Origin of the sequence: Rothia sp. HMSC058E10 (assembly GCF_001809415.1) — a bacterium.
In the GTDB taxonomy this organism is placed as follows: domain Bacteria; phylum Actinomycetota; class Actinomycetes; order Actinomycetales; family Micrococcaceae; genus Rothia; species Rothia dentocariosa.
Window position 1 is genome coordinate 148,823 of the sequence record NZ_KV797619.1, and the last position, 57,671, is coordinate 206,493.

Annotated in this window: 55 protein-coding genes and 1 tRNA gene (2 of these 56 running past the window's edge); 27 read left to right on the top strand and 29 right to left on the bottom strand. The window is 48.5% G+C overall.

The genetic code is table 11. The annotated features are described in order from the left end of the window. Positions 1 to 100, top strand: the 3' portion of a protein-coding gene (locus HMPREF2609_RS03580; protein WP_070535076.1) for an amidohydrolase. Its footprint begins 1,004 nt before the window's first position; only the last 100 of its 1,104 coding nucleotides appear in the window; its start codon lies beyond the left edge, outside the window; its stop codon occupies positions 98 to 100. 138 nt (positions 101 to 238) lie between these two features. After that, the gene (locus HMPREF2609_RS03585) at positions 239 to 973 is read left to right on the top strand and encodes a polyprenol monophosphomannose synthase (protein WP_041322097.1); all 735 of its coding nucleotides are present in this window, start codon (positions 239 to 241) and stop codon (positions 971 to 973) included. Positions 974 to 1,038: 65 nt separating this feature from the next. Here the strand turns inward: HMPREF2609_RS03585 and HMPREF2609_RS03590 are convergent, their stop codons facing one another. Then, the gene (locus HMPREF2609_RS03590; RefSeq protein ID WP_371326038.1) at positions 1,039 to 1,737 is read right to left on the bottom strand and encodes a TetR/AcrR family transcriptional regulator; all 699 of its coding nucleotides are present in this window, start codon (positions 1,735 to 1,737) and stop codon (positions 1,039 to 1,041) included. Between the two features lie 200 nt (positions 1,738 to 1,937). Between HMPREF2609_RS03590 and HMPREF2609_RS03595 the strand changes: the two genes are divergently transcribed. The 6 genes from HMPREF2609_RS03595 to HMPREF2609_RS03620 all read left to right on the top strand — a co-directional run bounded on the left by HMPREF2609_RS03595 (position 1,938) and on the right by HMPREF2609_RS03620 (position 10,797). Continuing rightward, positions 1,938 to 3,380 (top strand): flavin monoamine oxidase family protein, encoded by a 1,443-nt coding sequence (locus HMPREF2609_RS03595; protein ID WP_070535080.1) that lies wholly within the window; start codon positions 1,938 to 1,940, stop codon positions 3,378 to 3,380. Positions 3,381 to 3,475: 95 nt separating this feature from the next. Beyond that, on the top strand, positions 3,476 to 4,369 hold the full coding sequence (locus HMPREF2609_RS03600; RefSeq protein WP_246825559.1) for a universal stress protein: 894 nt from the start codon (positions 3,476 to 3,478) through the stop codon (positions 4,367 to 4,369). Positions 4,370 to 4,425: 56 nt separating this feature from the next. Next, a complete protein-coding gene (locus tag HMPREF2609_RS03605; protein WP_070535083.1) occupies positions 4,426 to 5,898 on the top strand; it encodes an NAD-dependent succinate-semialdehyde dehydrogenase in 1,473 nt (490 codons plus the stop codon). A 132-nt stretch (positions 5,899 to 6,030) separates the two neighbouring features. Further along, entirely contained in the window at positions 6,031 to 7,458 is a 1,428-nt protein-coding gene (locus HMPREF2609_RS03610) for a gamma-aminobutyraldehyde dehydrogenase (protein WP_070535085.1), read from the top strand. Between the two features lie 140 nt (positions 7,459 to 7,598). Next, on the top strand, positions 7,599 to 8,969 hold the full coding sequence (gene gabT, locus HMPREF2609_RS03615; RefSeq protein ID WP_070535087.1) for a 4-aminobutyrate--2-oxoglutarate transaminase: 1,371 nt from the start codon (positions 7,599 to 7,601) through the stop codon (positions 8,967 to 8,969). Positions 8,970 to 9,210: 241 nt separating this feature from the next. Beyond that, a complete protein-coding gene (locus HMPREF2609_RS03620; protein WP_070535089.1) occupies positions 9,211 to 10,797 on the top strand; it encodes an APC family permease in 1,587 nt (528 codons plus the stop codon). Positions 10,798 to 10,872: 75 nt separating this feature from the next. Here HMPREF2609_RS03620 and HMPREF2609_RS03625 read toward each other — a convergent pair whose 3' ends face one another. The 4 genes from HMPREF2609_RS03625 to trpD all read right to left on the bottom strand — a co-directional run bounded on the left by HMPREF2609_RS03625 (position 10,873) and on the right by trpD (position 14,328). Then, positions 10,873 to 11,211 carry an RNA polymerase-binding protein RbpA gene (locus HMPREF2609_RS03625; RefSeq protein ID WP_004004666.1) on the bottom strand — a complete coding sequence of 113 codons (339 nt, stop codon included), beginning with the start codon at positions 11,209 to 11,211 and terminating at the stop codon, positions 10,873 to 10,875. Positions 11,212 to 11,377: 166 nt separating this feature from the next. Continuing rightward, positions 11,378 to 12,370: an SPFH domain-containing protein gene (locus HMPREF2609_RS03630; RefSeq protein WP_013399065.1), complete on the bottom strand. Its 993-nt coding sequence runs from the start codon at positions 12,368 to 12,370 to the stop codon at positions 11,378 to 11,380. 64 nt (positions 12,371 to 12,434) lie between these two features. Next, positions 12,435 to 12,974, bottom strand: a complete 540-nt coding sequence (locus tag HMPREF2609_RS03635; protein WP_246825560.1) for an NfeD family protein — start codon at positions 12,972 to 12,974, stop codon at positions 12,435 to 12,437. Positions 12,975 to 13,236: 262 nt separating this feature from the next. Further along, entirely contained in the window at positions 13,237 to 14,328 is a 1,092-nt protein-coding gene (trpD, locus tag HMPREF2609_RS03640; RefSeq protein WP_192831430.1) for an anthranilate phosphoribosyltransferase, read from the bottom strand. Between the two features lie 232 nt (positions 14,329 to 14,560). Between trpD and HMPREF2609_RS03645 the strand changes: the two genes are divergently transcribed. From HMPREF2609_RS03645 to HMPREF2609_RS03660, 4 genes are all read left to right on the top strand, one after another. After that, positions 14,561 to 15,199, top strand: coding sequence for an aa3-type cytochrome oxidase subunit III (locus HMPREF2609_RS03645; protein WP_004004662.1), 639 nt, complete (start codon positions 14,561 to 14,563; stop codon positions 15,197 to 15,199). A gap of 62 nt (positions 15,200 to 15,261) precedes the next feature. Then, the gene (locus tag HMPREF2609_RS03650) at positions 15,262 to 16,056 is read left to right on the top strand and encodes a cytochrome bc1 complex diheme cytochrome c subunit (RefSeq protein WP_048752171.1); all 795 of its coding nucleotides are present in this window, start codon (positions 15,262 to 15,264) and stop codon (positions 16,054 to 16,056) included. 43 nt (positions 16,057 to 16,099) lie between these two features. Then, positions 16,100 to 17,206 (top strand): cytochrome bc1 complex Rieske iron-sulfur subunit, encoded by a 1,107-nt coding sequence (locus tag HMPREF2609_RS03655; protein ID WP_004004660.1) that lies wholly within the window; start codon positions 16,100 to 16,102, stop codon positions 17,204 to 17,206. Between the two features lie 3 nt (positions 17,207 to 17,209). Then, on the top strand, positions 17,210 to 18,874 hold the full coding sequence (locus tag HMPREF2609_RS03660; protein ID WP_048752172.1) for a cytochrome bc1 complex cytochrome b subunit: 1,665 nt from the start codon (positions 17,210 to 17,212) through the stop codon (positions 18,872 to 18,874). 675 nt (positions 18,875 to 19,549) lie between these two features. Here the strand turns inward: HMPREF2609_RS03660 and HMPREF2609_RS03665 are convergent. The 5 genes from HMPREF2609_RS03665 to HMPREF2609_RS03685 all read right to left on the bottom strand — a co-directional run bounded on the left by HMPREF2609_RS03665 (position 19,550) and on the right by HMPREF2609_RS03685 (position 24,726). Further along, positions 19,550 to 19,951: a cytochrome c oxidase subunit 4 gene (locus HMPREF2609_RS03665; protein WP_048752174.1), complete on the bottom strand. Its 402-nt coding sequence runs from the start codon at positions 19,949 to 19,951 to the stop codon at positions 19,550 to 19,552. A 3-nt stretch (positions 19,952 to 19,954) separates the two neighbouring features. Continuing rightward, a complete protein-coding gene (gene ctaD, locus HMPREF2609_RS03670) occupies positions 19,955 to 21,658 on the bottom strand; it encodes an aa3-type cytochrome oxidase subunit I (protein ID WP_048752175.1) in 1,704 nt (567 codons plus the stop codon). 15 nt (positions 21,659 to 21,673) lie between these two features. After that, entirely contained in the window at positions 21,674 to 22,561 is an 888-nt protein-coding gene (gene coxB, locus HMPREF2609_RS03675; protein WP_013399060.1) for an aa3-type cytochrome oxidase subunit II, read from the bottom strand. A 218-nt stretch (positions 22,562 to 22,779) separates the two neighbouring features. Beyond that, complete coding sequence (locus tag HMPREF2609_RS03680; RefSeq protein WP_004004655.1) at positions 22,780 to 23,133, bottom strand: HesB/IscA family protein; 354 nt, start codon at positions 23,131 to 23,133, stop codon at positions 22,780 to 22,782. Positions 23,134 to 23,319: 186 nt separating this feature from the next. Beyond that, positions 23,320 to 24,726, bottom strand: a complete 1,407-nt coding sequence (locus HMPREF2609_RS03685; RefSeq protein ID WP_070535093.1) for a M20/M25/M40 family metallo-hydrolase — start codon at positions 24,724 to 24,726, stop codon at positions 23,320 to 23,322. Between the two features lie 97 nt (positions 24,727 to 24,823). Between HMPREF2609_RS03685 and HMPREF2609_RS03690 the strand changes: the two genes are divergently transcribed. After that, positions 24,824 to 25,447: a DUF3043 domain-containing protein gene (locus HMPREF2609_RS03690; RefSeq protein WP_004004653.1), complete on the top strand. Its 624-nt coding sequence runs from the start codon at positions 24,824 to 24,826 to the stop codon at positions 25,445 to 25,447. Between the two features lie 66 nt (positions 25,448 to 25,513). Here HMPREF2609_RS03690 and HMPREF2609_RS03695 read toward each other — a convergent pair whose 3' ends face one another. From HMPREF2609_RS03695 to HMPREF2609_RS03715, 5 genes are all read right to left on the bottom strand, one after another. After that, positions 25,514 to 26,605: a quinone-dependent dihydroorotate dehydrogenase gene (locus HMPREF2609_RS03695; protein WP_048752179.1), complete on the bottom strand. Its 1,092-nt coding sequence runs from the start codon at positions 26,603 to 26,605 to the stop codon at positions 25,514 to 25,516. 23 nt (positions 26,606 to 26,628) lie between these two features. Further along, positions 26,629 to 27,411, bottom strand: a complete 783-nt coding sequence (locus tag HMPREF2609_RS03700) for an isoprenyl transferase (protein ID WP_048752181.1) — start codon at positions 27,409 to 27,411, stop codon at positions 26,629 to 26,631. A gap of 61 nt (positions 27,412 to 27,472) precedes the next feature. Then, positions 27,473 to 28,240, bottom strand: coding sequence for a DNA repair protein RecO (gene recO, locus HMPREF2609_RS03705; protein WP_048752184.1), 768 nt, complete (start codon positions 28,238 to 28,240; stop codon positions 27,473 to 27,475). A gap of 84 nt (positions 28,241 to 28,324) precedes the next feature. Further along, a complete protein-coding gene (locus HMPREF2609_RS03710; RefSeq protein WP_004004649.1) occupies positions 28,325 to 28,600 on the bottom strand; it encodes a hypothetical protein in 276 nt (91 codons plus the stop codon). Between the two features lie 121 nt (positions 28,601 to 28,721). Then, entirely contained in the window at positions 28,722 to 29,681 is a 960-nt protein-coding gene (locus HMPREF2609_RS03715; RefSeq protein ID WP_013399053.1) for an L-lactate dehydrogenase, read from the bottom strand. 586 nt (positions 29,682 to 30,267) lie between these two features. Here HMPREF2609_RS03715 and HMPREF2609_RS03720 point away from each other — a divergent pair. Then, positions 30,268 to 31,350 carry a 2,3-butanediol dehydrogenase gene (locus HMPREF2609_RS03720; RefSeq protein WP_048754050.1) on the top strand — a complete coding sequence of 361 codons (1,083 nt, stop codon included), beginning with the start codon at positions 30,268 to 30,270 and terminating at the stop codon, positions 31,348 to 31,350. A gap of 135 nt (positions 31,351 to 31,485) precedes the next feature. Here the strand turns inward: HMPREF2609_RS03720 and HMPREF2609_RS03725 are convergent. Continuing rightward, positions 31,486 to 31,571 (bottom strand) — tRNA-Leu (locus tag HMPREF2609_RS03725). Positions 31,572 to 31,774: 203 nt separating this feature from the next. Between HMPREF2609_RS03725 and pepN the strand changes: the two genes are divergently transcribed. Both pepN and HMPREF2609_RS03735 read left to right on the top strand, forming a co-directional pair. Next, positions 31,775 to 34,447: an aminopeptidase N gene (pepN, locus tag HMPREF2609_RS03730; protein ID WP_048752187.1), complete on the top strand. Its 2,673-nt coding sequence runs from the start codon at positions 31,775 to 31,777 to the stop codon at positions 34,445 to 34,447. 218 nt (positions 34,448 to 34,665) lie between these two features. Then, entirely contained in the window at positions 34,666 to 35,895 is a 1,230-nt protein-coding gene (locus HMPREF2609_RS03735; protein WP_070450205.1) for an HIRAN domain-containing protein, read from the top strand. A 101-nt stretch (positions 35,896 to 35,996) separates the two neighbouring features. Here HMPREF2609_RS03735 and HMPREF2609_RS03740 read toward each other — a convergent pair whose 3' ends face one another. The 6 genes from HMPREF2609_RS03740 to HMPREF2609_RS03765 all read right to left on the bottom strand — a co-directional run bounded on the left by HMPREF2609_RS03740 (position 35,997) and on the right by HMPREF2609_RS03765 (position 41,051). Further along, entirely contained in the window at positions 35,997 to 37,130 is a 1,134-nt protein-coding gene (locus HMPREF2609_RS03740) for an LCP family protein (RefSeq protein ID WP_004004644.1), read from the bottom strand. A 161-nt stretch (positions 37,131 to 37,291) separates the two neighbouring features. Then, on the bottom strand, positions 37,292 to 37,549 hold the full coding sequence (locus HMPREF2609_RS03745) for a type B 50S ribosomal protein L31 (RefSeq protein ID WP_070535095.1): 258 nt from the start codon (positions 37,547 to 37,549) through the stop codon (positions 37,292 to 37,294). A 166-nt stretch (positions 37,550 to 37,715) separates the two neighbouring features. Next, a complete protein-coding gene (locus HMPREF2609_RS03750; protein WP_080974312.1) occupies positions 37,716 to 38,588 on the bottom strand; it encodes a TrmH family RNA methyltransferase in 873 nt (290 codons plus the stop codon). A 64-nt stretch (positions 38,589 to 38,652) separates the two neighbouring features. Next, positions 38,653 to 39,438 (bottom strand): ABC transporter ATP-binding protein, encoded by a 786-nt coding sequence (locus tag HMPREF2609_RS03755; RefSeq protein WP_070450200.1) that lies wholly within the window; start codon positions 39,436 to 39,438, stop codon positions 38,653 to 38,655. A gap of 86 nt (positions 39,439 to 39,524) precedes the next feature. Beyond that, a complete protein-coding gene (locus tag HMPREF2609_RS03760; protein WP_070450198.1) occupies positions 39,525 to 40,268 on the bottom strand; it encodes an SDR family oxidoreductase in 744 nt (247 codons plus the stop codon). Between the two features lie 66 nt (positions 40,269 to 40,334). After that, a complete protein-coding gene (locus HMPREF2609_RS03765; protein ID WP_070450195.1) occupies positions 40,335 to 41,051 on the bottom strand; it encodes a beta-ketoacyl-ACP reductase in 717 nt (238 codons plus the stop codon). Positions 41,052 to 41,259: 208 nt separating this feature from the next. On the opposite strand from HMPREF2609_RS03765, the gene HMPREF2609_RS03770 reads away from it, so the two are divergent. From HMPREF2609_RS03770 to HMPREF2609_RS10545, 4 genes are all read left to right on the top strand, one after another. Continuing rightward, entirely contained in the window at positions 41,260 to 41,751 is a 492-nt protein-coding gene (locus HMPREF2609_RS03770) for a DUF3099 domain-containing protein (protein ID WP_050749203.1), read from the top strand. A 50-nt stretch (positions 41,752 to 41,801) separates the two neighbouring features. Then, positions 41,802 to 42,035, top strand: coding sequence for an acetone carboxylase (locus tag HMPREF2609_RS11100; protein WP_080972538.1), 234 nt, complete (start codon positions 41,802 to 41,804; stop codon positions 42,033 to 42,035). 170 nt (positions 42,036 to 42,205) lie between these two features. Beyond that, positions 42,206 to 43,174 (top strand): SURF1 family cytochrome oxidase biogenesis protein, encoded by a 969-nt coding sequence (locus tag HMPREF2609_RS03775; RefSeq protein WP_070450192.1) that lies wholly within the window; start codon positions 42,206 to 42,208, stop codon positions 43,172 to 43,174. A 134-nt stretch (positions 43,175 to 43,308) separates the two neighbouring features. Beyond that, on the top strand, positions 43,309 to 44,022 hold the full coding sequence (locus tag HMPREF2609_RS10545) for a metal-dependent hydrolase (protein ID WP_246822657.1): 714 nt from the start codon (positions 43,309 to 43,311) through the stop codon (positions 44,020 to 44,022). A gap of 591 nt (positions 44,023 to 44,613) precedes the next feature. Here HMPREF2609_RS10545 and abc-f read toward each other — a convergent pair. Continuing rightward, the gene (abc-f, locus tag HMPREF2609_RS03780) at positions 44,614 to 46,212 is read right to left on the bottom strand and encodes a ribosomal protection-like ABC-F family protein (RefSeq protein ID WP_048752192.1); all 1,599 of its coding nucleotides are present in this window, start codon (positions 46,210 to 46,212) and stop codon (positions 44,614 to 44,616) included. Positions 46,213 to 46,479: 267 nt separating this feature from the next. Here abc-f and HMPREF2609_RS03785 point away from each other — a divergent pair, with 267 nt between their 5' ends. The 3 genes from HMPREF2609_RS03785 (at position 46,480) to HMPREF2609_RS03795 (ending at position 48,554) form a co-directional block, all read left to right on the top strand. Continuing rightward, positions 46,480 to 47,073, top strand: a complete 594-nt coding sequence (locus HMPREF2609_RS03785; RefSeq protein ID WP_048752193.1) for a biotin transporter BioY — start codon at positions 46,480 to 46,482, stop codon at positions 47,071 to 47,073. A gap of 99 nt (positions 47,074 to 47,172) precedes the next feature. After that, positions 47,173 to 47,910, top strand: a complete 738-nt coding sequence (locus HMPREF2609_RS03790; RefSeq protein ID WP_246825561.1) for an energy-coupling factor ABC transporter ATP-binding protein — start codon at positions 47,173 to 47,175, stop codon at positions 47,908 to 47,910. After that, a complete protein-coding gene (locus tag HMPREF2609_RS03795; protein WP_048754058.1) occupies positions 47,907 to 48,554 on the top strand; it encodes a CbiQ family ECF transporter T component in 648 nt (215 codons plus the stop codon). The genes HMPREF2609_RS03790 and HMPREF2609_RS03795 overlap by 4 nt, the downstream gene beginning before the upstream one ends. Before the next feature lie 50 nt (positions 48,555 to 48,604). On the opposite strand, the gene HMPREF2609_RS03800 is transcribed toward HMPREF2609_RS03795, so the two are convergent. Continuing rightward, a complete protein-coding gene (locus HMPREF2609_RS03800) occupies positions 48,605 to 49,417 on the bottom strand; it encodes a DUF4253 domain-containing protein (RefSeq protein WP_048752198.1) in 813 nt (270 codons plus the stop codon). Positions 49,418 to 49,750: 333 nt separating this feature from the next. Between HMPREF2609_RS03800 and HMPREF2609_RS03805 the strand changes: the two genes are divergently transcribed. Together HMPREF2609_RS03805 and HMPREF2609_RS03810 are read left to right on the top strand one after the other, a co-directional pair. Then, positions 49,751 to 50,725, top strand: coding sequence for a GNAT family N-acetyltransferase (locus HMPREF2609_RS03805; protein ID WP_246825562.1), 975 nt, complete (start codon positions 49,751 to 49,753; stop codon positions 50,723 to 50,725). A 114-nt stretch (positions 50,726 to 50,839) separates the two neighbouring features. After that, positions 50,840 to 51,304, top strand: a complete 465-nt coding sequence (locus tag HMPREF2609_RS03810) for an HD domain-containing protein (RefSeq protein ID WP_239653024.1) — start codon at positions 50,840 to 50,842, stop codon at positions 51,302 to 51,304. A 136-nt stretch (positions 51,305 to 51,440) separates the two neighbouring features. Here the strand turns inward: HMPREF2609_RS03810 and HMPREF2609_RS03815 are convergent, their stop codons facing one another. From HMPREF2609_RS03815 to HMPREF2609_RS03835, 5 genes are all read right to left on the bottom strand, one after another. Continuing rightward, positions 51,441 to 51,770, bottom strand: a complete 330-nt coding sequence (locus HMPREF2609_RS03815) for a metal-sulfur cluster assembly factor (protein ID WP_048752201.1) — start codon at positions 51,768 to 51,770, stop codon at positions 51,441 to 51,443. 36 nt (positions 51,771 to 51,806) lie between these two features. After that, positions 51,807 to 52,565 (bottom strand): Fe-S cluster assembly ATPase SufC, encoded by a 759-nt coding sequence (sufC, locus tag HMPREF2609_RS03820; RefSeq protein ID WP_004004627.1) that lies wholly within the window; start codon positions 52,563 to 52,565, stop codon positions 51,807 to 51,809. Between the two features lie 18 nt (positions 52,566 to 52,583). Then, on the bottom strand, positions 52,584 to 53,858 hold the full coding sequence (gene sufD / locus HMPREF2609_RS03825) for a Fe-S cluster assembly protein SufD (protein ID WP_048752203.1): 1,275 nt from the start codon (positions 53,856 to 53,858) through the stop codon (positions 52,584 to 52,586). Then, positions 53,858 to 55,315: a Fe-S cluster assembly protein SufB gene (sufB, locus tag HMPREF2609_RS03830; RefSeq protein ID WP_048752205.1), complete on the bottom strand. Its 1,458-nt coding sequence runs from the start codon at positions 55,313 to 55,315 to the stop codon at positions 53,858 to 53,860. Before sufB ends, sufD begins: the two co-directional genes overlap by 1 nt. A 93-nt stretch (positions 55,316 to 55,408) precedes the next feature. Then, complete coding sequence (locus HMPREF2609_RS03835; protein WP_048752207.1) at positions 55,409 to 56,233, bottom strand: helix-turn-helix transcriptional regulator; 825 nt, start codon at positions 56,231 to 56,233, stop codon at positions 55,409 to 55,411. Positions 56,234 to 56,511: 278 nt separating this feature from the next. Here HMPREF2609_RS03835 and HMPREF2609_RS03840 point away from each other — a divergent pair, with 278 nt between their 5' ends. Further along, positions 56,512 to 57,576 carry an ABC transporter ATP-binding protein gene (locus HMPREF2609_RS03840; RefSeq protein WP_070450189.1) on the top strand — a complete coding sequence of 355 codons (1,065 nt, stop codon included), beginning with the start codon at positions 56,512 to 56,514 and terminating at the stop codon, positions 57,574 to 57,576. A 44-nt stretch (positions 57,577 to 57,620) separates the two neighbouring features. Further along, a protein-coding gene (locus HMPREF2609_RS03845; protein ID WP_048752298.1) for an ABC transporter permease crosses the window boundary here: on the top strand, positions 57,621 to 57,671 show its 5' portion. Its footprint extends 732 nt past the window's final position; the window shows 51 of its 783 coding nt (coding positions 1-51); it begins with the start codon at positions 57,621 to 57,623; its stop codon lies off the right edge, out of view.

Genomic DNA, 57,671 nt, shown 5'->3' on the forward strand with positions numbered 1-57,671 from the left:
GAGTACTGATCCCCGTGCTCGTATTCCACTTTTACCGGTTCTTGCTTCAGATGTGCCATTGCCCGTATTAGATCGCATGTACACTAGGGGAGGGGAATAATACGTTTCCTAGCTCGTAAAAGTTACCTGAAAATATACCGTGCATCTGCAGAATACGCCCTTACGCCGTATTTCGCCGGTTATACTAGTAAACCTAGACCCTACCTTCACTCTAACAAAGGAAAACAAGGGAATTATTATGCGTGTACTGACCGTTATTCCGACGTATAACGAGAAGGAAAACTTACCCGTTGTTGTTGAACGTCTTCGCAAGGCAGCACCCGACGTCGATATTCTGGTTGTTGATGACAATAGCCCTGACGGTACAGGTCAGATTGCGGATGCTATGGCTGAGCAAGATTCACAGATTCACGTTCTTCACCGCACTGTGAAAGACGGTCTTGGTGGAGCTTATCTTGCGGGGTTTGATTGGGGTCTCAATGAGGGATATGAAGTCCTTATCGAGATGGACGCTGATTGTTCTCACCAGCCCGAGCAGTTGCCATCGCTAGTACATGCTGTTGAGGCTGGGGCAGATTTAGCTATTGGCTCCCGTTATGTACCCGGCGGAAAAACAGAAAACTGGCCCATTCAACGCCAAATTCTTTCTCGCGGAGCAAATATTTATACGCGGGTTGTTCTAGGGACTGCGATCAAAGACATCACAGCAGGTTTCCGCGCATATAGGCGTGAAGCACTACAACGTTTGAATCTTGAAGGCATTGAATCTAAGGGCTATGTCTTTCAGGTAGACCTCGCTTGGCGTTCTGAGCAAGCAGGGCTCAAAATTGTTGAGGTTCCTATTACCTTTGTTGAGCGTGAGGTCGGAGCATCAAAGATGACCGGAAATATAATTTTTGATTCTATGCGTAAAGTGACGACTTGGGGCGTTTCTAACCGCGTCAATAAGCTCAAAAAGAAGCTAGGCAAATAACTAAACTTCACATAAAATAAGTGCCCGAACTACTCATTGGGTAGTTCGGGCACTTTTGTATAGTGTCACTCTGTATTCGTATTGTATTCTTGTACCGCTGTACGCGCCAGACCATGAAGAATCGCTTCGAGCCCTAAGCTAAATGCGCTCTCTGCTGGAGTCTGCGAGCTACGCTGCAGTGCTGTATATGCGTCTTGTAAATACGGATACTCATCTGCTGAAGCCGCAGGGTTAAAGATAGATTCGGGCGCGTGGGCGTCTACTGCAGATCCCAGCAGGAATGCCTCTAAAGATTCAATAACATTTAAAGTTTTATATTCTGGACACCCAAAAGCTCTTAACGTCTGAATGAGGACGTCATACATATGTAACGTTTGAGGGGCCCGATCGATCGGGGTCAATGCGAGCGCTGTTACCAAATCGGTGCTCTCACTGAACGCGTCTCGATAAGACTTCCCCCACAGACTCAAAGATTCAGTCCAGAGTTCTAGCTTTTCGGTGGGGGATAGGTGCTGCTCGTTAAGAATTTTAGTCGCTCGTGTCAGGGGCTCAAGCGTAATGTCATTGATGACCGCATCGCTTATAGCTCCCAGTACTTCGTCACGAGACTGAAAGTGATTGTATAAGGAAGAGGGGGCGACGCCTAGCTTCTGAGCAAGTGCGCTCATAGTGAAATTTCCTTGATCGGCCAAAAGGCTACGTGCTGACCGCACAATTTTGGATGCGCTTAACACTGTCAAAGAGGGACGTCCAGCGCGTCGCATGGGGGAAGAGATCACGATAAATCCTTTACTATTTCTTTGCTTTCGGCGTGTACTGCCGTCCCGCCTGTGAGCAGTTATAAAACATGCCACCAGAAATTTTACGCTTCATAAATGCCCCTAGATTTGTAATTTCTGTGTTCTGGGATACACTAAAACGAACACAATTCGTTTTGTGATTCTTTGAGCGAAAGGTTTTAACCATGACGACCAAGAACGAAACTACGAATGAAATGACCCGCGACGTCGTAATTATCGGCGCAGGTCCTTCCGGACTCACTGCAGCATACCGACTGCAGCAAGCAGGACATACCGTTGCAGTCCTTGAAGCACGTGAACGTGTAGGCGGGCGCACGTGGAACAACCATATTGACGGCGCATTCCTTGAAATCGGTGGACAATGGATTTCCCCCGATCAGACTGTTCTCACCGAACTCGTTGAAGAGCTCGGACTTAAGACCTTCTCTCGTTACCGCGAAGGTGAGAATCTCTATCGTGATCCTGACGGTACCATGCACCGGTACAACGGAGACATGTTTCCTGCCAACAAGCACACTCAACGAGAAATGGAACGGCTCATCGGAATTTTAGATGAGCTTGCAGCAGAGATCGGGGCCGAGAAACCTTGGGCGCACCCCAAGGCACGCGAACTCGATACAATTAGCTTTCACCATTGGCTCCGCGAACAATCCAACGACGAAGAAGCATGCAACAATATTGGGCTCTTCATTGCTGGTGGTATGCTCACTAAACCGGCTCACGCATTTTCAGCTTTACAGGCAGTACTTATGGCTGCATCTGCAGGATCGTTCTCTAACCTTGTCGATGAAGATTTTATTCTCGACAAACGTGTTCTGGGTGGCATGCAGTCCGTCTCCTTAGCCCTCGCAGAAAAAGTGGGACAAGAGAATATAATTCTTGAACACCCAGTCCGCGTTCTACGTTGGCAAGAAGACGGAGAGTATCCCGTACTTGCTGAAGCTGAAGCCTTCTCCGAAGATGGAGAGGCCTCACCTGAAAAAAACATCATTGTTCGAGCAAAGTACGCTGTTGTTGCGGTTCCTCCGAACCTATATTCACGTATCCATTTTGTGCCGCCGCTAGATCGCCGACAGCATCAAATGCATCAGCACCAGTCCCTTGGTTTGGTTATCAAGGTGCATGCTGTTTACCCCACACCGTTCTGGCGGGACAAGGGTCTCTCAGGAACCTGTTTTGCCGCGAACAACCTGGTACAAGAGATTTACGACAACACTAACTACGACCCAGCAACTGGGGAAGAAGAAGCTCGCGGCACTCTAGTAGGGTTCGTCTCCGATGAAGCAGCGGATGAAATGTTTACCATCAGCGCCGAGGAACGCAAAGAACGCATCCTAGACTCCATGGCGCAAATGCTCGGAGAAGAAACAAAAAATCCCGTGGTGTACTACGAATCAGATTGGGGTGCCGAAGAATGGACTCGTGGTGCATACGCAGCCAGCTATGATCTTGGGGGACTGCATCGCTACGGCGCAGACCAAGAAACCCCAGTAGGACCAATCTACTGGTCTTGCTCAGACATTGCTGCCGAAGGCTACCAGCATGTCGATGGTGCTATACGCATGGGAGAAAAAACAGCAAAACTGCTAGCTGCAAAACTCAAATAAGTTCATTCGCATCGTAACGCACATACGGGCAGCTTTACTGGGTGAACCAAAGAATGACACACCCAGTAAAGCTCCCCAAAATACGGATGGGAAACATGAAATACGTCGTAGGATATTCGCCCGATGCACGGGGCCGTTCAGCTCTCCAACTGGGAGTCGTACTAGCTCGCTCCCTGGGCGCAGAGCTAGATGTAGTATATGTCATTAAACCGCAAAACCCTCGCCTCGCAGCGCCACGATCCAACTTTGAAGACTTACTCCAAAAGCAAGCCGTTCAATGGCTTGAAGAAGCACAACATTACGTGCCCGCCCAAGTAATCGCCCGCTTCCACCTACGCCGCGCCAAATCAGCAGTCAGTGGCCTACTAGAACTAGCTGACGCCATAGACGCCGGACTCATCATAGTGGGCGGCGGTAACACCGGAAATTGGCTTTGGCACTCACTAGGCGCAGTTGGGAACGCTCTTCTACACCGTTCACGCATTCCCGTCGCTCTAGCACCACGTAAATACAGCGCTTCACACACGATCAAACAGTTCGACTGCGCCGTATCCCCAGACATCGACTCCATAAACCTTGTCGAAGAAGCCATAGCAACCCAAAACCGAACAGGCATACCAGTACGTCTAGTCTCACTCTACGAAGAAGGAAAAGACCTAGACGATACAACCTATCGCAGCATCATCCAAGACCTCGTAGACCAATCCGCAGTCAAACCAATAAACCCGCAACAGCTAAGCATCGCCGTAGGCGCAGGAACTACCATAGTAGAAGCGGTCGATTCTGTGCACTGGAACGAAGACTCCGTGCTAATGGCCGGATCCTCCAAACTAGCCCAACGCGGGGAACTCTTCCTAAGCTCAACAACCGCAAAAATCATGACCAAACTTCCTATTCCCCTCGTCGTAGTACCACGCGACTACCACCCTGGACGCAAAGGCTCCCAGCAGCAGCCATGGACAGGCTCAATCCCCATCATCAAACAATAGCCCGGCTCCTCACGTGATATACACCGCCGTACGATCATCCCAAGAAAAGGAAAACAATGGAACAACATCTTCAAGAACTTATCAACAAAATACCCACTGGGCTACTCATCGGCGACACATGGCGTGAAGGATTCGCAGGGGAGACATTCGATGTCCTAAACCCAGCGACCGAAGAAAAGCTCACGACCTTAGCATCAGCAACACCTGAAGACGCAATAGCGGCCCTAGACGCAGCATGCCAGGTTCAAGACCAATGGGCACACACGCCGCCGCGTGAACGTGCAGAAATACTACGACAGGCATACGACCTCATCACCGATCGCTCCGAAGAATTCGCCACCCTCATGACCCTCGAAATGGGAAAACCCCTCGCAGAATCACGAGGAGAAGTAGTCTACGGAGCCGAATTCTTACGATGGTTCTCCGAAGAAACCGTACGCGACTACGGACGCTACCAGCCCACGCCCGAAGGTAAAAACCAAATACTGGTAAAGCATAAGCCTGTAGGACCATGCCTACTCATCACCCCATGGAACTTCCCACTAGCCATGGCAACACGCAAAGCCGGAGCTGCAATAGCAGCAGGATGTACAATGATCCTCAAACCTGCACGGCTCACACCCCTAACCGCGCAATACTTCGCACAAACCATGCTCGATGCAGGGCTACCAGCAGGAGTACTCAACGTAGTTGCATCAGCAACTGCATCAGCCGTCTCAGATTCTCTCCTTGCAGACTCACGCCTGCGCAAACTCTCATTCACCGGCTCCACCCCCGTTGGCAAAGCCCTTCTAAAATCAGCCGCGCAAAATGTTCTACGCACCTCCATGGAGCTCGGCGGAAACGCCCCCTTCATCGTCTTCGAAGACGCAAATATCGACGAAGCCGTTGAAGGCGCCATGGGAGCAAAAATGCGCAATATGGGCGAAGCCTGCACCGCCGCAAACCGATTCCTAGTCCACGAATCTCGTGCCGAAGAATTTTCCACCAAACTAGCGACAAAAATCGCAAATCTCAAAACCGGCAACGGTCTAAACCCAGACACCACCTGTGGCCCCCTCATAGAACAAAAAGCAGTAGATTCCATCCACGAACTTGTACAAGATGCTCTCGACCGAGGTGCCCAAGCTCTGGTCGGCGGTTATCCCCAAAACGGTCCCGGATACTTCTACCAACCCACAGTCCTCATCAACGTTCCTCACGATGCACGCGTCATCCAAGAAGAAATCTTTGGCCCTGTAGCACCCATCATCACCTTTTCTACCGAAGAAGAAGCAATCCAACTTGCCAACAACACAGAATACGGGCTAGCATCCTACGTCTACACAACAGATACATCCCGCGCCCTGCGAACACTAGACCGCCTAGAAGTCGGCATGACAGGCCTCAACATCGGCATCATGTCAAACGCTGCAGCCCCATTCGGAGGCGTTAAACATTCCGGACTAGGACGGGAAGGAGCCGCCGAAGGCATCGCCGAATACACCTACACACAATACATCGGCATCAAAGACCCCTACGCCAGCTAAACCACCCAAAAACCATCCAAGATACGCACAACGCAACAATTTCTCGAAGGGTTCGTTTTACCTTTCCACAAGGAAAAACGAGCACACACAAACTTACAAACCTACGTAAGTCCAACCCCAAAGGAGAACGTTATGAAGCGCTTGAAGAATTTCATCAACGGCAAGTTCGTCGATTCCACCTCTGATGAGGTACTCGACATCGTATACCCCGTAACCGGCGAAGTCATAGCACAAGCACCAATATCCACTGACGACGACGTCAACACCGCCATGCAAGCGGCTCAAGACGCATTCAAAACGTGGAAGCATACGACCCCTTCAGATCGCCAGCTATTTCTCCTCAAGCTCGCAGATGCGCTCGAAGAAAACGTCGACGTACTCGTTGAAGCACAACACCGCAACACCGGTCAGCCCCGAGAACTCATCCGTGACGAAGAAGTCCTCGTCGGCGCCAACCAGCTACGTTTCTTCGCAGGGGCAGCACGCACCCTAGAAGGAAAAGCAGCAACCGAATACATGGAAGGACATACCTCATACGTACGGCGCGAACCCATCGGCGTCGTCGCCCAAGTAACCCCCTGGAACTATCCCCTCATGATGGCATTATGGAAGCTGGGGCCCGCGCTCGCTGCCGGGAATACTGTAGTTCTCAAGCCATCTGACACCACACCAGAATCCACCCTCGAGTTGGCAAGGCTTATAGGGGAAATATACCCCGCAGGTGTTGTCAACGTTGTGCTGGGAACCGGTAAAACTGGTGAAGCTATGGTAGGGCACCCGGCTCCTGCCATGGTTTCTATTACCGGATCGGTACGCGCAGGTCAGGCGGTTGCCACCGGCGCTGCAGCTGGTCTGAAACGTTCTCATTTGGAACTTGGTGGTAAAGCACCAGCAGTTGTTTTTGCAGATGCGGATTTGCCTCGTACCGCGCGCATGCTCGCAGATTTCGGTTATTTCAATGCTGGTCAGGATTGTACAGCAGTCACTCGCGTACTCGTTCAAGACAGCGTTTACGACAAGTTCCGAGATCTGCTGGTAGCTGCCGCAAAAGACACAGCTACTGGGCACGAAGACGATTCAAAGAACTTCTACGGTCCGTTGAACAACATCAACCACTTTAAGACCGTCATGAATAAGCTCAACACCCTCCCTGAACATGTCACAGTTGAAACCGGTGGCAAACAGTGCGGCACCCGTGGCTTTTTTGTGGAACCTACAGTGCTGAGCGGAGTCAATCAAGACGATGCCGTTGTCCAGGAAGAGACTTTCGGACCAGTTCTTACGCTCCAAAAATTTACTACAGAGGCAGAAGCCGTTGAGCTTGCTAACGATGTAAATTATGCGTTGGCGTCATCAGTTTGGACGTCAAATCATGGTACTGCTATGCGAGTTTCTCGCGATCTTGATTTCGGAGCAGTTTGGATTAATACACACGTACTTCTGACTGCTGAAATGCCTCATGGCGGATTCAAATACTCGGGTTACGGTAAGGATCTTTCCCTGTATTCCGTTGAAGAATACACACGTGTTAAACACGTCATGAGTGATTTGAGCGCATAAAGAACAGCTTCTCCAAGCTCAATTCGGCAAAAAGAGCTCCTGCGTCATCACACGTTAGAGAAGAGCTTGTGGAGCGGTACAGCTCTGTTGTCTAGGTGCTGTACCGTCTCTTCACAATTCACATATTATCCATGTAGCTTATGCTACGTTTTCCTTTGAAAGGTAGTCTCATGGTAGAGATGTATCGTCTTCCTCAAAAGATAAAACTTACTGGAGAGTTTCCCGGCCCCTCATCACGTGCTCTTGCACATCGTCGCTCACAAGCTGTTCCTGCATCTGTCGCTTCGGGGCTCCCAGTTTACGCGGCTGATGCAGACGGTGGCGTCATTATTGATGTTGATGGTAACTCGTTGGCTGATTTGGGAGCGGGTATCGCAGTCACAACTGTTGGTGCATCAGCTCCCAAGGTGGTACAAGCAGTTCAAGAATCGGTCACACACTTCACCCACACCTGTTTTATGGTTACTCCTTATGAGGGGTATATCGCAGTTTCTGAAAAACTAAACGAGCTAATACCCGGACGCTTTGAGAAACGCTCAGTACTTTTCAACTCTGGTGCGGAGGCAGTCGAAAATGCTGTAAAAATTGCTCGTGCAGCTACCGGTCGCAATGCCGTAGTTGTTTTTGATCATGCCTACCATGGGCGGACCAATTTAACAATGGCGTTGACTGCAAAAGTAGCACCATATAAGAAAGGCTTTGGTCCTTTTGCTCCTGAAATCTATCGTGCTCCTATGAGCTACCCTTACCGGGACGATCAGAACATGGATGGTAAAGAGGCAGCTCAACGCACCATCAACATGATCGAGAAGCAAATTGGTTCAGAATACGTAGCCGCAATTCTCATCGAGCCTATCCAGGGTGAAGGAGGGTTCATTGTTCCCGCCGATGGTTTCTTACCAACGCTGGTTGCATGGGCACGCGAAAAAGGTATCGTCTTTATCGCTGATGAAGTACAAACTGGTTTCTGCCGCACTGGCAAATGGTTTGCGAGTGAGTACGAGGGCATTGAACCCGATTTGGTCACCACTGCTAAGGGCATTGCTGGTGGTATGCCGCTTTCAGCCGTCACTGGTCGGGCAGAGCTTTTTGATAAAGTTCAGCCAGGAGGATTAGGCGGAACATACGGTGGTAATCCTGTATCTTGTGCGGCTGCTCTTGCGGCTATTGAAACTATGCAGGATCTTGATTTGAACGCACGAGCTCTGCATATTGAGAAACTGGTGACAGCAGCGTTAGCCCCGCTTGTTGATGAGCTAGACATTGTAGGGGATTTCCGCGGACGTGGTGCTATGCTCGCACTGGAGTTCGTAGCAGACTCTATTTCTAAAGCCCCGCATCCCACGGCGGCCAAGGATATTGCTGCTTACTGTCAGCAACGAGGAGTACTTATTCTTACTTGTGGTACTTACGGCAACATTATTCGTCTGCTTCCTCCGCTTACTATCAGTGACGAGCTCCTAAAACAGTCAATGAATATTCTTATCGAAGGTATTCGAAGCGTTTCATAATTTTTTGGAGGCTTACAGGGCCCCGGTCATATCTCATATAACGATCGGGGCTCTTGTCACAGCTAATCCTACTCCACACATGCGCCAGTTATTTACCTATAGCTATTATGCGCACACCTTGTAGACAAAAATTCAGGTGATTTTACTACTGTTCTGGATCAATTAGACTAAATCGCATATTGAGCAGGTCGCTATAAGCACACACCGTCTGGCGACGACACTCCGATAGAGGGAGAGCACCTTGTCTCAGAATAATCAACCCCACAAGTTACATAAAGGTCAGAGTCTAGCCAAAGATTCTGCATCAAATAACCCCCACGGTGCTATTGATACAAGCGCCGCTAACAAAAAGGGATTATCTTCCGGATCTGTATCTCTTTTTGGCTCCATTATTATTGGTATCTCTGTGGTAGCACCCGCATACTCATTATCGGGGGCCCTGGGTCCTGTAGGAGCTGTAGCGGGGGAGCACATGCCCGCGATCTTTCTCGTTGGGTTTATCCCTATGCTATTGGTAGCTATTGGCTACCGAGAGCTTAACGCTGCTATGCCGGATGCGGGAACAACATTCACCTGGACAACCAAAGCATTTGGTCCGTGGGTTGGTTGGCTCGGAGGCTGGGCATTATTAGCAGCTACCATCTTGGTTCTCTCAAACCTCGCAGGTATAGCTGTAGATTTCTTTTACCTGGCTTTGTCTCAGGTTTTTTCTAACCCAGATCTAGCGACTCTTTCAAGTAATACCTTTATCAATATCGGCACATTCTTAACCTTGATGGGTTTCGGGTGTTACATCACATACCGCGGGCTGGATGCGACTCAGAAAATCCAAACTGTTTTCATTATTTTCCAGCTTGTCGTACTCGCTATTTTTGCGGGTGTCGCCCTCTATAAAGCGGTCACAAATACTGGGTTTGCTAACCTTGCTCCGACTCTTGAATGGTTTAACCCCTTCGGAATCGAGTCATTCTCAGCTTTCTCTTCCGGTATATCTCTTGTCTTCTTCATATATTGGGGTTGGGACGCTGTCCTCACCATGAATGAAGAAACAGAAGGCGAGCATACAACTAGCGGTCATGCAGCTGTTGGCACTATCCTCACAGTAGTTCTACTGTACCTGTTAATCTCTGTGGGCACTTTGGCATTTGCGGGTACGTCCTCAGAAGGTCTGGGTCTAGGAAACTCTGATAACCAGGAGAATATTTTTGCTGTTCTTTCGGGGCCTGTACTAGGTTCTCTCGGAATTATTATGTCTTTCGCAGTTCTTATTTCGGCCTTAGCTTCTTTACAATCCACGGCAGTTTCACCAGCTCGAACATTGCTAGCCATGGGATATTACAAGGCACTCGGGCCTAAGTTTGCGAGTATTAGCCCAAAGTACCAATCACCTAGTTATGCGACCCTCGCTTCCTGTCTGATTGCTACCTTGTTCTACGTTCTTATGCGTTTTATTTCAACCTCTGTGCTTTGGGATACTATCTCCGCTTTGAGTTTGATGGTCTGTTTATACTACGGCGTGACGGCATTTGCCTGTGTATGGTATTTCCGAAAGGTGGCCTTCTCATCAGGCTTTAAGTCATTTGTGAACAAGTTTTTGTTTCCCTTTTTGGGAGGCATTATGCTTCTTGTTTTCTTCATCCAGACGACCTATGATTCCATGGATCCCCATCATGGCTCGGGGTCTGAAATTGGGGGAGTCGGGCTAGTTTTCTGCTTAAGTGTCGCGATTCTTCTCTTAGGAATTTGCGTTATGGTGTATCAACGTTGCCTCCGTCCTGCCTTCTTCAAAGGCGAGGTCCCGATGGAGGTAGAGCATATGATTGACTAGTTATTTCTCATGTGCACAAGAAAGGGAGAGGAGCCTCTAAAAGGGTTCCTCTCCCTTATGCATTATGAATGTATCCTACAGTGCATAATGAGAACGGTAGTATTCCAACCGATCTTCTAGAGTCTTCTCTAACTCTTCAACGCTACGTCGTTCCATTAGCATGTCCCAGTGTGTACGAGCTGGCTTATCATCGTCATTCTGGGCGTCACTCTCGCCGTTGACAAGATATGCTTCTTTGCCAGTTTTAGCAACCCAGACCTGTGGAATTTCAGCTTCAGCAGCAAAGGTCACAAATACGCGGTCACCATCAGTGGTTCGGTACTCTACACGTTGACGGGGTGCAGGCTGTACATTGGACTCGGTTTCCATAGATTGAGTTCCAAGACGCATACCACGCAGGCTACGATCGCTCACAATTCCTCCAGACTCCAGAAAGGGTTTCCGCAGATACTCAGCGGCTGCATAACGTTGGGCGGGGGAGAGCTATTCCCTCGAACGTCTAAAACATCCATTATATCGAGAATATTCTCCGCCGCCCAACTATTAGAGACAGCTATTCGCGAAGTCAAGCTAAACTATCTTAACTATTGAAGCCATATCCTTGAGATGGGTTCTCAAAAGTATCAGGCTTTGTATACGCTGCTTTTGTCGATCCATCGTTTATGTCCGATACCGGCAAATTGCCGAATGCGTTACCAAGACCTCGTAGAGCATCGCCAAGTTCTGTGGGGATAAACCAGAGTTTATTAGCTTGGCCGTCAGCAAGTTTGGGCAAGGTTTGCAGATACTGATAGGTGAGTAGCTGTTGGCTTGGGTTAGATTGATGGATGGCTTCGAATACCTTATGAACAGCTTCAGCTTCACCGTCAGCTCGAAGGATTGCAGATTGAGCGTCACCTTCAGCTCGAAGAATCTGAGCCTGTTTTTCAGCTTCCGCGCGAAGGATAGCAGCCCTAGATTCACCTTCAGCCGTCAGAATATCTGACTGCTTCTGACCTTCGGCCGTCAGAATGGCAGCACGACGATCACGCTCTGCACGCATCTGCTTCTCCATTGAGTCCTGGATAGAGTGTGGGGGCTGAATTTCTTTAATATCGACACGAGATACTCGTAGTCCCCAACGGCCGGTTGTAGCATCAAGAACTCCACGCAATTCCGCGTTGATTTGATCGCGAGAGGTCAAGGTCTGCTCAAGGTTTAGACCACCGACTACGTTACGGAGGGTCGCACTGGTGAGCTCGTCAACAGCACGAATATAGTTCGTAATTTCATAGGTTGCGTCCTTGGGGCTTGTTACCTGAAAGTAAACAACGGTATCGATCCCAACCACAAGGTTATCTTCGGTAATCACGGACTGCGAAGGGAACGAGACAACCTGCTCACGGACATCAATTAGAGGCAGCACGCGGTCAATAATCGGTACCACCATATGCAAACCGGGTTCTAGCACGGTTCGGAACTTACCAAGACGCTCAACGATTCCTGCTCGACCTTGAGGAATCACCCGGATGGTTTTAGCCAACAAGATAAGAACAAAAATGAAGAGAATCACAAGAAGAATAACTGGGACCATATCTTCATTACCTACTTTCTTTTCGGTGATTAATAACAAAATTTAGGGGCGTAGATGGAACATTTTATTTAGCTTCAGGGGTAACAGCTGATCCTTCTGGCAAAGTTGATACATGCGGGTACACAAACGCTGTAGCACCGTTAATAGTTTCGACCTGGGCGTAGGAGCCGGAAGGGATAGGAGCTCCTGAAGTGCGTGCTGTCCAAATTTCGCCTTCAAGACGCACTAAACCAGACTCAGCAGTGACATCCTCTGTCACAAGAACAGTTTTACCCCGAAGAGCTTTGGCATTTGTAACAGTATTTCCGGCAGAGCGGTTGAGGCGTTTCAGAAGAGGCGGACGTAGAATAAGCACAAAAAGGATACACAAAACCGCGAAAACTATTCCTCGAGCGAAAAAATGTTCGATCAATGGTGAAATAGCCGATGTGATGAGGGCAGATAGGGAAAGCATCAAGAAAAAGAGATCTAGAGACAGCATCTCAATTATCGCAAAGAGCAAAGCTAGTATCAGCCAAAATGTCCATGGGCTGTCAAAGAGCCAATCCATATTTTCCTCCTCATCGTAGGCACAATGATCCAACGTATAGAACGCCCAAGCCATACAAACATTATTCCATGAGGTGCATCACCAATCAAAGAGTTTACTCACACAAACTCACAACACCACAAATGGCCGATAATATACATTATGTAAAGTAGAGTCAGAAAACCACACCCCAGCCACTCAACCTTCCGTGCAATTGAACCGGATTAGCTGCCAGTGCGCCCTCGTAAAGACGGTTTCACCCCAGCAGCTTCTTTCTCCTCAATGTCCAGTAAAGCTACAGATACACCAAAATCTTCTATTTACATGAATAGGCGCTTTACGGACTCGGCGTTTCTACCACCAGGTGGCTAAACTCTACCCAAGCGTTCAAAACTTGAGCTGCTGCCCCAGTATCAATAGATTGGCGCGCATCCGCCAAAGCTTCTGTGTACCGTTCCTCAAAGCTCCTGCCGTCGTTTTTTCGGTAAGCTATCAGACCGGCCGCCGCATTAATAAGAACTGCATTACGAATTGCATGCAACGAGTCTTTTGCCGACTCGCCCTCCCCAGCTAATACTGCGCGAAACACACTGGCGTTATACTCAGCATCTCCCCCTCGCAGGTTATCTAATGAAGAACGCTCAATCCCATAGCCTTCGGGATTAAAGACATATTTCTGAAGAGTACCCCCACTTGCTTCCCAGATCTGGGAAGTTGTAGCAATTGTCAATTCATCAAGCCCATCATCCCCCCGGAATACAAGGGCATGGTCGCCTCGATTCGCGAAAACCCAAGCCATCTTTTCTACCATCTGCGGATTAGCTACCCCAATTGCAGATGATGACACTCGCGCAGGGTTTGTCATGGGTCCTAGGTAGTTAAAAGCCGTTGGTATACCTAATATTTTTCGAGTTGGCCCTACGAACCGCATAGAGGGATGAAAAGTCATTGCAAATAGAAAGGTGATTCCTACTTGCCGAGCGCACGCGGCAACAGACTTAATCGGCATATCTAGCTGAATACCTAGCGCCTCCAAGACATCTGCCGACCCTGATTTAGAGGTTGACGCCCGGTTACCATGTTTAACAACTGTCGCACCTGTACCAGCAATAACCAAGGCTGCCATGGTGGATATATTGACGGTATTCTGCTGATCTCCGCCAGTGCCTACAATATCAACCGCGTGTACGTCAAGATCAATAGTTTCAGCTTTTGCAAGCATTCCTCGCGCAAGGGCGCCTAACTCTTCAGAGGTCTCCCCCTTCATGTGGAGCGATGTCAGGAAGGAAGCAAGTATAGGTTCAGGCGTTGAACCAGTCATAATTTCATCCATAGCCCAGTCCACATGACGAGAACCGAGATCCTGCCCAGAGATGAGCTGATTCAAAATGTATTTCCAGGTTAATGACTCATGTGCAGTTATATCCATACTCCCGATTTTAACCTTCCTGCAGGATTCATCTGCTGCCAGCGCATAGGGTGCCACAGCTTTGAGGCTTCTCTCCCCCACGAACTTACCAAAACATTACACATAGAGCGTGTCGCACAAATCTCGTGAAAACCGCTAGTTTACAGGGAACTCTAAGGATTTTCCCAACACACCGCAAGATTTAAGAGGTTATGTATTCGCTCTTCGCAAGTTTTAGCGACATAATGTCTATGTGACAACTGTAACCAATAACCCCAGCAGGCCGGCACATCCGGCTCTTAACCGACCCAACACGGTCGCCATTGGTACCGTCGTGTGGTTGGCATCAGAGCTGATGTTCTTTGCCGGGCTTTTTGCTATGTACTTCACCCTTAAGGCATCACGTCCTGACATTTGGGCTGATAATGTACATATCCTTAACGTTCCCTTCGCTTTTATCAACACAATCGTTCTTGTGCTGAGTTCTGTGACATGCCAGATGGGCGTATTTGCCGCAGAACAGCTCAAACCACGCCGCTCCGGTTCTTTGCTGAATATTAAGGCATGGGGCATGGCTGAATGGTTTGTGTTGACTTTCATCATGGGCGCAATCTTCGTCTGCGGTCAGGCTTATGAGTACGCAACCTTGGTTTCAGAAGGCGTAACCATTGCATCTAGCGCTTACGGATCCGCTTTCTACATCACAACAGGGTTCCATGCGTTACACGTGACAGCTGGTCTAGTAGCTTTCCTCCTGATCATTGGTCGCGCATTTGTCGCTAAGCGATTTGGTCATTACGAAGCAACTAGTGCAATCGTTGTCTCGTACTACTGGCACTTTGTAGATGTCGTGTGGCTCGCTCTATTTGCCGTAGTGTACTTCGTCAAATAACAGTCCAACACTCTCGCCCCGTCCGTATCCATTTTTACTAGCACACACAAGGAACAAAAGACGTGAAGGCACTTTCACAGAAGCGGCGTCACCCGCTTGCAGCTATTGTGTTGCTTGCGTTGGCTCTCATCCTTACTGGTGGTCTCTACACAGTTGCCACTGCCACCAATCAGGCCAAGGCCGAGTCAAGCCATGCATACACTCAAGATGATGTAAACGCTGGTCAAAAACTCTTCCAAGCCAACTGTGCAACCTGCCATGGAATGAACGCTGAAGGCACCGCTGATGGTCCTTCGCTCATCGGTGTTGGTGCAGCCGCAGTTGATTTTCAGGTTGGTACCGGCCGCATGCCTATGCAGATGCAAGGTACACAGGCTCAAGTCAAACCTGGTCAGTTCAACGAGGAACAGACGAAGCAGCTCTCTGCATATGTTGCTTCGCTGGGCGCCGGTCCTGCAATACCTGAAGCAGAGAATCTAGATACCACCAAAGGCGATGCTGCAAATGGTGCCCGTGTCTTCCTAGCCAACTGCGCAATGTGTCATAACGCGGCTGGTGCGGGTGGTGCTCTTACCCGAGGGAAGTTTGCTCCTTCTCTCATGGGTGTTAGCGATCAACATATCTATGAAGCCATGGAAACTGGACCTCAAAATATGCCTGTTTTCAATGACGCAAACCTTACCCCGCAAGAGAAGCGTGATGTTATCACCTATTTGAAAGCACAGGAAAAAAATGTTTCCCCTGGTGGTCTTAAGCTAGGCTCTCTAGGTCCTGTCGCTGAAGGTCTGTTGATTTGGAGCGTCGGTCTAGGGATCGTGCTTATCTTTGTTATTTGGCTGACCTCTCGCTCAGCATAAATACGCACATACTATTCGTATCGGAAAAGATTTGAGGCAACACATGGGAAACCATCGTGACGGTCAAGACGCTCAGAGCGTCACCGTAGTTACCTCTTCAGAGGATTCAAAGGAGCAGTTTCAGAATCCTGGGCTGCCTCCACATCGTCCACGTCTGACAGATGTGGATTCGAAGCGTGCTAAAGGTGCTGAGCGCCAAGTTATTCTACTCTTTGTACTATCAATGCTCGGCTCTTTGTTATTCTGGGTCGCGTATTTCGGTATATCAGTTGAAGGTAACTTCTTTGATGTAAACAATACGGAGCCTACCAGTAAACTGCAGCTGCAGAACCTCTTGCTTGGTTTAGGTATAGCATTCGCTATGTTCGGCATTGGTATTGGAGTTGTTCATTGGGCACGTACGCTTATGCCTGACCATGAACTCGTTGAGGAGCGGCACGATTTGCGTCCTGAAGAGGATCGCGCCGAGGCAGAAGAAATCATCGAAACTATTATTGATGAGTCAGGTATTAAACGCCGTCCTCTCCTGCGCAATACTCTCATTGGCTCAGTTATTCTGGCTCCGTTAACTTTTATTACGTTTCTGCGCGATCTGGGGCCGAATGATCCTGCCGTTCTTAAACACACGATGTGGGATCAGGGTGTCCGTCTTGTACGCGACCCTTCTGGGACTCCGATTAAAGCTTCTGACGTTACGATCGGATCTGCTTATCACGTTCTGCCGGAGACCATCACGTCCCTCAGCCATGAAAATGGCTATCTAGAGGAAAAAGCTAAAGCAGTTGTCTTGTTGATGCGTCTTGACCCCAATGAGATGAAGATTTCGGAAGAACGCAAAAACTGGCACGTTGACGGTATAGTCGCTTATTCGAAGGTCTGTACACACGTTGGATGTCCCATCGCGCTGTACGAGCAGCGAACGCATCATCTGCTGTGCCCGTGCCATCAGTCTACTTTTGATGCGGCAGATGAATGCAAGGTTGTATTCGGTCCTGCAGGTCACGCACTCCCACAGTTGCCGATTACAGTCGATGATAATGGTTATCTTGTGGCTCAGAGCGACTTCCATGAGCCAGTTGGTCCCGCGTATTGGGAACGCGGTCAGCACGTCGAAGAAATGCGTGCAGAGCGTGAGAAGGAGGCGAAATAAGTAATGTCTACAACAACTGGCTACGAATACAAACCTAAAAGCAACGCTGGGCGTATCGCGAATTTTGTTGATACGCGTGTTGGCATGTCTGGGGTTGTTAAAGAATTTGGCCGAAAAATCTTTCCAGATCACTGGTCCTTTATGTTCGGTGAGGTGGCTCTATACAGCTTTGTAGTGCTCCTTATTTCAGGAACTTTTTTAACATTCTGGTTTAACCCATCAACCGCTGCAGTTACCTATGACGGTTCATATGTACCCATGAAGGGTACAGAAATGTCTGTTGCGTTTGCGTCTACTTTAGATATCTCTTTTGATATTCGCGGGGGCCTGTTGATCCGTCAGATTCACCACTGGGCGGCTCTCATGTTTATGTTGGCCATCTGTATCCACATGCTCCGTGTCTTCTTTACAGGGGCTTTCCGCCGTCCACGTGAGCTGAACTGGGTTGTAGGTTGCGTCCTCTTTGTCACGGGCATTATGGCGGGCTTTACTGGGTACTCCCTCCCCGATGATGTGCTCTCTGGTAACGGTTTGCGAATTGTCGATGGCATTATGGTCGCAATTCCGCTTGTAGGTACATACCTCTCGCTTTTCTTCTTCGGAGGCGAGTTCCCAGGTGAACACATTATTAGCCGCCTATACAGCCTGCATATCATGATCATTCCGGCAGTTCTGTTGTTGTGCGTTGGACTGCATATGTTCATGGTTGTCCTGCATAAACACACCCAATATCCAGGACCAGGTCGTACCAACAATAACGTTGTTGGTTTTCCTGTAGGTCCGGTTTATGCTGCAAAAGCAGGCGGTTTCTTCTTCATAGTTTTCGGTATCATCGCTTTCTTAGCTTCCACCTTCACTATTAACGCAATATGGAACTATGGTCCCTACGATCCATCTCCAGTTCAAGCAGGTACTCAGCCTGACTGGTACGTAGGCTTTGGTGACGGTGCATTACGTCTATGGCCTGGTGTTTGGCCATGGTCATGGGAATGGCAAATCGGTGGAACATGGGTTCTGAATGTCCTACTGCCTTTTGCACTCGCAGGCGTCTTGATGGGATTCTTATTCACGTGGCCTTGGATCGAACGTTGGGTCACCAAAGATAATCGGGTTCATAATATTCTTGATCGCCCGCGTAACGCTCCATTCCGTACAGGCGCCGGTGTTGCCGGTATCATCTACTACTCAGTTTTGATGATCGCGGCATCTTCTGATTTGATCGCAACACATTTCCACGTCTCGCTAAATGATGTAGCTTATGTATTGCGTGCGCTCTTCTTCCTTGGACCCATCCTTGGTTTCGAGATTACCCGAAGGATTTGCCTCTCCTTGCAGCGTAAAGATCGTGAGCTAGTGCTTCATGGCATCGAAACTGGTCAAGTGGTGCAACTCCCCCATGGTGAGTTTATTGAGGTGCACAGGCCTCTTGACGAGTATCGTCGGTACAAGCTAGTTAGTTTCGATTCACCAGATGTAATACCTGCACGCCCCAATGCTAAGGGGAAGGTTACAATGCTTGAGAAAGCACGAGGCACCTTATCGAAGTTGTTCTTTACTGATCGTGTTCTTCCTGTAACTCCTACTGAGCTAGAAGAAGCTCATCATGAACATAATGAAGCTCAAAGGGTTGAGGGAGCTTCCTTTGATAGCCCCGAGATTAAGGGCTAAAGTTACAACTTCATAAGTTTACTTGAGGGTTGGTGCCACAAAACTGTGGGACCAACCCTCAACGTTTGTACCGCATGTATCTCTTCCAGCAATGTTGCTGTTGACCCAATATCATATCCATCTTCTAAGGCCAGGAGTCCAGACTTTCTCATGAAAAATTCTCATAAGCAGCATGCCCTATTCCTGAAACTAAGAATCTTTGCTTACTTATCAGCGATCGCTATATACCTGATGCCATAATGGAATAACTTCATATGTGCTAAGCACACCCCGTCCCTGAAATTTACACAAACTATCATGCCGCTGGTCTTAGAGGCAGGAAGGAGCCTAGCGGATTAACAGATAAAAGTAGCAATAACCTAGGTTTGAGGTTGAGACTCTAGAATTCTTGCAGAGAGAGCACTTCTGCGAGCATAAAATTGCCGTCTTTTCTTTCGAGCCGAGCGTACTGATAAGCGAGCGAAACTGCCTCTGCAAAAACTATTATCGTGCGATAGGCACCTCGCTGCTTCGATGATCCTCAGATAAACTGCCAATACAGACAATTAATCCAACTAGCTTTTTCTTACCTCCCTTTTTAGTACATATCTTTTATTCGAGAATCTCTGGAATATAGAAAAGGTGGGGTTACATCATCCGTATAGATGATGTAACCCCACCTTTTACTGTATATGATTAGTGTGCGTGATCACCGCGGTTGTATTCATATACCCACCCGATAACGGCGACTGCTACGATAGGCAACGCAAGAATTAGTACCCACCAAGCAATCGCTGCCCCAAGAACAACAATCATGCACGTTAAACCGATCATGAACGGCCACCAAGACCATGGTGAGTAGAACCCATACTCACCAGCACTCTCAGCGATTTCACCCGTGTAGTTATCCATGGGTTGGCTTCCTAGCTTCTTTTCAGTAAACATGAGGAAGAAAGCCAAGAAGAAGCACATGAGCGCCGTCACGAGGAGCGCGGGAAACCCGGCCCACTCATCAAAATTGGTCATAAACCCATAAATAATTCCAACAGGAGTAAAGAATATACCAAGGTACAGGAAGACCTTCCCGAGAACTTTCACGGTTTACTCTCCCTTCTGTGCTGCAAGAGCTGCAGCGGCAACATCATGATTCGTTGAAAGCTCGGGATGATGTAGGTCTAGAGCCGGGCGTTCGGAACGGATACGAGGCAATGCAGTAAAGTTGTGGCGGGGCGGAGGACAAGAAGTCGCCCATTCGAGAGATCCGCCGAATCCCCAGGGATCGTCTACCTCGACTTTCGGAGCATACCGAGCAGTAATGTAAACATTCCAGAACCAGGGAATCATTGAAACGGCAAGAATCATGGATCCAACAGTTGAGAACTGGTTCATCCAGGTGAAACCGTCTTCGGGCAGATAGTCAGCGTATCGACGAGGCATACCATCAACGCCAACCCAGTGCTGAATCAAGAAGGTCGCGTGGAACCCGAAGAATACCAGCCAGAAGTGAATCTTACCGATCCGTTCGTTGAGCATCTTGCCAGTGAATTTTGGCCACCAGAAGTAGAATGCACCAAACATACCAAAAACAATGGTTCCAAAAATCACGTAGTGGAAGTGTGCAACCACGAAGTAAGTATCCGAGATATGGAAGTCTAGAGGCGGAGTAGCCAGGATAATACCCGTCAGACCTCCAAAGAGGAAGGTTACTAAAAATCCATAGATCCACAATAATGGAGTTTCAAACGTAATGGACCCCTGCCACATAGTCCCAATCCAGTTGAAAAACTTCACGCCGGTTGGAACACCAATCATCATGGTCATGAACGAGAAGAACGGAAGCATAATCGCTCCAGTTACGTACATATGGTGCGCCCACACAGTTACAGACAGGCCCGCAATAGCAATGGTCGCTGTAACAAGACCTTTGTAACCAAAAATGGGTTTACGTGAGAATACAGGGATAATCTCCGAAGTCACACCAAAGAAAGGTAGCGCAAGCACATACACCTCAGGGTGCCCGAAGAACCAGAACAAGTGCTGCCAGAGCACCGCTCCCCCATTTTCTGGATCAAAAATATGTCCTCCGAATCGGCGATCCATACCTAGAGCAAACAAAGCGGATGCCAGAGGCGGGAAGATCATAATAATCAAGATTGAAGTAATCAGAGTTGTCCACGTAAACACAGACATACGCCACATAGTCATGCCAGGGGCGCGCATTGCCACAATTGTAGTAATGAAGTTAACCGCACCCATAATTGTGCCGAACCCCTGCAACGCAAGACCAAAGACCCATAAATCACCACCGACAGACGGGCTGTAAGTAGTGCTATTTAGTGGGACGTATGCAAACCAGCCGAAAGAGGCTGCACCTTGTGGGGTAATAAAACCTGCAATCGCTACTAGCGACCCAAAAAGGAAGAACCAAAAAGCCAATGCGTTTAAGCGCGGGAATGCCACATCGGGAGCACCAATTTGGAGCGGGATAAGCACGTTCGCCAAACCGGTGAACAAAGGGGTGCCGAACATGAGAAGCATAAGGGTACCGTGCATCGTAAAGAGCTGGTTAAATTGCTCCTTCGTCTGTAGGATCTGCATACCGGGCTCAAAAAGCTCAATACGCATCAGCAGAGCCATAGTTCCGCCCATGCAGAAGAAGATGAAGGCAGAGATCAGGTACATGTACCCAATGGTCTTGTGGTCCGTGGAAGTAATCCAATTGACAAAGATGCGTCCCTTGGACTTAGGAACCACGCGCGGCGCAACAGCCGTTGCACTCTCAGTTGAATATTCGAGGGTAGTCACGTCTATTTCACCCCTTTATTGGTTAGCGGGACGCGGAGTCGCGTTCTGGTTGGGATTACGGTTGTATTCGTCCCCAGCGATACCCTGATTCTCGGGATTTTGCTTAAGGGAATTGATGTAGTTGTCGTAGTCTTCCTGTGAGACCACCTTGACATTAAACAACATCTCAGAGTGGTACTCACCGCAAAGTTCAGCGCATTTACCCTTATAATCACCAATTTCTTTGGTAGTGATATGAATATGGTTCGTCATACCAGGGATCGTATCCCGTTTCTCTAGGAAAGCCGGAACCCAGAACGAATGGATCACATCACGCGATTTGAGGACTACGTCAACATTTGAGTTAACGGGCAGATAAAGCGTTGGAAGTTCTGCTTCTTTACCTGGTGAACCATCAAGGTGAGCTTGTACACCAGTTACATGCACGTTTTCATCTGTGTAGTTGAAATCCCAGGCCCATTGTTTGCCATACACTTCAACAGTGACCTGTCGATCGGCACCAGTTTTAGGACCAGTTACTTGACGCTCGACTCGGTCTGAAAACGTAAACATACTGACGATCAAGACGACTGGAACGAAAGTATAAAAAATTTCCAGAGGCAGGTGATAGCTGAGCTGACGAGGATAGCCACTTTCGTTCTTACGCCTACGGTAGGCAATGATGCACCATAGCATCAAGCCCCAAGTAATAAGACCGACAACAAGAGCTGCACTCCAAGTGCCTACCCAGAGATGCATGAGGTTCTCGGCATTATCAGTAGCCGGATGCCCAGCTTTTGTAGGTAACCAGCCTACAGCTGCCCTATCCATTGAACAACCAGTCATCAGCAGCGTCGCTGTAGTCCCGAGGCCAACAAGACTTGCACGCTTACGACGACTGCCGGTTCGATATTGCGAACTCACAGACGGCCCTTCCTGTTCTTGCAGTGTGTGCTAGTGCTCAGGTCTACAGGTAAACCTGAGGCAATTATAAAAAACTTATCCCTTAGAGCTTACCGCGAATTCTGCTCTTACGGTGACACTCTGTCACTGAAATTGTAAGTTTCCTGGAAAATTACTGAATTTTAACGTAACAGAACCCCTAAAGTTGGTTTTTTAGGGGTTCTGTTATATCCATGCTCCTAATGGAAAGAGTCGCCACAGGCACATGATCCTGCCGCGTTCGGATTATCAATTGAGAATCCTTGTTTCTCAATCGTGTCTTCAAAATCAATCGTTGAGCCATCTAGATAAGGGGCACTCATTTTATCTACGATAACCTGCACACCGTCATAATCACGCACTGCGTCACCATCAAGTACTCGCTCATCGAAGTAGAGCTGATAGATTAGCCCGGAACAGCCACCGGGCTGTACAGCAATCCGGAGGCGCAAATCGGTACGTCCTTCTTGTTCGAGCAAAGTACGTACTTTATTCTGAGCAACTTCAGTAAGGTTAACCCCGTGTGTTGGTAGCTCAGTTACAGTCTCAGTCATGTTTATCCTTTCCTGACAATATCCCCCTTCGTAAAGTCAGATTACGCTGTCCTACTTCTTCACGACAACAGCGGACTCACAAGTTCACTAAGGGCATCAAGGTCTCTTACGTCCAGAATACCAACTTTGTAGAATTCTGTACTTAGTGTGTGAGGTATATTCCTTGAGTTGCTTTCCTTTCCTAATCTACTTACTCCTGCTGAGAGCACTCAATATCAGTGCCTCCGCTAAAATTCCTCGTTTAAAATCAGGTACATACAGCGATTCGTTGGCGCTATGTGCCCGGGTGTCTGGGTCTTCAACACCAGTTACTAGAATCTGGGCGTCGGGGAAGTTCTCCTTCAAATCCGCTATAAAAGGTATTGAGCCTCCTATGCCTGTCTGCACAGGAGATATACCCCAAGCTTGAGCCATTGCTGACAAGGTGATTTGAGCTCCATCCTGCTCAACATCTGTGGCAAAGGGTAACCCTGAGTCGACAGGAGTATAGCTAACTTGCGCGTTATAAGGTGCATGCTTCTTTATATGGTCTGCCAGAACTTTGTGCGCATTTTCGGGAGAATCACCAGGAGCCAGCCGGACACTAATACGAGCTCGCGAAGTAACAGCAAGGGTATTTGAAGAATGGGCAATTGACGGAATATCCATACCTATAACGGAAAGTGCAGGTTGCTGCCAGAGCCGAGATGTAATTGATCCATATCCTGCTAGAGGCATCTGGTCTAAGATTCCAGCATCTGCGCGGAATTCATGTTCAGGATATTCGACCTTAGGGTCTTCACCACGGTACAGGCCTTCTATAACAACTGCACCTTCGTCATCATGAAAAGTACCCAGCAGACGGGCTAATACCGTATGTGCGTCTAGAAAAGGGCCTCCAAAAATACCAGAGTGTACTGCGTGATTACCAGTTCGAACTTCAATATCCCCGCTAGCTACGCCACGTAATGAGGTAGTTAATGCCGGAACTCCAGCTCGCCAGTTGGCAGAATCTGCTACCACAATATAATCAGCGGTTAGGTCCCTCTGGTAGGCAGCTAAGAATTCGCGGAAAGAGGGTGACCCTACTTCTTCTTCCCCTTCGATAAAGATCTTTACGCCAACGTTGAAATCATGGCCTAATACTTCCGATACTAAGCGGAAAGCAGCCATATGGGTGATAACCCCTGCTTTATCGTCTGCAGCACCGCGGCCATAGAGGCGAGCGCCTTTCTGAACTGCGGTAAACGGGTCAGTTTCCCACTGCGTGTTATCGCCAGGAGGCTGTACATCATGGTGAGCGTATAACAGGATTGTGGGATACCCTGAAACAGCTGGTTTAGTGGCAATTACCGCTGGCATACCTTGATGTGTCTCCCCCGTTTCATCGTGGTACGACGCAGAAAGGATTTTTACCTCTTGAAAACCTGACCGTTTCGCAAGCTCGTACACAGCTTCAGCGCTTCGTTGGACCTGGGCTAGATCAAAAGCTTCCCACGCGATGGATGGGATAGAGACTAGATCCTTCAGCTCAGTAAGATATTCATCAAAATGGGCTTCAAGCGCCTCTGTGAGCGCATCATGTTCTGGGAATTTATGAGGAAAATTGGCCATGCGTCTAACAATACGCTTTATACAGGGGTGGCGCATACTTTTTTATTTTTGGTCTTGGTATTCGGCGTAGGAAATTATTTTTGGTTATTCTAGTAGGGTGTTTGGTCGTAAAAAAGGTAAGGCTCCGCAGGAGGCTGCTGTCGAGCCTGAAGAAGAGAAACAGCATGAGGTTCCTGAGAACTCTAAGTTCACGCCGAAGAAAGGGCGTCCTACACCGTCTCGTAAAGAGCAAGTTGCGGCGCGAAGGAGGCCTATAGTCGGTGCTGATCGTGGCGCGGCGAAGACTGCTGATCGTGAGGCTGCTGCTGAGCTTAGGGCACGGCAGCGGGAGGCTATGCGTACTGGCGATGAGAAGTATCTACCGATAGTGGATAAGGGGCCTCAGCGGCGGTACATTCGCGACTATATTGATGCTCGCCGGAATTTGGGCGATATAATGCTTATTTTGCTCATTGTTTTTCTTGTTGCGTCGTGGGTCGTGAGCGGTTTTGGCGTAGCTGCTGCTCCTGTCTACTACGGGACTATGTATGGCATGTATGCTCTGATGCTGTTGTGGGTTATTGATTACTGGTTAATGTGGCGCAAGCTTAAACAGATGGTTATTGCTAAGTTTGGCGAGGTACAGCGTGGTAGTGGTATGTATGCGTTCAACCGTGTGATGATGATTCGTCGGATGCGGCGACCTTATCCTCTTGTTAAGTATGGGGAGTATCCAAAGTAAATACTGTGTCTTTAATGATTTCTGGGGTGGGAAACCGTGTTTGGTTTCTCACCCTTTTTGTGAGGTTTATTTTTGGTGCGAGCGACGGATTTTGTAGAGTCCTCGGTTGATGTGGGCGGCCCATAAGGGGCCTTCGTAGAGGAAGGCGGTATATCCTTGGACAAGGTCTGCGCCTGCGTCTAGTCGTTCTTGTACGTCTTGGGCGTTGGTTACTCCTCCAACAGAGATGAGGGCTAGTTTGTTGCCTATTTCTTTCTTGAGGAGGTGTAGGACTTCGAGTGATCGGGTTTTAAGTGGTTCTCCTGAGAGTCCTCCTGCGCCTATAGCGTTAATTTTTTCTTTGGTGGTGTGAAGTCCTAAGCCTTCGCGTGCGATTGTGGTGTTGGTTGCGATGATCCCGTCAAGCTTTAGTTCTTGGGCTAGGCGAGCGACAGCTGTTATGTCTTCGTCTACAAGGTCTGGAGCGATTTTAACGGTGAGAGGCACGTGGCGGTGGGGTGAGACTCGGTTTGCTTCTTCTCGTACGGCTTGTAGGAGTGGGCGGAGTGTTGCGATGGATTGCAGTGTACGTAGTCCTGGGGTGTTGGGGGAGCTTACGTTGACGACGAGGTAGTCTGCTTGTGGGGCTAGGGTACGTGTTGATATTAGGTAGTCTTCTATGGCGTTTTCTAGTTCTACAATCTTTGTTTTTCCTATGTTGACGCCGATGATGGGGCGTTTCTCGGGACGGTATTCGGTTTCTAGATCGGCACGTGCTGATGCGACTCGGGGTCCTGCGGCTGCGGCACCGTCGTTGTTGAATCCCATACGATTAATGACTGCTTTATCTTCGATGAGGCGGAATAAACGTGGTTGTGGGTTACCAGGTTGTGCCTGTCCGGTGATGGTGCCGATTTCGATGTGTCCGAATCCTAGTCCTGCAAGGGCTGCGATACCTTTCCCACCTTTGTCGAAGCCTGCGGCTAGTCCGAAGGGTGAAGGGAAGGTGAGTCCCATGGCTGTGGTGCGGAGGCTGGGATTGGGTTGAAGGTAGCTTTTGAGGATGCGAGTAATACCTAGGTTTTTGAGGGTTTGTATTCCCCAGAAACCAATGTGGTGTGCTTTTTCGGGATCCATGCCTGCGAAGAAGATTTTGAAGAAGGTTGGGTATAGTCGCATTATTTGCTCCTTGTGGTGTGGTGTTAGTTTTTGGGGTTAGGAATTTTGTCGGTGGCGCCTCCGTATCGGCGGTCGCGGCTGGCGTATTCTTCGACGGCTTCGTAGAGGGTTAGGCGGTCTACATCTGGCCAGAGTACGTTCATGAAGACGAATTCGGCGTAGGCGCTTTGCCAGAGGAGGAAGTTGGATATTCGTTGTTCGCCTGATGATCGGAGGAAGAGGTCGACGTCTGGTAGGTCTGGTTCATCGAGGTATTTTTGGAAGGTTTTTTCTGTGATAGATGAGGGTTTGAGGATGCCTGCTTGTACGTCTTGTGCAATGGTTGCGGCTGCGTCTGCGATTTCTGCGCGTCCTCCATAGTTAACGCACATAGTGAGGGTGCAGGTGGTGTTATTGATGGTTTCGCGTTCGCATTGTTCGAGTTGTGAGATAACGTTTTTCCAGAGTTTGGGGCGGCGCCCTGCCCAGCGGATGCGTACTCCCCAGGATTTGAGGGTTTCGAGTTGTCGGTTAAGGACTTCGGTGGAGAACCGCATGATGAAGGATACTTCGCTGGGTGAGCGTTTCCAGTTTTCTGTGGAGAAGGCATAGGCACTGATATAGGGTATGCCCATTTCTATGGCTCCTGCAACGATATCGAGGAGGGCTGCTTCGCCTGCTCGGTGTCCTTCATTGCGTGGGAGTCCGCGTTCATTGGCCCAGCGTCCGTTGCCGTCCATGACAACAGCAACGTGTTGAGGAATGAATTTTTTGGGTATGGGTGGTGGAGTTGTTCCGGAGGGGTGTGCCGGTGGTTTTTGTGGCATGGGATTCTTTCCGGGTTGATGGTGTGTTAATACAGTATTTTACCGTGTTTGATGGTGTTTTTTAGGTTTCTAGTTCGAGGTAGGTGAGGGTCTTGAGGGGGGTTTCGAGGTAGTTTTGGGTGGTGTGTAGGGTGAGGTTGAGTATTTTGCGTGCAGTGAGAGGTGAGGCTTTATCTATAGTGTCCCAGTTCCCTTTATAGAGAGCTTGTATGTAGTTGTATTCGGTGGGTGTTATGGGTGTTGTGGGGGTGTCATTTTGGTGGGCGCAAGTTTTGCAGAGGGTTCCTGTTATGCCACGTGTGCCTGCTGGGTGGTACCCAGTGGTGATGGGTTGATTGCAGTGTGTGCAGGTGGCAGTGAAGATGAGCCAGCCTGCGAGTTTCATGGCACGTAAGATATAGCTTGTGAGGATGCGCTGTGGTGTGTGTTTGTTATGAGCTAGTGTGGCGATTGCTCCGTGAGTGAGGTGGTAGTGTGGGTTGGTGTCGTGGGGGGTACTGTTGGTGTTAAGTGTTTCTGCGACCTCAGCGATGGTGTTTGCGGCGGTGTAGGCGTTGTAGTTACCCATGAGGGTCGCTGTATAGGCATGTATGGTTGCGGCTTGGGATATGGTGTGGAGGTTTGTTTTGCCTCGGGTGAAGGACAGGTCGGTGTGCATGTAGGGTTCTAGCCGAGCACCGAATTTTGAGTTTGGTTTGCGGATTGATTTGGCAACGGCGTGGATGACTCCGTTGTTTTGGGTGAGCATGATAATGATGCGGTCTGCTTCGCCTAGGTTTTGGGCGCGGAGGACGAGGGCGTGGTCTCGGAGGTGTTTTGGGGTGCTCATGGTTTTATGTTTGTGGTGTGTGAAGAGAAACCCCGCATTCTGGCGGGTGGCTAGGATGCGGGGCCTGAGGGTTTGGTTGTGTGGTTAGTTTTTTTCGTATTCGATATCGTCGTCTTCGTCGTCGGTGTCGGTGAGGAATTCGTCGAAGTTTTCGTCGTCATCTCCGTAGACGCTAAGGGGTGTTACTTCGTTATGTACTTCGAAGAGGGCGTTTTCGTAGGCTTCGAAAGCGTTTGCAATTTCGACATAAGCTTCGTCGATTACGGGGTCGTGTTCGCGGGTGCGGTGGGCGACGGCGTCAAGGTGTGTTTCGAGGGCGTCGAGTAGACGAGTGAGTTCGGTGCGGGGGTCAGTGCTCATGTGTCTAGTCTACTATCTTTTATGGCTATTGTGGTTGGAGAGCGTCATATTGTGAAGGTATGACAAACGCGTACCCAGTGTGTTTGGGCACGCGTTTAGAAGGGTGTTTTAGGAATGTTCTTTAGAATCCTAGGGTTTCCAGGGATGCGCGGATTGCTTCTGCGGAGGTGCGTAGCTTATTGTGTTCTTCGTCGTTCATGGGAACGCTGAGGACTCGCTGTACGCCTTCGTAGTTTACGACGGAGGGTAGGGACAGTGCTACGTCTTTGAAGCCGTAGAGTTCGCCTGCTGCAATGGTGGAGATTGGCAGTACGGCGTTCTGGTCTCGGAGGAAGCCTTCTGCAATTCGTGCCGCAGAAACACCGATGGCGTAGTTGGTGGATCCTTTACCTTCAATGACTTTATAGGCTGCGCGCATCGCTTCGTGCGCTAGTTCTGCACGTACTTCTTCAGTAAATACTTTGGTGCCGTTGTATTCCCAGTCAATGAGGGGTACCATGCCGATGTTCGCCGCCGACCAGACAGGGAACTCCGAGTCCCCGTGTTCGCCAATGATATTTGCGTGAACGCTCTTGATGGAGACTCCAGCTTTGCTGGCGACGAGCCAGCGCAGTCGAGAAGAATCGAGTACGGTACCGGAGGATAGTACTCGGTGTGAGGGTAGCCCGGTGATCTTCTGGGCGACAACAGTGAGTACGTCGCAGGGGTTGGTAACCAGCATGTAAATTGCGTTAGGTGACATTTCCATGAGGTTTGGCAGTAATTTTTCGAGAATGCGTACGTTTGCTCCTGCGAGTTCGAGGCGGGGCTGCCCGGGCTCTTGACGGGCACCTGCGGTAATGATGATCATGTCGCAGTCACGCAGGATTTCGAGGTCGTCTCCGCCGGTGAGCTGCGCTTCATGGGCGAACATAGAACCGTGGGCGATATCGAGGGCTTCAGCGTGTGCTCGTTTGCCGTCAATGTCGTAAAGGACGATTTCATTTGCAGAGCCACGTAGGGTTGCTGCGTATGCGGTTGCAGATCCGACACCGCCTGCGCCGATGATGCCGAGTTTAGTGGTAGATTTTACGTTGTTCATTGGGTCGCCGCCCTGTCTTGGGGTTGTTGATTTGTCTGATATGTGGGCAGAAGCACGGAGTGTCTTCTGAAATTCCCATTATCTATTATGCCTTGTTCTTTGGGGTTTATGTTGGTTTAGTTGCTCTTTTCACGATTTTTTATGTGAGTTTTTACTAGAAGACCATATTTTTCTCCCAAGAAGCCATATAAGGGCTTTACGACTTTTTGATTAATATCACATAATTTAACCCTTATTTCTGGGGGGGCAAGGAACCTCCCAAGCCCAAACATATCTAGAGGAACTCACAGCTAGAATACTATTGCGAAGAGTAGTTTTCGTACATTGTCTGGTAGTGGGCTACAAGTTTGGTAATTTTGGTGGGTTTATACGATATTTGGGCTGAAACTACGCGTTTATGTCATATAAAGTATTTTTTCTATGTTTCCTAGTAAACATTGGCATGGAAGAGTAGTGTTATAGATGTAGGCTATCGAGCCTGCGCTTAACTAACCTAGTGCTGTAACAGGTCGGTTTGCGTGATAACAACAGAGTATTCAGCATTAGGCGCATCATATAGAGCCTCAAAGGTAAAGGAGTCTATCCCATGAAGGCAGCTCGTTTTTACGACCGTAATGACATTCGCATTGAGGACATACCCACCCCCGAAGTACAACCCGGTGAAGTGTTGGTCAAAGTAGCATGGTGTGGTATCTGTGGCACTGATTTGCACGAGTATCTTGATGGACCTATTTTCTGCCCTAAACATGGGCATCCGCATCCAATCTCAGGAGAAGATTCTCCTGTAACCCTTGGTCACGAATTCTCAGGCATCGTAGAAGCTTTAGGCGAAGGCATTTCCGATCTTGAAGTCGGAGATCATGTTGTGGTTGAGCCATACATTATTGCAGACTCTGTAGATGTCGGCCCAAATTCGAAGACCTATCATCTTTCTAAGAACATGAACTTTATTGGTCTTGCTGGCCGTGGAGGCGGACTATCAGAGAAGGTATCTGTAAAACGCCGTTGGGTTCACAAGATCTCTAAAGACCTTCCGTTAGATGAAGCTGCACTGATTGAGCCTTTGAGTGTCGGTTATCATGCAGTTGAGCGCGCCGGAGAAATCAAAGACGGTGACTTTGCGCTAGTTACTGGCGCTGGCCCCATTGGCCTGCTTACCTCCGCCGTGCTTAAAGCTAAGGGGGCGAAGGTCATTATCTCTGAGCTGTCCTCGCTACGCCGTCAGAAAGCATTGGATTCTGGAGTTGCAGACTATGCCTTCTCCCCTGCTGAGGTTGATGTCCTAGCAGAAATTCATAAGCTGACCAATGATAAGGGTGTAGACGTAGCCTTTGAATGCACCTCTGTACAGCCTGCACTAGACCTCATTCTGGATGCACTCAAGCCTACCGGTAAAGCCGTGATCGTATCCATTTGGGGTAAACCAGCATCGTTGGATGTTCAGAAGGTCGTGCTTAAGGAGCTCGATATTCGAGGAACCATTGCATACGTGAACAGCCACCCGGAAACTATCAAGCTTGTAGAGTCAGGCAAGATTAACCTCAAGCCGTTCATTACTGGCAGGATTCCTCTTGAAGATCTCATTGACAAGGGATTTGACACGTTGATTAACCACAACGAGACTGCCGTAAAGATCCTCGTCACTACCGATCCGCAGCTTTTGCCCTAGGTAACTTTCTTGTAGCCTTACAGGCAAGTCGCGAGCGCCTTATATTCTGTCTGTCAGAGTATAGGGCGCTCAATTATTTGCGGAAAAGTGAAATAGAAAAGGGCCTCTGATGTTTATCAGAGACCCTTTATAATGTGCGCGAGGGGGGACTTGAACCCCCACCCTCTAATACGAGGACTAGCACCTCAAGCTAGCGCGTCTGCCTATTCCGCCACCCGCGCAGGTTACCTTTGAGAGGGCTTTGCCTGCTCAAAGCAACAAGTAATACTATACGGTTGGCAAGTACAAGCAGGCAAATCTATATAACGTGTTATCCGTCACTTTTAAACATTTAGTACTCCCCATGTTCCTTTCTAGTAACATACAGTACAGTGTTCGGGTCACGTCCATGAAGTACTGCATGTGAGAGTTTAGAATAGAAACTATGAATAACGAGAACCTCTCACGCGAAGAAGCTGCAGAACGGTCAGCGCTCATTACCGTAGACTCATATCATGTTCACCTTGATTTGACCCATGCCAAGGATGAAAATTTCGAGACATACCCTACAGTTACAACCGTTAAGTTTAAATCCCATAAGCCTGGTGCCCAGACTTTCATTGATTATATTCACCACTCTATCGATTCTGTTAGGCTTAATGGCGCGCAGCTTGACCTCAACAAGGTTGTTGATGGCTCACGCATCATGCTGCCCGAGCTTGCCGAGGAAAACGAACTTACTGTTCACGGGCGTTCATACTATTCACGGTCGGGAGAAGGTCTGCACCGCTATATTGATCCTTCGGATGGGCGTGTATATCTTTACACCCAATATGAGCCCGCCGATTGCCGTCGTGTATTCCCCAACTTTGAGCAACCCGATCTGAAAGCTGTTTTTAATTTCCGAATCACAGCCCCACGAGACTGGGTTGTCAGCTCGAACGGGGTTCTAGAATCTGAGGTGTCCGACCCGACTGACTCAAATATCGTTAAGCGCGTTTTTGCTCCTACCGAGCGAATTTCTACCTACATTACCGCAGTGTTAGCAGGTGAATACTTCACAGTCACCGATACCTATAAACCCCAGAGTATTACTAACAGCGGCGATATTCCTTTAGTGGCGTACTGCCGCCATTCTCTAAAACCCCATTTTGACTACGATAATATCTTCCGAGTCACTAAGAACGGCTTAGATTTCTTCCAGGATCTCTTTGACTATCCCTACCCTTACCCGAAGTACGAACAGGCGTTCGTCCCCGAATATAACATCGGCGCGATGGAGAACCCCGGTCTCGTAACATTCACTGAAGATTTCATTTTTGTCTCTGGTGCTACCGAAGATGATCTTGAAGGTCGCGCAAACACTATCTGCCATGAGATGGCACATATGTGGTTTGGAGATCTTGTCACTATGAAATGGTGGGATGATCTCTGGCTTAAAGAGTCATTTGCTGATTTCATGGGTGCTCTAGGTGCTATCGAAGCTAATGGTTTTAACGATGCTTGGGTAACATTCGCGAATCACCGTAAATCTTGGGCATATCTGCAAGATCAGCTTCCTACGACGCATCCCATTGTCGCGGATATACCTCATTTGGAAGCTGCAGCCCAAAATTTCGATGGCATAACTTACGCCAAGGGTGCCTCCACCTTGAAGCAGCTTGTTTCCTATGTAGGCTTTGATACCTTTATCGAAGCGGCACGCGTCTATTTCAAACGTTTTGCTTGGGGGAACACCTCACTTCAAGACTTCCTTGATGTACTTAATGAGGTTTCAGGTCGCGATATGCAGACCTGGTCTCAAGCGTGGTTACAGACTTCTGGTCTATCTACCCTCGGTACTCGACGTGTCTACCGCGAAGATGGTAAGCTCCAGGATTTGTACCTCACTCAGCAGCTACCCGACACTCAGCCAGCCGGTATCGGTCGCCCGCATGTGGTAAAGCTTGAAACTTTTATCCTTCAAGAAGGAAAACTTGTCTCAACAGGCACTCTCTCCCTTGAATACCCTGCCGATCCTATCGCAGAGTATCGTGTCTCTTTGCCCCAAGAGCATAAGAAGACTGTAGGTGAAGCTGACTTACTTATGCTCAATGCAGAAGACCACACCTACGCAAAAATCATGCTCACCGATGAGGATGGTCTTCAAGCGGCAATTGCAGGAGTATCCACTCTTGAATCATCTCTTTCTCGCGGTCTTATCTGGGGGTCTCTCTGGGAAAGCGTGCGCGATGCCAGACTTCCCGTTGCCACTTTCGTAGACGCGGTAGTACGGAACGTATCCCGTGAGAGCAGTGCATCTCTTTTGGGAAGTATGGTGTCGAACAGCCAAAACGCTATTACTAATTTTGGTGCCCCCAAGTCTCGACAGCCTTTGTATGATGCTCTCTATGAGTCTTTCTCGAAAGCGCTCGCTGCCGCCAAACCTGGCTCCGATACGCAGCTCATATTGCTTCGGGGGCTTATCTCTATTTCTTCCTACTCAACTCAAGGTGAAGATCTCTGCCGCGATATCGCCCGAGGGGCTTTTGAAGATACTGTGGGAGATATTGCCGATGCGACTGGTATCCCCTACGATCAGAATCTTGGGTGGAGTGCTTTGGGTACCCTGGCGGGGCGTAACCTTGTTACTGTTGCTGATTTAGACCGAGCTGCACAGTATAATCCGTCATCAATCTCAAAGAATGGCTACGCATATGCGATAGCGGCTATTCCTGATGCCGACCACAAAGCAGCCGCTTATAAACGCATCATGGAAGATTCTTCATTATCCAACGACGCCTTGACCTCAACAGCAAATGGTTTCTTGCGAGGGGATGTTGGGCTGCGAACTCCTTACTATAAGCCTTTCTTCGATTCGCTCCTATCAATGTGGGACACCCGTTCCATTGGTATGGCCACTCGTATAGTTCGCGGTTTATACCCTCGTTCGCTCTACAATTACGGATCCGCTGAAGGAACCGGGGTTAGCGATAATCCTTCAGTTGCTCTAGCCCAAGAATGGTTACGCAAGAATCCATCAGCCCCCTCCGCACTACGTCGGCTCATTTTGGAGGCACAAGATAATGCGCATCGGAATATGATCGGTCAGCAATTCAATAGTTCTTTATCCGACTAGCACTTTCTAGGCATTACAGCCTGGTACAGTATCTCTTCTTCACGCCGCTGTACTGGGCTGTAGCCTATCTATAGGTTTCATTAACGTGAAGCAAGATTTTGACCACATTCATCAATTCCTTAAACGTCACCCAAAAGTTACTTTACGTGTAGGGTACTAGTTATTCCCAAAAACGTGAGAGAATTAGAACATATTCATCACCACCTAAGGAGTTTGCTTTGGTCGATTATGCTCTCGGCGACCGTGGAACCCTCACAATTGTCACCGACAACTACTATGAGGCTGAGACTCTACAAGTCTTTCAAGAGCTCCATGTCAACCGTGAACAGTCCTGGCAAGGCAAGGCTCGCCTTGTTCCAGAACCTGATAACCCCTACGAGGCAAACAGCATTGCTGTATACGTTGGGGATCATAAAGTGGGACGTTTAAGTCGTGACGATTCTGCAAACTATTGGAACGCGATTACCCGCGTTGTTGCTTCCGGTTTCTCTCCTACAGCACAGCTGCAACTCAATGCTATTGCTCTACGAGCTGATAGCGGACCGCACATTAAAAGTGTAGGAAAACTCTTTCTGTCGTCACCGACCTTGCTGTTTCCTCTCAACCATGCCTCAGCGCGAGCAGCTATTCTTCCTCAAGGTCCTTCAATCAAGGTGCTTGACGAGAGTGGACACGCTGAATATCTTCACAGTATTTTGCCGCCGACAGGTGAAGGACGGGTAATTTTAAGACTTGAAGTACAACAGGTTAAAAACCCAGATGGGCACATGGTCAGTTCGGTAGAAGTTTTCCATGAGGATACCCATGTAGGACGTTTAAGCTCCCAAATATCAGAACAGTTTATTCCTGTCATTGAACATGCTGCGAAACATGACAAACTCACCAATGTCTGGGGCACGATACGTGGTAACAGGCTCGAGCTTTCATTAACTATTCAGGCGGTGCGGTCAGAGAATATCCCAGAACAGTGGTACAAAGATTTACCCAACGATGTACCTGAGCTCCTACCTGAGGCCAAGAAGTATGAGGTTCCTGATGCTTTTGTCCCAGCTGAAGCGGAAAACACTCAAGGGAAGCATATTCTTCCTCAGAAGATTCGCGGATTTATCACCTCTGTTGCAGGAAAAAACGGAGTCAGCGAGGCGATCACGGCACACGAAGTTATCCCAGAGAAAGCAGCTAAACCCGTATCTTTCGATGATCTTCCTGAAGAACACACGCGCTTGCTTACCCTCGTCAAAATTATAGGTATAACCCTTCTTATAGTTGGCTTGGCAATTGCAATTTGGCGTGTTCTTCTTGGAGTCCTCATAGCAATTATGGGCGGAGCTCTCTACTCGGTTGCTCTGTATTTTGGTCGTCGGTTACTCAGACTGGCTGCTGAAGAACATGCATCCCAGACTGTTACCGTAACTCCTATACCAGCTAGAACACACGTGCAACATTAATAGCGTTATACGGATAAATTTGGGGTAGTCAGCACAGTATCTGACGTGCTGACTACCCCAAATTTTATCTGCAGGATCTATAGACCCGTATATAGACATACCTAGTCAGACCCATAAGTATTCATAAAATCCTGCATACGATCAGCTTTCAAAGCCTCCGTCAACGAATCAACAGCAGGCTGATTAATAATAATGATTGATTGACCATCATAAGACCAGCCAGGGCCTGCGTTAGGAAGTGTCGTCATATGTAAAGCAGCCGAACCACCATTAATGACAGGTGCCGCAATCCGAAGAATCTCACCAGAGCCTAAACCACTATCAACCTTGACGTAGCCGCTAAAGGCATCCACCATATTCTTAAAATTAGTGATGTTACCCAAAAACCCCTGTTTTTGGATGGTCGTATAGAGTCCACGTAAATATGCACGTTGATTACGTACACGCTGATAATCACCCGATGCAAAGGAATACCGCTCACGCACAAACGCTAAAGCAGTGCTGCCATCCATATGCATGGTACCCGGTGTAAAGTTCCAAACGCCTGTTTGGAAAGCAAAAGGAACTTGAACATCAACGCCACCTAGAGCGTTAGTAAGCCCTTTAAACCCATCAAAGTCTATTTCTGCTACATGGTCAATCTTGACACCAATTAGTTGTTCAATGGTCTCAATTTGTAAGCTAATGCCTCCATAGTTGAGAGCTGCATTCACCTTCGCGTTTCCATACCCGGGGATACTTACCCACGAATCACGCATGATAGAAACTAAATAAACGCCTTCCCCATTTTTAGGAATGTGCATCAGCATAATAGTATCTGCCCGAGCCCCACTAACTGTTGCAGCTTCTTGCCCTGAACGTTGATCGCTACCAAGAAGAAGAATATTAGTTCCTTCGCCTTTTACGACCTGACGCGTCTTACCACCCTCTAAGGAGTCAAGAATTCCGTTACCATTCTTGTCAAGGTCATTAGCAAGAGAATCTGCCGTTTTACCATCGGGACCCACAATATTTGGATCATTATTCGGGTCTCCCAGGTTTTTTCTTAAAGAGTCTAAATCTCCTTGTGAATTCGTAATGGAATCAAATTTTTGAGTCTTGGAGTCCCAGGTATGCCCAATGCTCCACAGGTAAATCCCCACTCCGATGATAAGAGTAAGAATAAGGATAGCAAGAATAATTAGCACCCGTTTAAGAGTCTTTCGACGGGGTTTTTCAGCGAGCGCTTCGCTCATGGGTTTGTTTCCTTCGAGTGATGTGATAACGGCATAACCCGCATAAGAATACCGCTACAAAGTGAGTTACCTTCACATTGTAACGGTAGAAAATAAAAACACACCCCGTATCAGATTTTTAATCTATATTACGGGGTGTGTTCTTTATTGCATTCTACGTTTTACGCTTTCTTACCAAAGTTTGCAAAACGTGCGTTGAAGCGTTCGACGCGACCTGCGGAGTCCATGATACGCTGCTTACCGGTGTAGAACGGATGCGACTCAGAGGAGATCTCGACCTCAATGATGGGGTATTCGTTACCGTCTTCCCACTTCTCGGTTTTATCCGAAGTCATCGTGGAACGAGTCAAGAAAACTTTACCGGATGCAAGGTCACGGAATAGTACCGGACGGTACTCCGGGTGGATATCTGCCTTCATGCTTAATTACCTTCTTCTGTCACTGGATTTTGCCAGTAACCCTAAATAGATGGAGTAGGTTTTACGATGCACGCAGAGCGCACCATAGACCGGCTTAAAATGCACAGCCAACCACCAAGGATACCACCTTTAAAGAGGTAACGCTAGGTTCTTAGAGGGCTTGTTGTTACGAACGCAGCCTCGTTTCCCAAAACGCAACAGCTGACGCAGCTGCCACGTTCAAAGAATCGACGCCGTGGGTCATGGGAATCATAACCGTGTGTTTTGTCTGCGCCAATGTATGCGGTGAGAGTCCGTGTCCTTCTGTTCCTAGGATTAAAGCTAACTTCTTATCCTGGCGTGCTGAAAGTTGCCCCAAAGTAAGAGAGTCCTCATCTAGTGCAAGTGCGGCACTTTCAAATCCGTGCTCGTGTAGAATTTCCAGGTCTTTTGGCCAGCGGGTAATTCTGGCCCAAGGTACTTGAAATACAGTTCCCATAGAAACGCGGATAGAGCGCCTATACAGCGGGTCAGCGCATCGTGGAGTAACTAGCACAGCGTCTACGCCTAGCGCCGCTGCGGAACGAAATATAGCCCCAACATTCGTGTGGTCCACAATATCTTCTAAGATTGCGACGCGGTGAGCCCCGTAAATAATATCTTCTACGGTTTGAGGAGCAGGGCGCGCCATTGCTGCTAAAGCTCCGCGATGCAGATGAAAGCCAGTTATTCGTTCAAGTTCTTCTTCCGATCCCACAAAGGCAGGAATGTTATTATACTTCGTCAGTACGTCAGAAAGATCATCTGCCCATTTCTCGCTCATAAGGAATGAGAGGGGGCGGTGTCCTGCATGTAAAGCACGCCGGACCACTTTTGATGACTCCGCAATATAAATGCCCCAGTCAGGTTCGAGAGCAGAACGTAATCTCACATCAGTCAGGTGGGTATAATAACGAAGTGTTTGTTCAGGCGCTTGAGCTAATGGCACCACAGACGATACTGCGTACACTCGTTCTGCCCGTGCTTGCAGTTCTTGGGGTGATAATTGTTTCTTCTTCATAAAGACACTACTGGTCATAAACTTTCTCCCACCATGTACGTATATGGTGGGAGAAAGATAAAGCTTAGCGTTTAAAAGCGCTGTAGCGCCCTGTAGGAGTGGCTGTTAAAGCTAGATCCATCGCATATGTTAATGCGAGATTATTTTCTGTGATGGTCTGAGCAATAGGTCCAGACGCTACCACACGACCATCGCGGAGCATGAGCGCGTGTGTGAATCCTGCAGGAATCTCTTCAAGGTGGTGTGTGATAAGTACTGTAGCTGGTGCGTAAGGATCAACTGCAAGTGTTGTAAGCCTCTCTACTAAGTCCTCACGTCCGGCGATATCCATACCAGCTCCAGGCTCATCAAGTAATAAGAGCTCGGGGTCGGTCATGAGAGCACGTGCAATAAGAGTGCGTTTGCGCTCACCATCAGAAAGTGAACCGAATTGACGCTCTGCCAAAGCATCTACGCCCCAGTCTTGAAGAAGTTCTTGGGCACGGTCATCGTCAAGAGCATCGTACTCCTCTTTCCAACGTCCTGAAACAGCATACGCGGCCGTCATGACAGCATCAGAAACTTTCTCTCGGTCAGGGATCTGTGTGGCGGTTGCTCCCGATGACAGCCCGATACGCGGGCGAAGCTCAAAAACATCCACGGAGCCGAGAGTCTCGTCTAAGATCTCTACTTGTCCGACGGTAGGGTGCAAACGCGCCGCTGCGACCGATAAAAGTGTTGATTTTCCGGCACCATTTGGACCCAAGACAACCCAACGTTCGCCTTCATTGACAATCCAGGAAACGTTATCGAGAATATTGCGACCGCCGCGCATGACGCTCACGTTTTGAAGATTAAGTACAGTGCTCATGGTTATTCTCTTCTACGATATGATCTCTACCTATGTGGGAAGGAGCAAACCCTTTGGGGTCCTGCTTCTTCGCTCTATACGTACTTCTAATCGATGAACCCGCGGGCTCCACCGACCAGCTCAACGTGTCCAGTCTGAACATCTGCGGTAACCATGGCAGCTACCTCATGGGCAAACTCGTTGACAGTGTAGAGCCTACCTGCTGTCTCTCGACGATATTCGAGAGCCCCAGGATGCAGGCGGTTAAGCAAAGTTGCAGTCACAGTTCCTTCAATCATGTCAGCTGATACGACGACAAGTGAAATTCCTTTCTCAGTGAGCGCAGGTATTTCGGTGATGAGCGCATCTTCCCCTGCTCGTTTGGACTCTGCAACCGACTGGTATTCTGCCAGGGTTTCAACTTCGCGGATAAAGTGTGCCTGGTGACTGGTGACGAAGACGATGCGTCCTCCGTTGGGCATTTTTTCGGCTGCAAGTCGTGCAAGGTTAAGCTGTGCATCTCGGTTGAGACGCATTGCGTAGTCTTCACCCATACCAGTTTCCATACCGCCCGATGCATTCAAGATGAGATAGTCCAAGGAGCCGTAGGTTTCGATAGCAACATTCACAAGGTTTTTGAGGTCTTCAGACTTAGTTACGTCTGCTTGTACGGCGGTCGCGTGTCCGCCAGCTTCTTCGATAGCTTTGACGACCTTATTGGCTCGAGGGGCTTTGGAGCGATAGTTAACTATGATGTTTGCCCCTTGAGCCGCTAGGATTTGGGCAGTATCTGCACCTACACCTCGTGAAGACCCTGTGATAATAACGGTTTTACCGGCGAGCTGTGACATACATTTTCCTTTGTTGGTTCTGTGCTTTCTGAAAGTAAGACGTTTATGGCATGTGATAGGAAGAACCTAGTGTCCCATACCTAGACCGCCGTCTACAGGGATAACGGCGCCTGAGATGTAATCTGCCTCTGGCGAAGCTAACCAGCGAATAACCCGTGCTACCTCAGCAGGGTCGGCGAAACGTCCTGCCGGGATAGTTTTCAGGTAGCTCTCTTTAGTTTCCTCAGGCAAGCTATCGGTCATATCGGTGTTAATAAATCCCGGTGCTACAACATTTGCCGTAATATTTCGACTTCCGAGCTCACGGGTGATGGAACGAGCCATACCAACAAGAGCAGCTTTAGACGATGAGTAGTTAACCTGTCCTGGAGAACCATATAGCCCTACAACAGAGGAGACGAGGATAATACGGCCTCGTTTGAGTTTGATCATACCTTTGATCGCACGCTGTACTACACGAAAAGAACCAGTGAGGTTGGTATCGATAACATCCATGAAATCCGTTTCCTTCATGCGCATAAGCAACATGTCACGAGTAATACCCGCATTCGCCACAAGGATTTCTACAGGACCGTATTCCGCTTCAATAGTTTTAAAAGCTTCATTAATGCTGTCTGCGTCTCGGACGTCAGCTTTAACAGCAAAGAACTCTGTGGGCGCTTCCCCGCTACGGTAGGTCACACAAACATTGTGCCCTGATGCCTTAAACTCCTGCGCGATCTTGTAGCCGATACCACGATTACCACCGGTAACAAGAACGGTCTTGGGGGTGTTATCACTCATTATTTTCCCTATAAATTTGGGGTTACTGGTCATACCTATTCTAGCCCGTTATCTATATGATGTGGTGAGCATCTGTTCTTGCAACACTTAACACCATAAGGAATAGAAGGTTTAGACTAATCAGTACAGGTAATTACCACCATGTGAATCGAAGCTAAAACGTCTATCATAGAGAGTTCGTTACTGTAATTCTGAGGGAGGTGTGTCAATGACTGCTGAAAAGCACTGGACAGCCGAAGACCTCGCGGCCCATGGTTACTACTTATCTACAGTTGATGTCGCAGAACGATTTGAAGACTCTTTAGTGACATACGAAATCAGTAATGCTTCTGCTCCGTTATCGGAGCGTGTAGATAAACGTGCTCGAGACTACATCCTCAAAATGGCGATTCGTGTAGTTTGTATTGTAGGCGCTGTATTTACAGATGGTACCCTGCGCTGGATATGCGTCGCAGGTGCAGTACTGTTGCCTTGGGTGGCCGTAGTACTTGCGAATGGTGAGTCAAAACAGGAATCGAGTGGATTTACTGCCTATTTGCCTGAGCATCATCGGCGAGCTTTAGAAACAGGAGCAGCGTCGAATACATCTACTGCAGATAATGAGTCCGACGCCTCTGAGAACTCTCATTGCTACGCACAAGATGCGGATTCTTCATCGCCTTATAATCGGACTGATGTCATAGATATTTCTGAAATATAGTTTCAACAGGTATAAATACCGTTACGCGCAATATAAAGATGGAGGTGTCAGTGGATCTTCTGGGCTCTTTAGCGGGGAGCTCCTCCCCTAGCTTGGATATTTGTTCACGTAAAGGCTGCCACAACGAGGCAACATACCAGATTCTCTGGAATAACCCGAAGGTCCACACTCCTGAGCGCCGCAAGATCTGGTTGGCTTGTCATGAGCACGTTCATTGGCTTGAGAATTATTTACGGGAGAGGGAGCTTTGGAAACAGACCCTACCGTTTCCCCAAAAGTCCTAGCTTCATAAACTCTATTTCAGCCATAGTTAGAGATAGGGACGTAAGCGCCATATCACTGTATTGTCCGAGCGTTCTCCCCTACCATAAGTAATACAGGTACACCACCGTCTCTATATACACATCTATTTTTATAGGCTCATATCAGCTTCGAAAGGCATGAGGAATTCGCTATGGGTGCATACCGTTTTCTCTTCACGGGTAAGTGGATAGGCTCTTTCGTGCTGTGCATTATTTTCTCGATAATCTGTGTTTATCTAGCTGGTTGGCAGATGAGCCGAAAAGAGGCTTTAGATTGGCGCAACTCACTAATCGTGCAGAATTATCACGCAACTCCCTATAGCTTCCAAGACCATCCTACAATTTTTCAAGACTTTGATTCGGGGGCGCAGTGGCACCCTGTATCCCTTCGTGGTCGGTATATCACCGATCAACAGCTACTGGTACGCAACCGTCCTTATCAGGGACAAAATGGGTTCGAAGTATTGGTCCCTTTTCGTGCAGATACTGGTGAAATAGTCATTATCAATAGGGGTTGGATGTCGGCGAGTTCTTCAGATGCTTCACGCCCCAGCACCGAAGTCCCTGCGCCACCAGCAAATGATGTTATTGTTGTGGCGCGAGTCCACCAAGGAGAGAGCGCTACAGGTAAGGATGCTCCCGAAGGCCAAGTCGCGTCTATCAACCTTCAGGAAATCAGCGAACGTACGCATTTACCTGTCGCCGCTGGGGCTTACGGTCTGCTGGACTCTGAAGAACCTACGCCTGTGCAACGGCCTGTACAGAAATCCGAACCTGAACTCGATAATGGACCTAATCTGTCCTATTCTATGCAATGGTATGCTTTTGCAGTTCTTATTTATGCTGTTTATGCCTGGAGTGCACGGCAAAAAGTTCGTAATGATGAATTAGATGCTCAGGTAGCCCAGGAGCTAGAACGCTATTATAGGCAGTTCTATGCCGAGGATGGCAGTTATATTGGGCATGAGGATGAAACCGTTGTGCTTCGCAAGATGGATATGATCGACGATATGCCTTCTCATATGAAATCTATTGTACGCCCCCGCCCTGCTAAGAAACACTCGCGTCTGACCGATGAAGAGGAAGAAGACGCTTTCCTGGACAGGTTAGAACGGCCGTAACCGCCAGGCTTTCCTGCAGGGATATGGAAGTAACCCACCATAAAAATCGAAACCTTTTTCGAATTTTCCCTGTATACTGGATCTAAGATCTCATATATAGTTTCGAAATAATACGAGGGGTTTCGTCACACATGATGGGTTATTCTCATACCGTCAGCGCTGCCGCTGGCTGGTTGGTTCTCTCAGAACTTGGTGTAATCCAAACCCCTAATACTCCTACCCTCATTGTTACAACCCTTGCCTGTGCTGGCGCAGGAGTATTACCAGATATCGATCACCATAATGGTTCTATCGCTCGTTCTATACCTCCTGTATCAGGTTGGATTGCCCGGGTTGTAGGCCTTATCAGTGGAGGGCACCGAAAGGGAACGCACTCAATTTTAGGGATCATCGCGTTCTGGGCTATCGCATACTTTGGCAGTACACTCACTTACCAAAGTATTCCGTGGTTGTCCCTTGCTCTCGCCGCATTCTCAGGAGGTCTGGCTTTGCGGATTTTAGGAGCTCCAGGAGGTTGGATTGGGGCTTGCGCCCTAGGCTATGCTGCGTATACCACTCATTCTTTAGAGCTTCTTCCCTGGGCCATTTCAGTGGGCGCAACCTTACATGTTATAGGTGACGCACTGACCACCCGAGGTGTTCTCCCGCTATATCCCATTACGGTTAAACCACTTGTTGCCTCTTCCCTCTGGAAGAAAAGCGGCTACATGGCACTCCCACTTTTAGGTGATGCAGGAAGCATCCGGGAAAAGGTCCTTATTCTCTGCCTAACCTGTTATATCGTTTGGTACACGGCAGCTCTTTTAGGTTTCTGCCCTTACCCACTCCATAACTTTATTATTTCTTGAGCATCAAACAAAGAATCTCCCGCTCCTAACCATATGGTTAGGAGCGGGAGATAAAACCTTTTTACCTCAGTCTTGCCAAGACTTAAGCGTCCTGGATGGGCCAGAAGACGTCAACCTCGACGTTCTCTTCACCGGAGGTGGGGTACTTTTCGTACTCAGTGTTATGCATAGGCTGTTCTCCTTTTACGAGCAGATAGAATCTCTCTACCTGCGCTAATCCGGCTCGTCAGAGTCGAAAATCTGTGCTTTTGCATCCTCGCATTTGCGGGAACAACTCAAGTCTAACCCGCTCATGTATTGGTTTTCCAGCCAAAAACCCACAATGTAGGCAGATACACACTATATTTTTATAAAATCCACACAATATATCATTAAATCAAGTAAAGAGGGTGTCTTCTAGCCAGAAAATCCCACATAGCCAACATAATATGCGAAAGCTCTAAGGATATATTCAAAGTTTCATAGCACTTTCACTTATGCGCCAGTTTACATACACACCTATACCCACAAAGGTTAGGAGCATTCCCACGCGTTACATCACATACAGATGCTAGGTAAACACCTTTTCCTTGTCCTAAGAGCAGATTGCGTCTAGGCAAGTGAGATAAGATCCTGATACTCCTTCGACCAGAGGTCTTCAACTGCGTCCGGAAGCAAAAGAACACGTTCGGGGTTTAGAGCCTCCACAGCTCCTTCGTCGTGGGATACCATAACGATAGCGCCTTTATAGGCTTTGAGCGCGTTCAGAATCTCTTTACGAGATGCAGGATCAAGGTTGTTAGTCGGTTCATCCAAGAGAAGTATATTGGCGCTCGAAGCGACCAAAGTTGCTAATGAAAGACGAGTTTTCTCTCCTCCGGAAAGTACACCTGCTGGTTTCTCCACATCGTCACCAGAAAAAAGGAATGAACCGAGGATAGTGCGTACCCGCGTATCGTCAAGATCCGGCGCGGCGGATTTCATATTTTCTAAAACAGTTCGCTCACCATCGAGAATCTCATGTTCCTGCGCGAAATACCCGATCTTAGCTCCATGCCCATAGACAACTTCGCCGGTGTCGGGAGCAGTGTTGCCAGCTAACATACGTAGCAAAGTAGTTTTACCAGCACCATTCAGCCCCAATACGACAACACGAGAACCACGGTCAATAGCCAGATCAACATCGGTAAAAATTTCAAGTGAGCCGTAGGATTTTGAAAGACTCTGTGCAGACAGCGGGGTCTTACCGCACGGGGCAGGTTCAGGAAAGCGGATAGCAGCAACTTTATCTGTTTGGCGTTCGTCTTCCAGCCCCCGCATCATACGTTCAGCACGCTTTATCATCTGTTGAGCCGCCACGGCTTTAGTTGCCTTTGCCCGCATTTTATTAGCCTGTTCCATGAGTGCTTGAGCTTTCTTCTGAGCATTAGCACGCTCACGCTTACGACGATGTTCATCTTGCTCACGCTGGCTCAGATAGTTCTTCCACCCCATGTTGTACTGGTCAATCACGCAACGATTTGCATCAAGATAAAACACACGGTTAACTACCAACTCCATAAGCTCAACATCGTGGCTAATAACCAGCAAACCACCCGAAAAATTTTTCAGGAACTCACGCAACCATAAAATGGAGTCCGCATCCAAATGGTTTGTTGGTTCATCAAGTAGCATCGTATCGACAGCTGAAAACAAGATACGTGCTAACTCCACACGACGACGCTGCCCACCAGATAGAGTCTCAAGAGGTTGCGCGAGTACTCGTTCAGGCAGATCCAAATTGGAGGTTATAACTGCGGCTTCAGATTCTGCGGCATAGCCGCCGCCAGCAATAAACTCAGCCTCAAGACGATCATAGCGCCGCATACCCTTTGTACGTATGCTCTCATCTTCACTCGCCATATCTTCTTGAGCTTGGCGCATTTTCTTGGCTACTCCGTCAAGTCCGCGGGCTGAAAGAATACGGTCACGCGCCAGTTGAGTCATATCATCGACTTTGGGGTCTTGAGGGAGGTATCCGATAGAGCCGGACCGGGTGACTGTACCTTCTGCTGGTAGAGCTAATCCCGCCAAGACTTTTGTCATAGTGGTTTTCCCGGCCCCATTACGCCCCACTAAACCGATCTTGTCCCCATTATCTACCCGAAAGGTTACATCTTCCATTAACAGACGGGCACCCGCGCGGAGCTCTAAATTCTGTACTGAAATCACAACATGTCCCTTCCGAGAATCAACAAAACAGTTAGTGAATGAGGAGTTTAACAACCCATCTATTCTACGTGAGTTACGCTAGAAGACGCTGACACCCGATAGTCTCCGTAAAACGTCACATATATTACATAATGCGTTTTCTATGGTAGGAAGGTATATAAGAATATATAAGACCCCAGCGGCGTCGAGGGCGGTACTACCCTCGATCTTGACACCGAACGTCATAATCAGCCACACACGACTTCATATTTTTAAGGATCAACTCTCGTGCCTAACCCTTATGCCCCAGATCAATCACCAGGGCGCAATATAGCTCTTATAGCAGTCTTCACAGCATTTATCGCGGTTCTTAGTCCTTTGGCGCTACCAATCCCAGGTGTCCCGATTCCTTTAGCTCTTGGCCCTTTCGCTATCTACACCACCGCTCTAGTACTCGGTGGTTTTCGAGCTTTTATAGCAACTCTCCTCTACGTACTGTTAGGGTGCCTAGGGCTACCAATCTTTGCTAAAGGTGCTTCAGGGTTTGGTACGCTTGCGACGCCAACCGGTGGCTATCTTCTAGCCTATCCTCTGGGCGCGTTATTGGCTGGGACGCTAGCTTATACAGTAATCCGTAGAAAGCTCAATCCCTGGCTTACCGCTATCCTGTGCATCTTCTGCGCTATGGTAGGCTTCGTGGTAATTTCTGCAGGAGGTATCTTAGGGCTTATGACCAACGGACATATGGAATTTACCCATGCGTTTGTCATCGCGGCTTCATTTGCTCTTCCAGACCTTCTTAAGTCTATCGTTGCGTCTATCGTGGCGTCTGCTGTGCATCGGGCATTTCCTGGGTTAGTGCGCTCAAAAGCTCGCAGGTAATTGAGGATGTTTTTTTCCAAGAAAAGTAGCGCCAAAATTGAGCGCGAAGCACCAACGATGCCGTCCGCTCCCCCGTCCCTTGAACTTGATGCAGTTACCGTGTCAGCTGAAAACGCTCACGGACAAACTCGAAATATTATCGACCATGTATCAGTCTCTTTAACCGCACCTAAAACTGCGATTATTGGGCTTAACGGCATGGGAAAGTCAACCTTTTTAGGGCTTTTTAACGGTATTACTCGACCCTCCCAGGGAGTCATAAAGGTATGTGGAGTAGATATCTCCGAATGTCCACAGATAACTCGTCGGTCTATAGGTATGCTCTTCGCTAACCCAGATGCGCAGCTTATCATGCCTACAGTCCTCGAAGATCTAGAGCTTAGCCTCCGTCGGCATAGCTCTCTCAACCGAACTCAACGCCTAGAGCAAGCACATAAGCTGCTTGCTCAACAAGGTCTCGACGACAAGGCTGATCAGAGCATTTTTTCTCTCTCCAGCGGAGAGAAACAACTTGTAGCCCTCACTGGGATTTTAGCGGTAGAACCACGAATCCTCTTACTTGATGAGCCTACGACTCTTCTTGATCTACGTAATCGAACACGGCTGATAAACCTTCTGAATAGTCTCGATCAGATGCTTATTATCAGTACCCACGACCTCGGCTTGGCGGAGACATGCGATGAAGCAGTCATTATCCATAATGGAGAGCTTATATACCATGGCGAAGCGCACGAAGCGGTTCAACAATACCGTTTATATTGTGAACAAGGCTTTCCCAACGAAAACCTGCTGCATAATATACGAGCCAGGCAATCTCGGAAGGATTCAACCACGTGATTCGAACCGCGCAGAGGTCGCACCATGCGACTTTCCTCGGTAACTTACTTATTGGAAGCTACGCTCCGGGGAATTCGCTGTTGCATCGCACACCGCTTTGGGGCAAAAGCCTCCTCTGCGCTTGTTTACTGCTCGCGCTCGCGGTAACCGGTTGGGAAGTAGCACTATACGTTCTGTTCTTTTGTTTTATCTTGTCTTGGTCAGCTGGGATGCGTATCCGCACGCTCTTAAAAATCGTCTATACGCTGCGATGGCTTATAATTCTTTTAGGGCTTTATTATGTCTTTTGGGGCACGTGGCAAATTGCGGTAGACGTCATGTGTACCATGCTAGGCGCCGTCCTAATCTCACGGATTCTTCTCACGACTACTCCGCTACCTCTTTTACTTGATGGAATCATCTGGTTACTCACACCACTTAAACTTCTAGGCTTATCTCCCAAACGTATAGGACTGATGCTCGCTCTGGTTATAAGATCTATTCCTGCCATTATGGATAATTGGGCAGCTTTACAACAAGCTGCTCACGCACGCGGTTTGCCCAAACGTTCCACTTGGCGACTGCTTGTACCTCTTGTGGTACAAGCAGTAGGATACGCTCAAATAACCGGGGACGTTTTAACCGCACGAGGCGTAGAACTCTAAAAGGAATTTTCTTTTACGGCACCAGCAACATCATTCCCGGCTAAGCAAAACTATTCCCACCATACGAACCACGAAGGTTTGTTATAAAGCCCCTTCACGACACATGAGAGGTCCTCATAACTTGTGGGCTTTAGCGCTCGACTTATTATCCCCTGTTCTAAAGCAAGCACCTCGGCGTCGCGCAATGTTGTGATTGGCTCTGCAGTATAAAACTCAAGGTAGGTTGCTGCAATAACAGCCGGAATAGCACCATCCCGCTCATACCAATACTGCGCGAGTGCTAACATGTCTTCCGCACTTGGGACGTCTTCCCACCCGCCAAACGGCAGATACGCAAAGACGTCTGATGGGTACGCTGTAGGAATTTCAAGCAAGATAATTTCAGCTGAATTATCTAGAGTCTCATCTTCATTCATCAGGCTTGATACGAATGTCAGAGGGGCAGGCGCACGTAGAGCAGGTGCAATGCCGCGAGGAACCGTTACCTGCGACGTTAAAAATCCTTCATAATAGTTCTCGAATAAAGTCGAGTCAGCTCGAGCTAATATTTTACGCACAAGAATTTCTAATGAATCCTTATCAAGGCGTTTTTGGTGTTCTGTCAATATATCTTGAGCATAGGATTTAACGTACTCAGCGCTAATATTCACTGGCGGGTTTTTCGTGCGCGCCGATATATTGTTCTGGATAGTAGACAGAAGAAGATCGTCAAGTACGACCAGAACCGGGGTGAACCCATAGGTCCGCCCATCCGCCAAACGGTTAAGATACAAATGGTGAATGTAACTGCTGGGAGCGCCAGGGGCTATCCGCAGGTGCGGATAATGATATAAAGAGGTGAACTTCTTGTAGAGTTCCGCCATGGTGTCTCCGATGCTTGATTCCCATCAGTTTACCTGAGTTTTCGGTTAGTTTCTGCCTTATACAACAGATTTCTACGCTAGATTTGGGGCGAGTCTAAAGCATCTTAAGCAATTCACATGATATACCCTCAAAATATTTCAAAACTACCTGTTATTTGACATTCATATACTATGATTTTTATCTCTTTTAAAACAGAATAAGTTTCATAAATTGAATATAAGCATGCTTCACATCACATATGTTAGGGTATCTCTATGTTTATACTAGGAAATCTTCCCGCAGAACAAGCCCACGACTTTCTCCCTCGTTCTTGGGTCCCTCAGAATTTCCATATGTACTACTCGGCTGAGGAACTTTCACAGCAGTGCGCAGAATACTTCGCAGCAGATTTTACGGAACGTACCTCCCTAGAGTTTGGTGCGGGGTATCGAGATCATATAAGTCCTCTTCTACAGAACCAGTTCAACTACATGCCTACGCAAGACACACAAGACTGGGCCAATAGATTCTTTTCGATAACAGATTCACATGCCACATACCAAACGCTTACAGGAATTCGATACCGTGGGCAAGATCTGAATCGACCTTTTATAGATGTAATAGCTACGAATATTCCTTGTACTACAGTCTATATCGCAGCTCTAAGCCAATCTTTGCTTCGCCACTATGAAAGCTTCCGTCCTATATGCACACGTTTCTTTGTGCCAGGTAAGGTAGATCAGCTTGTACGTGGCCTTGGTTCAGTCCCTGGTGCTCGTGCAACAACTATTGACATGCACATTGTCGCCGGGACTCTAGGTGAGTTAGACAAACGCTTGTGGCCGAAGAATTATGATCGAGTAGAGCTCATCCCGCTTTCTCCTGCTGATGCTTCTGCTGCCAGTTACGAAACGCAGCGCATATATGAATCTATTGCAGTTAAGAACCCCCATCTTTTTGAGTGGGCCACTCCTCAGGGAGAAGAATCATTTGAAGATGCTATACGTCAAGGAACAGGCTGGCATATTACAGTGGATAACTCCTCGGCAGGATTTTTGACTCTAGATCGCAGAGGCGAACAAGGACTTAGAGGGTTTAGCGTCGAAGAGTTATGTCTAGATGCGCCTTTTCGCAGACAAGGGCTAGGGAATGCAGTTCTACGTCACGGTATTAAAAACCTCCTCAAATTATCTCAGGTAAATCCTCAAGATATGCTATGGGGAACAATCCATGCCGACAACCTTCCCTCCTTGCGCAATGCTCAAGGGGTAGGGCGCACAGTAGTAGGAAGTTATATATGGGTTGGAGACCGGTCTTTTAACATGTGAAGATCTCACATGTATCCAGCTAGAAGCAAAGAAGCTTGATGTATGACAAGCAGTAACGCAGCACAATGACGTACAGAGTACATTAGAAGTATCACGTTGATGAAGGAGACAACGATGAATTCATATTTCAAAGAAATGATTCGTCTCGCAGATAGTATCGCTGACAACGCCCACCTTGGGCAGGTCGATAAAAACGGTTGGCCTTATATATCTCATCCACGACGGGTTGCTTTTAAAGTGCGCGAAATTGCCCCTGAAGAGCTTCGCACAGAAGCACAGATCGTGGCGTTATTGCACGATACCGTAGAGGATACAGAAGTCACTCTCCCTTACCTTGCTCGGTACTTTTCAGCCCGCATTATTGATGCCGTTGATGCGCTCACTAAACGTCCACACGAGCCTCTGGAGTCATCTATGGCGAGAGTTCGCGCTAATGAAATTGCACTGTGGGTCAAACGTGCCGATATTGCCGATAACACTGACCCGGAACGTGTTTCCCACCTTGACGAAGACACTCGCAAACGTCTGGCAAAGAAATACAATAAATCGCTCAGGCTCTTAGGCATTACCAAAGAGTAGCTAGGCAAGAATCAAGCATGACCTATCCCGTTTGTGAACGACTAGTGTTATATCAAGTGGAATTATAAATCAAGGGGTGGGTACCTGGAATGTTCCAGGTACCCACCCCTTACAGCAAAACAAATGTATGGCAACGCTAAATGTTGAAGCCGAGAGCGCGCATCATATCGCGACCATCCTCAGTAATGCGTTCGGGCCCCCACGGGGGCATCCATACCCAGTTCACGCGCCATTCGGTAACGACACTATCGAGATTTGCTTCCACCTGTTCCTCAATAACGTCCTGTAGCGGACATGCAGCTGTGGTAAGCGTTAGATCTAGGATCAGGACTCCATTATCATCCCAGCGCATGCCATAAAGCAGACCCAAATCAACGATATTTACCCCAAGTTCAGGGTCAATGACTTCCTTGAGGACTTCCTCAATTTCCTCTTGCGAGGGACGAGCTTGCACTGTCTCAGTCATGATGCACCTCTTACAAGTAGTTCGTACTGAATAAGATTATTTCTTCCCAGTGTATGCTACATAACCTTCTTCTTCTAGACGATCTGCAAGTTCAGGACCGCCCTGATCGACCATTTTGCCGTCTACAAAAACATGCACAAACTCGGGCTTAATATAACGCAGGATACGGGTATAGTGCGTAATCAGCATAACACCCATATTATTTTCCTCGTGAGCACGGTTCACGCCGGAAGACACGACTTTAAGAGCATCAACGTCAAGGCCGGAGTCAGTTTCATCAAGAATACCGAACTTGGGCTTCAAAAGCTCCAGCTGCAGAATCTCATGACGTTTCTTCTCACCGCCGGAGAAACCTTCATTGACGTTACGAGCAACGAACGCAGGATCAATGTCCAGATGGTTCATAGCTTCTTTAACGTCTTTGGTCCAGGTTCGTAAGTTAGGTGCCTTACCGTCCACAGCAGTTTTAGCAGCACGCAGGAAGTTAGACATCGTGACACCGGGGATCTCGACTGGGTACTGCATGGCAAGGAACAGCCCAGCACGAGCACGCTCATCCACACTCATCTCGGTAATATCGTCACCATCAAGCAGTATCTGCCCGGAATCAATCTGGTATTTGGGGTGACCGGCAATAGTTGAGGCAAGAGTAGATTTACCGGAACCATTTGGACCCATAATAGCGTGGATTTCGCCCGAGTTAATGGTTAAGTTCACGCCTTTGAGAATAGGCTTAGTTTTTTCATCATCAAGAATGACCGAGACGTGCAAATCCTTGATTTCAAGGGTAGACATTGTTTCTCCTAATAAGGCTTAGTTGTTGCTGAGAGCAAGCTCTGCTTCAAGGGCATCAGTAAGTTCTGTTTCAAGCTCTGGTACGCGAATCTGCTGGATAATCTCGTTTAAGAATCCGCGGACCACTAGACGACGTGCTTCAGCTTCCGGAATACCACGAGCCCGCAGGTACCATAGATGCTCATCATCTAGCTGACCGGTTGTTGATGCGTGACCGGCACCTTCAATACGTCCAGTCTCGATCTCCAAGTTCGGTACGGAATCAGCGCGCGGACCAATCTCCAAGAGGAGATTACGGTTCAGCTCATAGGTGTCCGTACCTTCCGCATCTTTACCAATGAGGACGTCACCAACCCATACGGAGTGCGCTGCTTTGCCCTGCAATGCGCCTTTATAAGTCACTCGCGACTTGCAGTTGGGCACAGAATGATCCACAAACAAACGTGACTCGATGTGCTGGCCAGCATCCACAAAATAAAGACCGTACATCTCTGTCTCAGCGCCCGGTTCCGTGAATTTCGTTGAAGGGGTAACACGCACCATATCACCGCCCAATGAAACGCACACATGTTTGAAACGAGCATCGCGTCCTAGCTTGGCATACTGCGCTGAGGCATGAATCGCATCGTCATTCCATTGTTGAAGGGTAATAACGCTCAACTGTGCAGAATCTTGTATCAGGAATTCTATGTTCTGCGCCAGAACAGCCGATCCGGTATGCCGAATTACAACAACCGCTTTTGAGAATGGTTTAGCCTCAATCAGTATATGTTGAGTAGCAGCATCACAATGCTGTCCGTCAATATCTATTTCGATATGCTCAGTAAGCTCGGTTTCGGCGGGAATAGTCACCACAGTAGCTGTCTTAAAATGAGTCCATGCATTTGCAGCTACACGGTCTTCAGGAACACCTGCTGTACCAATGCGCTCATCTTCACGGGATACTTCTTCAAGGATAACTTCAGAAGGTGCTTGGATCTTCGGAGCTGGGGCTTGTGCCTGCAGAGTGTCAAGGTGAAGACCGCCCAAACGTTTCAGCGGGGTAAAACGCCAATCTTCCTCGCGTCCAGTAAGTGGCTCAAAGTCTTCAACGTTATATGAGGTTTTCCGTTCTGCGCGGGAAGCGTCAAGAACCTTCTGCACGTTATTAGGGTTTGAGCCTTGATGGTGTTCCTCGGTAGCGCGCAAAATAGTATCATCATGGACATGCTCAGAGGCGAGCTTCTCGCCTTCCTGATCCATACCGGGAATAATTGGGCTGTGATATCCCAGGGTCTCTTCGTTAGTCGACATTAGCCCACAGATCCTTCCATCTGAAGTTCGATGAGGCGGTTAAGTTCAAGTGCGTATTCCATGGGCAGCTCACGAGCAATCGGTTCAACGAAGCCTCGCACAATCATAGCCATTGCTTCATCCTCGGCCAGCCCACGCTGCATGAGGTAAAAGAGCTGTTCTTCAGAAACGCGTGAAACCGTAGCTTCATGCCCCATCGTAACGTCATCTTCACGAACGTCGACATAGGGGTAGGTATCTGAACGCGATACAGTATCAACCAAGAGAGCATCACACACCACGGATGATTTCGAGTGCTTCGCACCTTCACGTACCTGCACTAGACCGCGGTATGCGCTACGTCCGCCGTTACGAGCCACGGACTTCGAAACAATCGTTGAAGAAGTATTCGGGGCAATATGCACCATCTTGGAACCAGTATCCTGATGCTGCCCTTCACCAGCAAACGCGATTGACAGAGTCTCGCCCTTGGCGTGTTCACCGACCATATATACTGCAGGATACTTCTGAGTAACCTTAGAGCCGATGTTACCATCAACCCATTCCATAGTGGCACCCTCATGCGCGACTGCTCGTTTAGTCACCAGGTTGTACACGTTGTTCGACCAGTTCTGAATGGTAGTGTAGCGAACACGGGCGTTCTTCTTAAGAACGATCTCGACAACTGCTGAGTGCAGCGAATCAGAGCGGTATACAGGCGCGGTGCAGCCCTCAATATAGTGAACATATGACCCTTCATCTGCGATGATCAAGGTACGCTCAAACTGCCCCATGTTCTCAGTATTAATGCGGAAATATGCCTGCAGGGGGATCTCAACATGTACCCCCGGCGGAACATACACAAATGATCCGCCAGACCACACCGCAGTATTAAGAGCGGAGAACTTGTTATCGCCGATAGGGATAATAGAGGCGAAGTATTCCTTAAATATTTCAGGATAATCGCGCAAACCGGTATCGGTATCAACAAAGATAACGCCTTGAGACTCCAAGTCTTCACGGATCTGGTGGTACACAACCTCAGACTCATACTGAGCGGCAACACCAGCGACCAATGAGTTACGTTCCGCTTCCGGAATACCCAAACGTTCATATGTCACGCGGATATCTTCAGGAAGCTCTTCCCAAGACTCAGCCTGACCTTCGGTAGAACGCACGAAGTATTTGATGTTATCGAAATCGATGTCAGAAAGATCTGCACCCCAGGTTGGCATCGGCTTACGCTCGAAAAACTTCAATGCCTTCAGACGCATATCCAGCATCCACTGGGGTTCATTCTTCTTCGCAGAGATGTCACGCACTACGGCTTCGTCCAGACCACGCTTAGCGGACTGGCCCGCCTCGTCAGAGTCTGCCCAACCATACTCGTAATTGCCAATGCCCTCGAGTTCAGGGTTCAACTCCAGAATCTCTGAAATGACAGTGTCGTTGGCACTCTGCTCAACTTGCTCAGTCATTACGGCCTTTCTTAGATGGATTGAAATTTATCCGGCTCCGCAGATGCGGGCTCGGTAGTCTTTGGAATAACACACTCTAGGTTGGGGTAATTTCTACCGTGCCGAATTACCCCGCATGCTTTCTGATGTTTCCGGTTTTTCAGAATTCACACGTTCTGTTAAGTGATTGAGCGGAACGTGAGTTGTGCATACGTGAGCCCCTCCAGCCATCGTTGATAGCCTACGTACGTCAACGCCCAGAAGATCAGAAATAATCCCAGTCTCTTGTTCGCAGAAAACCTGAAAATCTTCAGCCAGATCGCGTATTGGGCAATGCCCTTGGCAGAGCTGTATGCTAGCTAGCAATTTCCCCGGCGCGAGCCGACCGGCAGGTGGTTCTGTAATCTGCGCTGTTGTCACAAACCCATCACGACTCATGGCTTCAGCGAGAGCCTGGGCTCGCGCCGCAACATCCTCCCCTGCCGCTTCCACAACAGGGCGGTATCGTGCCTCCATTTCGGCAGCCCGTGTGGATGCGAAAGTTTCAAGTGCGCTCTCCCCAACGGTGTCACGCAACATTTCAAGAGCGTTGCGCGCAATCATCAAATAGTCATTTCCTAGACGTTCGTGACCTTGAGGTGCGATGACGTACCGTCGAGCTGGGCGCCCCGCACCTGCCCCATATTGTTTGAGAGAAGCAACTTCAATCATGTTTGCTTGTTCAAGCGCATCAAGGTGCCGACGCACAGCGGCGGGGGTCAAGCTTAAAAGCTCTCCCAAGCTTGCCGCAGACACGGGACCATGGTTCAGGACACCACGAAGAACCCGGTCACGGGTGCGTTCTTCAACTTCCGCTTTACGTGCGCCAGAGCTTGACTTCTTATGCGAGGAAGGCTGCTGTTGAAGCCCTCGATGAGATGTCTTGTTCACGGAATACACAACTAAAGTATGTCCTAATTACTTCAATCTTGGCTAGTAAGGTCTTCCTACTTGCACACACCACACCGTTTAGTCTCTTGCTTAGCTGCGGTAAGCCATAAGAACCGGTGAAAGATAATACCGCCTTTAGGCCTCTAGGTATTTTTGCTCTTCGGGCATTTCCATGAGAGTGCTAAGCGGTTCATATCCTCACTTTGACGTGATCTAACTCGCGTCATAAAGATGCTATCGCTAGAGGGAAACATAGAGATTACTCTCTGAGGGCTTAAGATAGAGAGGTGGCAGAAACTGAAGCTTATCAACACCAAGCAGCTACCGCATTAGACATTTCAGCAGCTCGCGGTACTAGCAGCGATCCTGCACTCAAGATTTCTCATCTCGTCAAAGAGTTTAAGCCCTCTCGTTCTTTCCGCGAGAAACACCCTGAACGTCTTACCGCTCAGGGTATGCATCGCGCAGTTGCTGACATAAGTCTTCAAGTCTATCCCGGCGAGGTTGTTGTACTCTTGGGTGCTAACGGTGCAGGTAAGACTACAACTCTTGCATGTGCCCAGGGGCTTACTGAACCTACGTCCGGCACTATTCAGCTTCTTTCAGAAGACCCTCTTCTGGCATCCCCAGAGATGCGGGCCTCCGTCGGTATCATGCTTCAGGATGGGGGGCTTCCTAATGCCGTACGTCCCGTACCACTTCTTGAACATGTTGCTCAGATGTACGCCAATCCTTATCCTGTCGGTGAACTTGTAGATCGTTTAGGAATAGATGCTTTTAACGGCACCAATATTCGGCGTCTTTCTGGGGGACAAAAACAACGTGTCTCATTAGCAGCAGCCCTTCTTGGGCGTCCTTCGGTACTCTTTTTAGACGAACCATCAGCAGGACTTGATCCGCAGTCTCGCAATGTCGTCTTTGACATTATTCGTGAGCAGCGTGAGGCTGGAGTCGCCATTATCTTAACAACCCATCTCATTGATGATGCGCAAAAGCTCGCGGATTATGTCTATATTATTGATAATGGTCAAACGGCGCGTGAAGGTACAGTCCCAGAACTTGTAACAGGAGACGGGGTTGTACGGCTTCATTTCACGTTAGAAGCACCTTCACCTACGCGTGACGACTTATTGCCTGTACATCTTCGTACGGATGTAGAGCTTATAGAGCATACGCCATACTCACTAGGCGGCTTAGGCGAATATGAGCTCCGTGGTCCCCTTACACCCGAACATCTTTCCGCTTTCACGACAGCCCTAGCACATCACTACCTTATGCCTAACTCTCTCACGATGGAACCGAAGACTTTGGAAGACGTATTCTTGGATATTTCGGGACGTGATATTCGATGAACCCCACAAATGCAGAGCTGCCCACTGCCCCCGATAGTCAGCAGATGACAGAAGGTAACGAGTATCCGTATCCGCGCGCTGCTTCTAGTTTTCAG

Coding starts and splice junctions, on each gene's coding strand:
- HMPREF2609_RS03760 (WP_070450198.1), bottom strand. CDS start 40,268: ATGTCACAGCTCGCCGGTAAAACCGTTATTATCACAGGGTCTTCACGA.
- HMPREF2609_RS03700 (WP_048752181.1), bottom strand. CDS start 27,411: ATGCCACAAAAACCACCGGCACACCCCTCCGGAACAACTCCACCACCC.
- recO (WP_048752184.1), bottom strand. CDS start 28,240: ATGAGCACCCCAAAACACCTCCGAGACCACGCCCTCGTCCTCCGCGCC.
- HMPREF2609_RS03655 (WP_004004660.1), top strand. CDS start 16,100: ATGGGAAACCATCGTGACGGTCAAGACGCTCAGAGCGTCACCGTAGTT.
- HMPREF2609_RS03610 (WP_070535085.1), top strand. CDS start 6,031: ATGAAGCGCTTGAAGAATTTCATCAACGGCAAGTTCGTCGATTCCACC.
- HMPREF2609_RS03685 (WP_070535093.1), bottom strand. CDS start 24,726: ATGGCCAATTTTCCTCATAAATTCCCAGAACATGATGCGCTCACAGAG.
- pepN (WP_048752187.1), top strand. CDS start 31,775: ATGAATAACGAGAACCTCTCACGCGAAGAAGCTGCAGAACGGTCAGCG.
- HMPREF2609_RS03755 (WP_070450200.1), bottom strand. CDS start 39,438: ATGAGCACTGTACTTAATCTTCAAAACGTGAGCGTCATGCGCGGCGGT.
- sufD (WP_048752203.1), bottom strand. CDS start 53,858: ATGTCGACTAACGAAGAGACCCTGGGATATCACAGCCCAATTATTCCC.
- HMPREF2609_RS10545 (WP_246822657.1), top strand. CDS start 43,309: ATGGGTTATTCTCATACCGTCAGCGCTGCCGCTGGCTGGTTGGTTCTC.
- HMPREF2609_RS03605 (WP_070535083.1), top strand. CDS start 4,426: ATGGAACAACATCTTCAAGAACTTATCAACAAAATACCCACTGGGCTA.
- HMPREF2609_RS03695 (WP_048752179.1), bottom strand. CDS start 26,605: ATGCGACTATACCCAACCTTCTTCAAAATCTTCTTCGCAGGCATGGAT.
- HMPREF2609_RS03680 (WP_004004655.1), bottom strand. CDS start 23,133: ATGACTGAGACTGTAACTGAGCTACCAACACACGGGGTTAACCTTACT.
- HMPREF2609_RS03595 (WP_070535080.1), top strand. CDS start 1,938: ATGACGACCAAGAACGAAACTACGAATGAAATGACCCGCGACGTCGTA.
- HMPREF2609_RS03815 (WP_048752201.1), bottom strand. CDS start 51,770: ATGACTGAGACAGTGCAAGCTCGTCCCTCGCAAGAGGAAATTGAGGAA.
- HMPREF2609_RS03600 (WP_246825559.1), top strand. CDS start 3,476: ATGAAATACGTCGTAGGATATTCGCCCGATGCACGGGGCCGTTCAGCT.
- HMPREF2609_RS03750 (WP_080974312.1), bottom strand. CDS start 38,588: ATGAAGAAGAAACAATTATCACCCCAAGAACTGCAAGCACGGGCAGAA.
- trpD (WP_192831430.1), bottom strand. CDS start 14,328: ATGGATATAACTGCACATGAGTCATTAACCTGGAAATACATTTTGAAT.
- HMPREF2609_RS03745 (WP_070535095.1), bottom strand. CDS start 37,549: ATGAAGGCAGATATCCACCCGGAGTACCGTCCGGTACTATTCCGTGAC.
- HMPREF2609_RS03720 (WP_048754050.1), top strand. CDS start 30,268: ATGAAGGCAGCTCGTTTTTACGACCGTAATGACATTCGCATTGAGGAC.
- HMPREF2609_RS03775 (WP_070450192.1), top strand. CDS start 42,206: ATGGGTGCATACCGTTTTCTCTTCACGGGTAAGTGGATAGGCTCTTTC.
- HMPREF2609_RS03805 (WP_246825562.1), top strand. CDS start 49,751: ATGTACTACTCGGCTGAGGAACTTTCACAGCAGTGCGCAGAATACTTC.
- HMPREF2609_RS03810 (WP_239653024.1), top strand. CDS start 50,840: ATGAATTCATATTTCAAAGAAATGATTCGTCTCGCAGATAGTATCGCT.
- sufB (WP_048752205.1), bottom strand. CDS start 55,315: ATGACTGAGCAAGTTGAGCAGAGTGCCAACGACACTGTCATTTCAGAG.
- HMPREF2609_RS03630 (WP_013399065.1), bottom strand. CDS start 12,370: ATGGTCCCAGTTATTCTTCTTGTGATTCTCTTCATTTTTGTTCTTATC.
- HMPREF2609_RS03590 (WP_371326038.1), bottom strand. CDS start 1,737: ATGCGACGCGCTGGACGTCCCTCTTTGACAGTGTTAAGCGCATCCAAA.
- HMPREF2609_RS03715 (WP_013399053.1), bottom strand. CDS start 29,681: ATGAACAACGTAAAATCTACCACTAAACTCGGCATCATCGGCGCAGGC.
- gabT (WP_070535087.1), top strand. CDS start 7,599: ATGCTACGTTTTCCTTTGAAAGGTAGTCTCATGGTAGAGATGTATCGT.
- HMPREF2609_RS03660 (WP_048752172.1), top strand. CDS start 17,210: ATGTCTACAACAACTGGCTACGAATACAAACCTAAAAGCAACGCTGGG.
- HMPREF2609_RS03635 (WP_246825560.1), bottom strand. CDS start 12,974: ATGGCTTGGGCGTTCTATACGTTGGATCATTGTGCCTACGATGAGGAG.
- HMPREF2609_RS03765 (WP_070450195.1), bottom strand. CDS start 41,051: ATGAGTGATAACACCCCCAAGACCGTTCTTGTTACCGGTGGTAATCGT.
- HMPREF2609_RS03770 (WP_050749203.1), top strand. CDS start 41,260: ATGACTGCTGAAAAGCACTGGACAGCCGAAGACCTCGCGGCCCATGGT.
- HMPREF2609_RS03585 (WP_041322097.1), top strand. CDS start 239: ATGCGTGTACTGACCGTTATTCCGACGTATAACGAGAAGGAAAACTTA.
- sufC (WP_004004627.1), bottom strand. CDS start 52,565: ATGTCTACCCTTGAAATCAAGGATTTGCACGTCTCGGTCATTCTTGAT.
- HMPREF2609_RS03740 (WP_004004644.1), bottom strand. CDS start 37,130: ATGAGCGAAGCGCTCGCTGAAAAACCCCGTCGAAAGACTCTTAAACGG.
- HMPREF2609_RS03800 (WP_048752198.1), bottom strand. CDS start 49,417: ATGGCGGAACTCTACAAGAAGTTCACCTCTTTATATCATTATCCGCAC.
- HMPREF2609_RS03710 (WP_004004649.1), bottom strand. CDS start 28,600: ATGAGCACTGACCCCCGCACCGAACTCACTCGTCTACTCGACGCCCTC.